Origin of the sequence: Bradyrhizobium sp. CCBAU 53415, assembly GCF_028128735.1 — a bacterium.
Lineage (GTDB): Bacteria > Pseudomonadota > Alphaproteobacteria > Rhizobiales > Xanthobacteraceae > Bradyrhizobium.
In genome coordinates this window covers 282722-338525 of sequence record NZ_LBJF01000023.1, presented here as the reverse complement: position 1 = coordinate 338525, position 55804 = coordinate 282722, and the positions used below count along the sequence as shown (strand labels likewise).

58 protein-coding genes (2 of these 58 cut by a window edge) are annotated in these 55804 nt (G+C 64.5%); 19 read left to right on the top strand and 39 right to left on the bottom strand.

The window, feature by feature from the left end:
- On the top strand, window positions 1-1083 hold the 3' portion of the coding sequence (gene alr, locus XH87_RS17450) for an alanine racemase (protein WP_199763163.1). Its footprint begins 183 nt before the window's first position; 1083 of the gene's 1266 nt are visible here — the last part of the coding sequence; the start codon falls outside the window, past its left edge; it ends in the stop codon at window positions 1081-1083.
- A gap of 82 nt (window positions 1084-1165) precedes the next feature.
- Here the strand turns inward: alr and XH87_RS17445 are convergent, their stop codons facing one another.
- The gene (locus XH87_RS17445) at window positions 1166-1384 is read right to left on the bottom strand and encodes a cysteine rich repeat-containing protein (protein ID WP_035705923.1); all 219 of its coding nucleotides are present in this window, start codon (window positions 1382-1384) and stop codon (window positions 1166-1168) included.
- 42 nt (window positions 1385-1426) lie between these two features.
- Between XH87_RS17445 and XH87_RS17440 the strand changes: the two genes are divergently transcribed.
- The gene (locus tag XH87_RS17440) at window positions 1427-2197 is read left to right on the top strand and encodes an exodeoxyribonuclease III (protein WP_271588222.1); all 771 of its coding nucleotides are present in this window, start codon (window positions 1427-1429) and stop codon (window positions 2195-2197) included.
- 3 nt (window positions 2198-2200) lie between these two features.
- Here the strand turns inward: XH87_RS17440 and XH87_RS17435 are convergent, their stop codons facing one another.
- Complete coding sequence (locus tag XH87_RS17435; RefSeq protein WP_158670542.1) at window positions 2201-2569, bottom strand: GFA family protein; 369 nt, start codon at window positions 2567-2569, stop codon at window positions 2201-2203.
- A 387-nt stretch (window positions 2570-2956) separates the two neighbouring features.
- Here XH87_RS17435 and XH87_RS17430 point away from each other — a divergent pair, with 387 nt between their 5' ends.
- The gene (locus tag XH87_RS17430; RefSeq protein ID WP_271588221.1) at window positions 2957-3682 is read left to right on the top strand and encodes a sulfite exporter TauE/SafE family protein; all 726 of its coding nucleotides are present in this window, start codon (window positions 2957-2959) and stop codon (window positions 3680-3682) included.
- A 12-nt stretch (window positions 3683-3694) separates the two neighbouring features.
- Here the strand turns inward: XH87_RS17430 and XH87_RS17425 are convergent, their stop codons facing one another.
- On the bottom strand, window positions 3695-5761 hold the full coding sequence (locus XH87_RS17425; protein ID WP_271588220.1) for a putative bifunctional diguanylate cyclase/phosphodiesterase: 2067 nt from the start codon (window positions 5759-5761) through the stop codon (window positions 3695-3697).
- Window positions 5761-6909, bottom strand: a complete 1149-nt coding sequence (locus XH87_RS17420) for an ABC transporter substrate-binding protein (protein ID WP_271588219.1) — start codon at window positions 6907-6909, stop codon at window positions 5761-5763. Before XH87_RS17420 ends, XH87_RS17425 begins: the two co-directional genes overlap by 1 nt.
- 193 nt (window positions 6910-7102) lie before the next feature.
- Between XH87_RS17420 and radA the strand changes: the two genes are divergently transcribed.
- The 5 genes from radA (at window position 7103) to XH87_RS17395 (ending at window position 13275) form a co-directional block, all read left to right on the top strand.
- Window positions 7103-8548 carry a DNA repair protein RadA gene (gene radA, locus XH87_RS17415; RefSeq protein WP_271588218.1) on the top strand — a complete coding sequence of 482 codons (1446 nt, stop codon included), beginning with the start codon at window positions 7103-7105 and terminating at the stop codon, window positions 8546-8548.
- Between the two features lie 168 nt (window positions 8549-8716).
- Complete coding sequence (locus XH87_RS17410) at window positions 8717-9346, top strand: CvpA family protein (RefSeq protein ID WP_035705950.1); 630 nt, start codon at window positions 8717-8719, stop codon at window positions 9344-9346.
- 28 nt (window positions 9347-9374) lie between these two features.
- Window positions 9375-10898 (top strand): amidophosphoribosyltransferase, encoded by a 1524-nt coding sequence (gene purF, locus XH87_RS17405; RefSeq protein WP_035705952.1) that lies wholly within the window; start codon window positions 9375-9377, stop codon window positions 10896-10898.
- Window positions 10899-11037: 139 nt separating this feature from the next.
- On the top strand, window positions 11038-11778 hold the full coding sequence (locus XH87_RS17400; protein ID WP_271588217.1) for an SDR family NAD(P)-dependent oxidoreductase: 741 nt from the start codon (window positions 11038-11040) through the stop codon (window positions 11776-11778).
- A gap of 270 nt (window positions 11779-12048) precedes the next feature.
- Complete coding sequence (locus XH87_RS17395; protein WP_271588216.1) at window positions 12049-13275, top strand: ABC transporter substrate-binding protein; 1227 nt, start codon at window positions 12049-12051, stop codon at window positions 13273-13275.
- A 147-nt stretch (window positions 13276-13422) separates the two neighbouring features.
- On the opposite strand, the gene der is transcribed toward XH87_RS17395, so the two are convergent.
- The 7 genes from der to XH87_RS17360 all read right to left on the bottom strand — a co-directional run bounded on the left by der (window position 13423) and on the right by XH87_RS17360 (window position 20981).
- On the bottom strand, window positions 13423-14805 hold the full coding sequence (der, locus tag XH87_RS17390) for a ribosome biogenesis GTPase Der (protein WP_271588215.1): 1383 nt from the start codon (window positions 14803-14805) through the stop codon (window positions 13423-13425).
- A 47-nt stretch (window positions 14806-14852) separates the two neighbouring features.
- Window positions 14853-15404 carry a hypothetical protein gene (locus XH87_RS17385; protein WP_271588214.1) on the bottom strand — a complete coding sequence of 184 codons (552 nt, stop codon included), beginning with the start codon at window positions 15402-15404 and terminating at the stop codon, window positions 14853-14855.
- Window positions 15405-15451: 47 nt separating this feature from the next.
- Window positions 15452-16105 (bottom strand): tetratricopeptide repeat protein, encoded by a 654-nt coding sequence (locus XH87_RS17380; protein ID WP_271588213.1) that lies wholly within the window; start codon window positions 16103-16105, stop codon window positions 15452-15454.
- Between the two features lie 167 nt (window positions 16106-16272).
- Window positions 16273-17871: a class I adenylate-forming enzyme family protein gene (locus XH87_RS17375; protein ID WP_271588212.1), complete on the bottom strand. Its 1599-nt coding sequence runs from the start codon at window positions 17869-17871 to the stop codon at window positions 16273-16275.
- A 73-nt stretch (window positions 17872-17944) separates the two neighbouring features.
- A complete protein-coding gene (locus XH87_RS17370; RefSeq protein ID WP_271588211.1) occupies window positions 17945-18529 on the bottom strand; it encodes an NnrU family protein in 585 nt (194 codons plus the stop codon).
- A 128-nt stretch (window positions 18530-18657) separates the two neighbouring features.
- Complete coding sequence (locus XH87_RS17365) at window positions 18658-19200, bottom strand: hypothetical protein (protein ID WP_271588342.1); 543 nt, start codon at window positions 19198-19200, stop codon at window positions 18658-18660.
- A gap of 158 nt (window positions 19201-19358) precedes the next feature.
- Window positions 19359-20981, bottom strand: a complete 1623-nt coding sequence (locus XH87_RS17360; RefSeq protein WP_271588210.1) for a peptide chain release factor 3 — start codon at window positions 20979-20981, stop codon at window positions 19359-19361.
- A 156-nt stretch (window positions 20982-21137) separates the two neighbouring features.
- Here XH87_RS17360 and sugE point away from each other — a divergent pair, with 156 nt between their 5' ends.
- Complete coding sequence (gene sugE / locus XH87_RS17355) at window positions 21138-21452, top strand: quaternary ammonium compound efflux SMR transporter SugE (RefSeq protein WP_035705969.1); 315 nt, start codon at window positions 21138-21140, stop codon at window positions 21450-21452.
- On the opposite strand, the gene XH87_RS17350 is transcribed toward sugE, so the two are convergent.
- The 7 genes from XH87_RS17350 to XH87_RS17320 all read right to left on the bottom strand — a co-directional run bounded on the left by XH87_RS17350 (window position 21445) and on the right by XH87_RS17320 (window position 28009).
- On the bottom strand, window positions 21445-22452 hold the full coding sequence (locus XH87_RS17350; RefSeq protein ID WP_271588209.1) for an inorganic phosphate transporter: 1008 nt from the start codon (window positions 22450-22452) through the stop codon (window positions 21445-21447). The two genes, sugE and XH87_RS17350, sit on opposite strands and share 8 nt — an antisense overlap.
- A gap of 69 nt (window positions 22453-22521) precedes the next feature.
- Complete coding sequence (locus tag XH87_RS17345) at window positions 22522-23166, bottom strand: DUF47 domain-containing protein (RefSeq protein WP_035705973.1); 645 nt, start codon at window positions 23164-23166, stop codon at window positions 22522-22524.
- A 156-nt stretch (window positions 23167-23322) separates the two neighbouring features.
- Window positions 23323-24291 (bottom strand): branched-chain amino acid ABC transporter permease, encoded by a 969-nt coding sequence (locus XH87_RS17340; protein ID WP_158670017.1) that lies wholly within the window; start codon window positions 24289-24291, stop codon window positions 23323-23325.
- A gap of 1 nt (window position 24292) precedes the next feature.
- Window positions 24293-25156 (bottom strand): branched-chain amino acid ABC transporter permease, encoded by an 864-nt coding sequence (locus tag XH87_RS17335; RefSeq protein ID WP_035705977.1) that lies wholly within the window; start codon window positions 25154-25156, stop codon window positions 24293-24295.
- Between the two features lie 89 nt (window positions 25157-25245).
- Window positions 25246-26469: an ABC transporter substrate-binding protein gene (locus XH87_RS17330; protein ID WP_271588208.1), complete on the bottom strand. Its 1224-nt coding sequence runs from the start codon at window positions 26467-26469 to the stop codon at window positions 25246-25248.
- A 45-nt stretch (window positions 26470-26514) separates the two neighbouring features.
- The gene (locus tag XH87_RS17325; protein WP_271588207.1) at window positions 26515-27261 is read right to left on the bottom strand and encodes an ABC transporter ATP-binding protein; all 747 of its coding nucleotides are present in this window, start codon (window positions 27259-27261) and stop codon (window positions 26515-26517) included.
- Window positions 27254-28009, bottom strand: coding sequence for an ABC transporter ATP-binding protein (locus XH87_RS17320; protein ID WP_035705986.1), 756 nt, complete (start codon window positions 28007-28009; stop codon window positions 27254-27256). The genes XH87_RS17325 and XH87_RS17320 overlap by 8 nt, the downstream gene beginning before the upstream one ends.
- Before the next feature lie 305 nt (window positions 28010-28314).
- Between XH87_RS17320 and XH87_RS17315 the strand changes: the two genes are divergently transcribed.
- On the top strand, window positions 28315-28995 hold the full coding sequence (locus tag XH87_RS17315; RefSeq protein WP_271588206.1) for a hypothetical protein: 681 nt from the start codon (window positions 28315-28317) through the stop codon (window positions 28993-28995).
- A 3-nt stretch (window positions 28996-28998) separates the two neighbouring features.
- Here the strand turns inward: XH87_RS17315 and XH87_RS17310 are convergent, their stop codons facing one another.
- Window positions 28999-29358, bottom strand: coding sequence for an ArsC family reductase (locus XH87_RS17310; RefSeq protein ID WP_271588205.1), 360 nt, complete (start codon window positions 29356-29358; stop codon window positions 28999-29001).
- Window positions 29359-29462: 104 nt separating this feature from the next.
- Here XH87_RS17310 and XH87_RS17305 point away from each other — a divergent pair, with 104 nt between their 5' ends.
- Window positions 29463-29834: a tRNA-binding protein gene (locus tag XH87_RS17305; protein ID WP_271588204.1), complete on the top strand. Its 372-nt coding sequence runs from the start codon at window positions 29463-29465 to the stop codon at window positions 29832-29834.
- Between the two features lie 2 nt (window positions 29835-29836).
- Here the strand turns inward: XH87_RS17305 and XH87_RS17300 are convergent, their stop codons facing one another.
- From XH87_RS17300 to XH87_RS17275, 6 genes are all read right to left on the bottom strand, one after another.
- The gene (locus tag XH87_RS17300; protein ID WP_271588203.1) at window positions 29837-30541 is read right to left on the bottom strand and encodes a glutathione S-transferase family protein; all 705 of its coding nucleotides are present in this window, start codon (window positions 30539-30541) and stop codon (window positions 29837-29839) included.
- A gap of 221 nt (window positions 30542-30762) precedes the next feature.
- Window positions 30763-31428 carry a DUF429 domain-containing protein gene (locus tag XH87_RS17295; RefSeq protein WP_271588202.1) on the bottom strand — a complete coding sequence of 222 codons (666 nt, stop codon included), beginning with the start codon at window positions 31426-31428 and terminating at the stop codon, window positions 30763-30765.
- A 69-nt stretch (window positions 31429-31497) separates the two neighbouring features.
- Entirely contained in the window at window positions 31498-32682 is a 1185-nt protein-coding gene (locus XH87_RS17290) for a serine hydrolase domain-containing protein (RefSeq protein WP_271588201.1), read from the bottom strand.
- A 70-nt stretch (window positions 32683-32752) separates the two neighbouring features.
- Window positions 32753-33445 carry a GNAT family N-acetyltransferase gene (locus XH87_RS17285; protein WP_271588200.1) on the bottom strand — a complete coding sequence of 231 codons (693 nt, stop codon included), beginning with the start codon at window positions 33443-33445 and terminating at the stop codon, window positions 32753-32755.
- A gap of 4 nt (window positions 33446-33449) precedes the next feature.
- Entirely contained in the window at window positions 33450-33797 is a 348-nt protein-coding gene (locus XH87_RS17280; RefSeq protein ID WP_271588199.1) for a Lin0512 family protein, read from the bottom strand.
- Window positions 33798-34021: 224 nt separating this feature from the next.
- Window positions 34022-35686, bottom strand: a complete 1665-nt coding sequence (locus XH87_RS17275; protein WP_271588198.1) for an acetolactate synthase large subunit — start codon at window positions 35684-35686, stop codon at window positions 34022-34024.
- 154 nt (window positions 35687-35840) lie between these two features.
- On the opposite strand from XH87_RS17275, the gene XH87_RS17270 reads away from it, so the two are divergent.
- On the top strand, window positions 35841-36713 hold the full coding sequence (locus XH87_RS17270) for a bifunctional helix-turn-helix transcriptional regulator/GNAT family N-acetyltransferase (RefSeq protein WP_035706011.1): 873 nt from the start codon (window positions 35841-35843) through the stop codon (window positions 36711-36713).
- A 55-nt stretch (window positions 36714-36768) separates the two neighbouring features.
- Window positions 36769-37155, top strand: a complete 387-nt coding sequence (locus XH87_RS17265) for an ester cyclase (protein WP_271588197.1) — start codon at window positions 36769-36771, stop codon at window positions 37153-37155.
- Window positions 37156-37176: 21 nt separating this feature from the next.
- On the opposite strand, the gene XH87_RS17260 is transcribed toward XH87_RS17265, so the two are convergent.
- Both XH87_RS17260 and XH87_RS17255 read right to left on the bottom strand, forming a co-directional pair.
- On the bottom strand, window positions 37177-38397 hold the full coding sequence (locus XH87_RS17260; protein WP_271588196.1) for an MFS transporter: 1221 nt from the start codon (window positions 38395-38397) through the stop codon (window positions 37177-37179).
- 288 nt (window positions 38398-38685) lie between these two features.
- On the bottom strand, window positions 38686-42018 hold the full coding sequence (locus XH87_RS17255; protein WP_271588195.1) for a DEAD/DEAH box helicase: 3333 nt from the start codon (window positions 42016-42018) through the stop codon (window positions 38686-38688).
- 177 nt (window positions 42019-42195) lie between these two features.
- Between XH87_RS17255 and XH87_RS17250 the strand changes: the two genes are divergently transcribed.
- A complete protein-coding gene (locus XH87_RS17250) occupies window positions 42196-42657 on the top strand; it encodes a cupin domain-containing protein (RefSeq protein WP_271588194.1) in 462 nt (153 codons plus the stop codon).
- Between the two features lie 18 nt (window positions 42658-42675).
- On the opposite strand, the gene XH87_RS17245 is transcribed toward XH87_RS17250, so the two are convergent.
- Together XH87_RS17245 and XH87_RS17240 are read right to left on the bottom strand one after the other, a co-directional pair.
- On the bottom strand, window positions 42676-43254 hold the full coding sequence (locus XH87_RS17245) for a DUF308 domain-containing protein (RefSeq protein WP_271588193.1): 579 nt from the start codon (window positions 43252-43254) through the stop codon (window positions 42676-42678).
- An 88-nt stretch (window positions 43255-43342) separates the two neighbouring features.
- A complete protein-coding gene (locus tag XH87_RS17240) occupies window positions 43343-43927 on the bottom strand; it encodes a TetR/AcrR family transcriptional regulator (protein ID WP_271588192.1) in 585 nt (194 codons plus the stop codon).
- 79 nt (window positions 43928-44006) lie between these two features.
- Between XH87_RS17240 and XH87_RS17235 the strand changes: the two genes are divergently transcribed.
- Complete coding sequence (locus tag XH87_RS17235; protein ID WP_271588191.1) at window positions 44007-44504, top strand: peptide deformylase; 498 nt, start codon at window positions 44007-44009, stop codon at window positions 44502-44504.
- A 152-nt stretch (window positions 44505-44656) separates the two neighbouring features.
- Here the strand turns inward: XH87_RS17235 and XH87_RS17230 are convergent, their stop codons facing one another.
- On the bottom strand, window positions 44657-45310 hold the full coding sequence (locus XH87_RS17230) for a hydrolase (RefSeq protein WP_271588190.1): 654 nt from the start codon (window positions 45308-45310) through the stop codon (window positions 44657-44659).
- A 152-nt stretch (window positions 45311-45462) separates the two neighbouring features.
- Here XH87_RS17230 and XH87_RS17225 point away from each other — a divergent pair, with 152 nt between their 5' ends.
- Entirely contained in the window at window positions 45463-46344 is an 882-nt protein-coding gene (locus tag XH87_RS17225; protein WP_271588189.1) for a LysR family transcriptional regulator, read from the top strand.
- A 167-nt stretch (window positions 46345-46511) separates the two neighbouring features.
- Here the strand turns inward: XH87_RS17225 and XH87_RS17220 are convergent, their stop codons facing one another.
- From XH87_RS17220 to guaA, 7 genes are all read right to left on the bottom strand, one after another.
- Window positions 46512-46874, bottom strand: coding sequence for an ArsR/SmtB family transcription factor (locus XH87_RS17220; protein ID WP_271588188.1), 363 nt, complete (start codon window positions 46872-46874; stop codon window positions 46512-46514).
- On the bottom strand, window positions 46874-47536 hold the full coding sequence (locus XH87_RS17215) for an SRPBCC family protein (RefSeq protein ID WP_271588187.1): 663 nt from the start codon (window positions 47534-47536) through the stop codon (window positions 46874-46876). Before XH87_RS17215 ends, XH87_RS17220 begins: the two co-directional genes overlap by 1 nt.
- A 65-nt stretch (window positions 47537-47601) precedes the next feature.
- Complete coding sequence (locus XH87_RS17210) at window positions 47602-48861, bottom strand: serine hydrolase domain-containing protein (protein WP_271588186.1); 1260 nt, start codon at window positions 48859-48861, stop codon at window positions 47602-47604.
- Window positions 48862-48949: 88 nt separating this feature from the next.
- Window positions 48950-49387: a type II toxin-antitoxin system VapC family toxin gene (locus XH87_RS17205; protein ID WP_158670038.1), complete on the bottom strand. Its 438-nt coding sequence runs from the start codon at window positions 49385-49387 to the stop codon at window positions 48950-48952.
- A 3-nt stretch (window positions 49388-49390) separates the two neighbouring features.
- Window positions 49391-49633, bottom strand: coding sequence for a type II toxin-antitoxin system Phd/YefM family antitoxin (locus tag XH87_RS17200; protein WP_158670039.1), 243 nt, complete (start codon window positions 49631-49633; stop codon window positions 49391-49393).
- Window positions 49634-49780: 147 nt separating this feature from the next.
- A complete protein-coding gene (locus XH87_RS17195) occupies window positions 49781-50683 on the bottom strand; it encodes an HNH endonuclease (protein ID WP_271588185.1) in 903 nt (300 codons plus the stop codon).
- A 68-nt stretch (window positions 50684-50751) separates the two neighbouring features.
- Window positions 50752-52350 (bottom strand): glutamine-hydrolyzing GMP synthase, encoded by a 1599-nt coding sequence (gene guaA / locus XH87_RS17190; protein ID WP_271588184.1) that lies wholly within the window; start codon window positions 52348-52350, stop codon window positions 50752-50754.
- A gap of 148 nt (window positions 52351-52498) precedes the next feature.
- Between guaA and XH87_RS17185 the strand changes: the two genes are divergently transcribed.
- From XH87_RS17185 to XH87_RS17175, 3 genes are all read left to right on the top strand, one after another.
- The gene (locus XH87_RS17185) at window positions 52499-52870 is read left to right on the top strand and encodes a nuclear transport factor 2 family protein (RefSeq protein WP_035706040.1); all 372 of its coding nucleotides are present in this window, start codon (window positions 52499-52501) and stop codon (window positions 52868-52870) included.
- 182 nt (window positions 52871-53052) lie between these two features.
- The gene (locus XH87_RS17180; protein WP_035706043.1) at window positions 53053-53385 is read left to right on the top strand and encodes a DHCW motif cupin fold protein; all 333 of its coding nucleotides are present in this window, start codon (window positions 53053-53055) and stop codon (window positions 53383-53385) included.
- Between the two features lie 259 nt (window positions 53386-53644).
- The gene (locus XH87_RS17175) at window positions 53645-53854 is read left to right on the top strand and encodes a cold-shock protein (RefSeq protein ID WP_015686739.1); all 210 of its coding nucleotides are present in this window, start codon (window positions 53645-53647) and stop codon (window positions 53852-53854) included.
- Between the two features lie 225 nt (window positions 53855-54079).
- Here the strand turns inward: XH87_RS17175 and XH87_RS17170 are convergent, their stop codons facing one another.
- Together XH87_RS17170 and XH87_RS17165 are read right to left on the bottom strand one after the other, a co-directional pair.
- On the bottom strand, window positions 54080-55381 hold the full coding sequence (locus XH87_RS17170; RefSeq protein ID WP_271588183.1) for an RsmB/NOP family class I SAM-dependent RNA methyltransferase: 1302 nt from the start codon (window positions 55379-55381) through the stop codon (window positions 54080-54082).
- 68 nt (window positions 55382-55449) lie between these two features.
- On the bottom strand, window positions 55450-55804 hold the 3' portion of the coding sequence (locus tag XH87_RS17165; protein WP_271588182.1) for an MAPEG family protein. It continues 68 nt past the right edge of the window; 355 of the gene's 423 nt are visible here — the last part of the coding sequence; the start codon falls outside the window, past its right edge; the stop codon is at window positions 55450-55452.

The following is a 55804-nucleotide window of genomic DNA, read 5'->3' as shown; positions in this document are numbered from 1 at the left end:
GCCTATGGCTGCGGTGCCGAGCAGGTCGCCCGTGCGCTGAGCAAGGCCGGCTGCAAGACCTTTTTCGTTGCCACCATCGAGGAAGCGCGCAAGGTGCGCGCGGCCGTTCCGGAGCCCACGATCTACGTCCTCGGCGGCTATTTCCAGAACACCGGCGAGCACTACGCCAGGATCAATTGTCGTCCGGTGATCGGCGATCTCAACGAGCTCGCCGAATGGGACGTGTTCTGCCGCCGCAGCGGCTGGACCGGAGGCGCGGCCATTCACATCGATACCGGCATGAACCGGCTCGGCCTGACGTTATCGGACGCGCAGGCCATCATTCCCCGCATCAACGCCGGCGATCACGGCATCACGCTGGTGATGAGCCATCTGGTCTCGGCCGAGCAGCTCAACAGCCCGGTCAATGCAAGACAGCTCGCAGCCTTCCGCGGCATTGCCAGTGAGTTCTCAGGCGTCCCGGCGGCCCTCGCCAATTCCTCCGGCATCTTCCTCGGCGCGCCCTTTCAGTTCGACCTGGTGCGGCCGGGGGCTGCGCTCTACGGCGTCAACCCGACCCCGGAGGCCGACAATCCGATGCAGCAGGTGGTCGACCTCAAGGCGCGCATCGTGCAGATCCGCACCATCGAGCGCGGCGAGACCGTCGGATATGGCGGCACCTGGACCGCGCGGCGGCCGACCAAGCTTGCGATCATCGCGGTCGGCTATGCCGACGGCTATTTCCGCGCCGCCAGCTCCAACGACGGCACCCGCGGCGCCGAAATCATCGTGGCCGGCAAGCGCTGCCCGATCGCTGGCCGCATCTCGATGGACCTGATCGCGATCGACATCACCGACCTGCCGCCGAACGCGGCGCGGCGGGGCCACATGGTGACACTGCTCGGCGACGGAATCACCGTCGACGAACTCGCGCACCATTTCGGCACGATCGGCTACGAGGTGCTGACCAGCCTCGGCCACCGCTATGCCCGAGTCTACAAGGGCGGCAATGTCGAGGAGCCGCTGGCAAAGCCGGCCACCGAACAACCTCCTTCGCCGTCCCCGGTCGAGCAGCCGGCGAGCCCGCCGCCGCTGCCGAGCTAGTCGCGATCCCGATAGAGACTCTCGTGCCCCGAACGCAGCGCAGCTTCGCGGCGTGCTGCGCTGCAGAGCCGGAGCGCGAGACCTACTTCTTCCGACTGTCGATCGCCGTCTTGCAAGCAGCGCTGAGTTGGTCGCGCTTGCCATTGAGGCAGGCGACGACACGGCCGCCGCCCGGCGCGACGCCGGCGCAGAATTTGTCATAGTCCGCCTTGCACGCTCCGCGCGGATCGGACGATTGTGCCGATGCGCCTCCGGAGAACGCGACGACGAGTGCGATGGTGACGAAGCTCAACTTGGACATGGTATCTCCGGTGGCGGAAGGCAGGAGCCGGTAGCTCTCTACATGAAGATCGCGACATTCAACATCAACAACATCAACCGCCGTCTGCCCAATCTGTTGGCATGGATGCGCCTCGCGAAGCCCGATGTCGTCGCGCTTCAGGAGTTGAAGGCAAGTGATGGCGAATTTCCGGCGGCCGCGATCGAAAAGGCGGGCTACGGCGCGGTATGGTGTGGACAAAAGACGTGGAACGGCGTCGCCATCCTCGCCCGCGACGCCGAGCCGATTCTCACTCGCGACCGCTTGCCGGGAAAGCCTGACGATCTCGAAGCCCGCTACATCGAAGCGGCCGTGTGCGGCATCATCGTCACCAGCATCTACCTGCCCAACGGCAATCCGCAGCCGGGACCGAAATTCGACTACAAGCTCGACTGGTTCGCGCGGCTCAAGCGCCACGCCAAAACGTTCATCAAGCAGGATCTGCCCGTCGTGCTCGCCGGCGACTACAACGTCGCGCCCGACGAGATCGACATCTACCCGACGCGCTCGTGGGACAAGGACGCGCTGATCCAGCCGAAGAGCCGTGCGGCGTTTGCCTCGCTGGTCGATCAAGGCTGGCGCGACGCGATCCGCGAGCTGCACCCGGGCAAGCGCATCTACACGTTCTGGGACTACAAGCGAAACCGCTGGCCGCGCGATGCCGGCCTGCGGCTCGACCATCTCCTGCTCAGCCCCGCCCTCGCCCCGCGCCTGGCGAAAGCCGGCGTCGACAGGAAGATCCGTGGCGAGGATGGCGCGAGCGATCACGCGCCGGCGTGGGTGGTGTTGCGGTGACCCTCACCACAAATTCCTGCCGTCGATCACGTTCACCGGCACGGCGTCGAGATCGAAATCGTCGAACAGGCGCGCGTTGACGGCGACCTTGGGATTGTCGAAGTCGGGCTTGCCGGTCGACCAGTCCGGCGACTCCGAATAGGTGCCACAGCCGCAGCTTGCGCAAAAATGGTGTTTGACGGTGCGGCTGCCCCAAAGATAGGTCGCGACGTTCTCCGCTGGTGACAGCAATCGAAACTGCGCCGGCGTGTAATAGGCCCACAGTGCGCCGCGCTTGGTGCAGAGCGTGCAGGTGCAGCGCGTCAGGCTCGAAGGCGCCTCCGTCACCTCGAACACGGTCTCACCGCAATGACAGCTTGCCTCGATCGGCATGATCCGCTCTCCGTTTTGTCAGCACATGTCGTAGCCGGCCCCTGCTGCCAACATGCTGTCAGCAGCCGGGCGCCCAGGCAAAACATGAGAAAACAACCCCATGCACAGTAGCCGCCCCCTGTGTGCTCAATGACTTACGCCTCTTCCGACGTCCGAATTGACCCGTCGGGCAAAGCACCGGCACAGTGTTGCAATCGAAGAATTCCCCGGGGCGGGACCGCTTCCGGAAGTCCGTCAATACTTGCGCGGCCAGCGGCGGCGCGCCAAATTTGTGATTCAGGCCAACGGTCCCGATGGCCGACGCGCTGCGGGATGGTTGTCCTCGCCGAACACGCATCGCCCGCATGACTGCCCGCGGCTAGACTCTCCTGATTCGTGGAGACTGTTTTGGCCTTTCTCTTCGTCCTGACCGTCGGCCTCGTCGCCGGCACCATATCCGGCATCGTCGGCACCGGCTCGTCGATCATGCTGATGCCGGTGCTGGTCTATGCCTACGGGCCGAAAGAAGCCGTGCCGATCATGGCGGTGGCGTCCGTGATGGCGAATTTCTCGCGCATCCTGGCCTGGCGGCGCGAGGTCGACTGGCGGGCCTGCGCGGCCTATTCGGTGACGGGCATTCCGGCCGCAGCGCTCGGCGCACGCACGCTGCTGGCGCTGCCCTCGCATGCGGTCGACCTCACCATCGGCATCTTCCTGATTGCGATGGTGCCGGTGCGGCACTGGCTGGCGCGGCACGACCTCAAGGCCAATCTCTGGCACCTCGCCATCGGCGGCGCCGTGATCGGCTATCTCACCGGCATCGTGGTCTCGACCGGCCCGCTCAGCGTTCCGCTGTTCCTCTTCTACGGCCTCTCCAGGGGCGCCTTCCTGGCAACGGAAGCGGCGTCCTCGCTCGGCCTCTACTTCGCGAAATCGGTGACCTTCGAACGTTTCGGCGCGATGACCGGCGACGTCTTCCTAAAGGGCCTGATCGCGGGCGCCTCGCTGATGTCCGGCGCCTTCATCGCCAAGCACTTCGTGCTGCATCTGAAGCCGGACGTGTTCCGCCTGGTGATGGACGCGATCATGATTGCGGCCGGGCTCTCGATGCTCTGGAACGCAGCTCAGCCGTGAGACGGCCGCGGTTCAGGCGGCGAATTCGGGCGTGATCGGCCGGCTGTCAATGACGGGACGGCTCGCCGCCGGCTGCCCCTCGAGCCATTGCAGCACGGCCGCGAGCGGCTGCGGCCGCTGATAGAGGAATCCCTGCCCGAGCCTCACGCCCATCTCGCGCATGGCTTCGGCCTGCTCGGCGCGCTCGACGCCTTCGGCGACGAGGGTCAGCCCCAGCGTGCCGGCGAGAGATGCGATGACGCCGACGATGGCCTTGTCTTCCGCGCTGTCGGGAATCTCGCGGATGAACGCCTTGTCGATCTTGACCTTGTCGAGCGGGAAACGCCTGAGATGCGCGAGCGAGCTGTAGCCGGTGCCGAAATCGTCGAGCGCGATCGTGGCACCGAGGCGCCGCAGGCGATGCAGCGTTTCGGAGGCGCTGGCGATATTGTTGATCAGCGATCCCTCGGTGATCTCGAGCTCGAGTGATGCGGCCGCGACATCGAAGCGCGAGCAGGTGGCGCGCAGCTCGGCGGCGAGCGAATGGTCGGCAAGTTCGGACGGCGGCAAATTGATCGCGATCCGGATCTGCGCCCTGCCGGCGGCGGCCAATTGTTGCAACGCCCGGCAGGCATCGGTCAGCACGTAGCGGGTCAGTCGCGCATTGTTGCCGCTGCGCTCGATCAGCGGCAAGAATTCGCCGGGGCCGATCACGCCATGTTCAGGATGGCGCCAGCGGATCAGCGCTTCCAGACCGACGACTTCGCGGCTTTCGAGATCGACCTGGCCCTGGTACCAGACCTCGAACTGCCCCTCGGCGAAGCCGGCGGGAATGGCGAGCTCGAGATCCCTGCGGCGGCGATAGTCGCGCTGGAGCGCTTCGTCCAGCACGGCGACCGTGCCGGGGGCCTTGCTCTTGGCATGATAGAGCGCGATGTCGGCGAGCGTTGGCAGGTGCGACAGCTCCGGATCGTCGGCGCGGCGCACGGCAAGGCCGATGCTGGCGCGCGGCATCACTTGCTTGTCGTGGAGGCGGATCGGCTCGGAAATGACGTCCAGCACCTGCTGAGCGAATGCGTGCGCTGCCTGCTCGTCGCTCACCTCGGGACGAATGACGACGAACTCGTCGCCGCCGAGCCGGGCAACCCAGTCCTCCGCTTCGACCGCGCGACGAAGACGCTCCGAAATCTGAACCAGGAACTCGTCGCCTGCCTCATGGCCGAAGGTGTCGTTGATGCCCTTGAAGTCGTCGAGATCGATGAAGCAGAACGCGACCAGCGTGTCAGGCGAGCCCCCGTCCCGGCTTACCACGGCAAGGCGCTCGGTCAGGGAGCGCCGGTTCGGCAGCCCGGTGAGCGGATCGTGCGTGGCCATGTGCCCGAGCCGGTCCAGCGCGCCCGACGTCGTGTGCTGCATGGCGTTGAAGGCGCGCGCGAGCTGGCCGAATTCGTTCGAGGATGTGACGTCCGCCGGGTAGGCCCGACCGTCCTGCTTGCTGCGCTGGATCGCCGACATCATGGCCGCAAGCGGCCTGCCGATGAAGATGTTGGCGGAGATCCGCATGGCGATGAGGGTCGCAAACGTTGCGAGCAGGCCGACGACCAGCAGCAGCGCCAGGCGGCTGCCCGCATCCGCGTACAGCGTCGATCGGGAATAGGCGATGGCGATGCGGCCGGCTTGAACGGCCATGTTGCCGTTGCTGTAATGGATCGGGCGCGAGACCTCCGCGACCGACTGGCCTTCGGGGCGCGCGACCACGCGGGCAATGGCGGCGCCGGTATCGTCATAGACGGCCGCCGCCGCGATGGTCTCGTCGTGCATGATCTCGTTGAGCACGCCCGTGACCTGGTCGTAGCGCATCTTCCAGAGCGGCTCGGCAATCAGCTCGGCCCGGCTCTCGGCGACGCGGGCCATGCGGGCGTCGAGCTGCCTGACCTGCGACCAGAAGCTCGATGCCTCGACGCCAGCGGAGGCGAGCAGTTGCACCAGCAGCAGAACGGGCACGGTGGCCCAGATCATCGCGTGGACGACCGAGCCCAAGCGCGGCGGCGCTGCCCGCTGGCTGCGATCCGGATCGGTCATCGCCTCATCCTTGCGCATCAGTCCGCGACGCCTTCGGGAAGCGGCAGCGACGAGATGAGCGCATCGAGCGAGAAGTCATATCGTCCGCAGCGCCCGGCCTTTGCCCGGAACCGAGTGAAGTCGATCCGGTCGAACGCACGCGTCCTGATGAGGTCGCCGACCGAAGCGAGATTGTCGCGCGTGATCGCCGACGTCTTGACCTCGACGTGGGGCGAAACGGCTGCGAAATCGCAGCCATCGGCATAGTCGCGCAGGAGAACGATCGACCAGCCGCCGAGCAGGAAATGCCCGCCGTCGGTCAGCAGCAGGCGGCCCGCCTCGATCTCGCGCAGCGCGTCCTCGGACCAGTTGAGACCCACCACCTCGATGTTCCGACCGGGCACAAGGCCGGCAGCGATCGCCGCACGTAACGCGCCAAGCGCCATCGGATCGTTTCCCGCCCATATGCCGGCAGGCCGGATCTCCTTGCGCGAGGCCCAGCCCAGATAATTCGTCGTGACCTGCTCGGCCTCCGACTGCGTCCAGTTGGCGAACAGCAGCCGGTCCACCACGACGTCAGGCGCGGCATCCACCGCGAGCTTGAGGCCGGCGTTACGCGCGATCGAGGCGGGCGTGATCTCGTCGCCGCCGATGCCGAGAATATGGATCTTGCCGTCCGCGCTCTGCCATTTCTCGGCACGTGCCGCCGCGATCAGGGCGTTGGCCATCCGTGCGCCCGCGGTCTGAAGATCGGTCGTGATGTCGCCGAGCCAGGTCTTGAGCTTTTGCCGCGGCGGCCCAAGTCGCGCCGCATCCTCGCCGATCAGTGTGTTGGAGAGCAGCAGCGTCTTGACGCCTGCGGCCTCGGCGGCCTCCAGGATCGGAACGGCGGCGGATTCCTCGTTCGACAGGATGAGGAAATCGGGCTTGTCGCGGCGTGCCACCACGCCGAAGCCGAGCTCCTGCATGGTGCGGTAATTGCGCTCGCTGGTCAGCACTTCGACACGCATGTCGAGCTTGCGGCCGGCGGCCTGCATGCTCTGCGCGACCATATCCCAGAACACCTCGCCGGTCTTGCCGGGACTGACGAAAACCACGTCGAGGGGCTTGGCAAAGCCGTGGCCGGCGGACGCGACGAGGCCGCAGGCCGTGCCTGCAACCAGCAATATTCGCAGAAATCCCGTCATTTCTCTTCGTCGCCCCTGATGGTTCCCAGACTGGACCGCCGTCCGCTAACACTTCGCAAAATCCGTCCGGCCACGGCGGCACAGAGCTAATGAAAGGTTATTTGTCGTGACGAATTGAGATATTCGGAGCGCCGGCGATCGCCCCGTCATTCCGTGCTATCAGCAAGCCGAACCCTCGACTCAACCGCTCCCCATGGCCAAGAACACGCTTTCCTTCGTCTGCCAGAACTGCGGCGCCGCCTATAACCGCTGGCAGGGCAAGTGCGAGTCCTGCGGCGAGTGGAATACGCTCGCGGAAGAAGACACCAGCGGCAGCGTGCCGGTGTCGATCCGCTCCAAGCGCAAGGGCCGGACGTTCGCGCTGGAGAGCCTTTCCGGCAGGAGCCCGGATGCGCCGCGCCTGTCCTCGGGGATGACCGAGCTCGACCGCGTCACCGGCGGCGGCTTCGTCCGCGGCTCGGTGCTGCTGGTCGGCGGCGATCCCGGCATCGGCAAGTCGACGCTGCTGACGCAGGCCACCAGCCTGCTGGCGCGCGCAGGCCACCGCGTCGTCTACATTTCCGGAGAAGAGGCGGTCGCGCAGGTGCGCCTGCGCGCCGAGCGGCTCGGGCTGTCGGACGCGCCGGTCCAGCTTGCCGCCGAGACGTCGGTGGAAGACATCGTCTCGACGCTGTCGGAGGGCGCGGTGCCCCGGCTGATCGTGATCGACTCGATCCAGACGATGTGGACCGATACGGTGGAATCGGCGCCCGGCACGGTGACGCAGGTGCGCGCCTCCGCGCAGGCGCTGATCCGCTTTGCCAAGAAAACCGGCGCGGCCATCATCCTGGTCGGCCATGTCACCAAGGACGGCCAGATCGCAGGTCCCCGCGTGGTCGAGCACATGGTCGACGCGGTGATGTCGTTCGAGGGTGAAGGCTCGCAGCAATTCCGCATCCTGCGCGCCGTGAAGAACCGCTTCGGCCCAACCGACGAGATCGGCGTGTTCGAGATGACGGGGCTTGGCCTGCGCGAAGTGACCAACCCCTCGGAGCTGTTCCTGTCCGAGCGCGATCTCGGCACGCCCGGGACCGCCGTCTTCGCAGGAATCGAGGGCACAAGGCCCGTCCTGGTCGAGTTGCAGGCGCTGGTGGCCCCGACCTCGCTCGGCACCCCTCGCCGCGCCGTGGTCGGCTGGGACCCGAGCCGGCTGTCGATGGTGCTGGCGGTGCTGGAGGCCCATTGCGGGGTCAAGCTGTCCGGCCACGACGTCTATCTGAACGTCGCCGGCGGCCTGCGCATCCACGAGCCGGCGGCCGACCTCGCCGCCGCCGCGGCACTGGTATCGTCCCTGGTTAATGCGCAGTTACCGACTGACGCCGTCTATTTCGGCGAGATCTCGCTCTCGGGCGTGGTGCGCCCGGTGGCGCAGACCCCGGCCCGGCTGAAGGAAGCGGCAAAACTGGGCTTTCAGCGCGCCGTGCTGCCCGAATCGGCACGGGGCGAGCCCGGCGGCGATGCCGGATTGTCGCTGAATGCGGTGAACAGCCTGACGACATTGGTGGCCGAGATCGCCGCCCGCGGCTCCCGCCGGGGCGAATCGACCCCGCCGGCAGAGAAAAATGCCACACCGGCAAGATTCCGCCGTGGAGAGGGTTAGCCGGAGGTGACGCCGGAGGCCCCCGCCGCTATACAGCCGTCACAAAAGCAGCATGGGATTGCGTGGTTGCGGCCTTGCCGGGAACGCCGTCTGCCCTTCCTTTAGGGCAGCGGCAAAACACCGATTCGGCTAGAGCACCTTCGAAGTACGAGCGGACCAGACCAGCCGATGCCAGTAACACTCCTCGACCTGATCCTGCTCGGTGTGATGCTGATCTCGGGCCTGCTCGCCATGGTCCGCGGCTTCATGCGCGAAATCCTGTCGATCGCGGCCTGGGGCGCGGCGGCGATCGTGACGCTGTACTCGTTCTCGAAGCTGCTGCCGACCGCCAAGACCTATTTCAACAACGACACGGTGGCGAGCGTGGTCGTCGTCGCCGGTGTGTTCGTCGGCACCCTGGTCGTGGTCTCCGTGATCACGGTCCGGATCTCCGACATGATCCTGGATTCGCGGATCGGCGCGCTGGACCGCACCCTGGGCTTTCTGTTTGGCCTGGCTCGCGGGCTTTTGATCGTCGTGGTCGCCTTCCTGTTCTTCACCTGGCTGGTTCCGGACAAGCAGCGCCCGGACTGGGTCACGGCGGCCAAGTCCCGCGTGGTGCTCCAGGGAACCGGGGACTGGCTGATGGCCCTCTTGCCTGACGACCCCGAGAACACCATCTTGAAGAGATTCAAGAAAAACAAACCAGATGACGATCAAGCTGAATCCGAGCAGCAGCCTTCGGGCAGCGGCGACGGATACAGTAAATCTGCTCGTGACGGCATGAAGAAGCTGATCGAGAAACCTGCGGCGCGTTGATAGAGCCCTAGAGAGAGGCGCGGACGAGATGCGACACCCTGACCAGGACGCCCAACTTGATCTCGATCCAAACGCCGGTCCGGGCCCGGCCGCACTGGAGGTTCAGGACGATCTGGAGGGAGATACGCTGCGCGAGGAGTGCGGCGTATTCGGCATCTACGGTCACCCTGATGCAGCCGCCATCACCGCGCTCGGCCTTCACGCCCTCCAGCACCGCGGCCAGGAAGCCGCCGGCATCGTCTCCTACGACGGCAGCCGCTTTCACTCGGAACGCCGCCTCGGCCTCGTCGGCGACACCTTCTCCCGCCGCGAGGTGATCGACCGCCTGCCCGGCAATGTCGCGGTCGGCCATGTCCGCTATTCCACCACCGGCGCCACCATCCTGCGCAACGTGCAGCCGCTGTTCGCCGAGCTCAATGCCGGCGGTCTCGCCGTCGCCCACAACGGCAATCTCACCAACGGCCTGACGCTGCGCCGCGAGTTGGTGCGGCATGGCGCGATGATGCAGTCGACCACCGACACCGAGGTGATCCTGCACCTGGTCGCGCGCTCCAGGCGCGCCCGCTTCATCGAGCGCTATATCGACGCGCTGCGCGAGATCGAAGGCGCCTATGCGCTGGTCTCGCTGACCAACAAGAAACTGGTCGGCGCGCGCGATCCGCGCGGCATCCGCCCGCTGGTGCTCGGCGAGCTCGACGGCTGCCCGATCCTGACCTCCGAGACCTGCGCGCTCGACATCATCGGCGCGCGCTTCGTCCGCGACATCGAGCCCGGCGAAGTCATCGTGTTCGACGAGAACGGCCAGGACATCCACAAGCCGTTCCCGCCGATGGCGCCGCGTCCCTGCATCTTCGAATACATCTACTTCTCGCGGCCGGATTCCATCGTTCACGGCCGCTCGGTCTACGAGGTGCGCAAGGCCTTCGGCGCCCAGCTCGCGCGCGAGAGCCACGTGCCGATCGACGTCGTGGTGCCGGTGCCGGATTCCGGCGTGCCCGCCGCGGTCGGCTACAGCCAGCATTCGGGCGTGCCGTTCGAGCTCGGCATCATCCGCAACCACTATGTCGGTCGCACCTTCATCCAGCCGACCCAGGCGATCCGCGAATCCGGCGTGCGCATGAAGCATTCGGCCAACCGCGCCGCGATCGAGGGCAAGCGCATCATCCTGATCGACGACTCGCTGGTGCGCGGCACCACCTCGAAGAAGATCGTGCGCATGATGCGCGATGCCGGCGCCAAGGAAGTCCATTTCCGCCTCGCCTCGCCGCCGATCCTCTATCCCGATTATTACGGCATCGACCTGCCCGATCGCGGCGGCCTGCTTGCGGCGACGCATTCGCTGGAGGAGATGCGCGAGATCATCGGCGCCGACTCGCTCGCCTTCCTGTCGATCGACGGCATGTACCGCGCCATGGGCGAGCCCGGCCGCGACCCCGCCAATCCGAAATTCTCGGATCACTGCTTCACCGGCGCCTATCCGACCCACCTCACCGACCAGACCCAGACCGAGCAGCAGCCGCGACAATTGTCGCTGCTGGCGGAGGCGAGCTGACGCCGCAGCCGTCATCCCGGGGCGGTCCGCAGGATCGAACCCGGGATCTCGAGATTCCGGGTCTGGTGCTTCGCACCATCCCGGAATGACGACCCAAGCGGGGGCTTGTCCCGGCCATCCACGCCTGTAAAACGCGGCCATGACAAAGCCTCTCGCCGACCGCATCGCTCTCGTCACCGGCGCCTCGCGCGGCATCGGATTCGCCACGGCACTCGCGCTCGCCGAAGCCGGCGCCCACATCGTCGCGACGGCGCGGACGCAGGGCGGGCTGGAAGAGCTCGACGACGAGATCCGCAAGGACGGCGGCAGCGCCACCCTGGTGCCGCTCAACCTCACCGATTCCGACGGCATCGCGCGTCTCGGCGCTGGCCTGCATGAACGCTATGGCAAGCTCGATATCCTCGTCGGCAATGCCGGCGTGCTCGGCCCCTCCTCGCCGATCGGCCACATCGAGTTGAAGACCTTCAACGACGTGATGGCCGTCAACGTCTCCGCGAACTTCCAGCTGATCCGCTGCATGGAGCCGCTGCTGAAGCAGTCCGATGCCGGCCGCGCGGTGTTCATCACCTCGGGCGCCGCCAACAAGGCGACCGCCTATGTCAGCCCCTACGCCGCCTCCAAGGCCGCGCTGGAAACGCTGGCTCGCGCCTGGGCGCAGGAGACCGCGAATACGAAGCTGCGCGTCAACCTTTTCAATCCCGGCCCGGTCCGCACCCGCATGCGCGCCACGCTGATGCCGGGCGAGGATCCGGCGACGCTCGACACCCCCGAGCAGGTCGCCGAATTCATCGTGCCGATGTGCGCGCCGGACTGGACCGAGACCGGCAAGTTCTACGACTACAAGACCCGCAGCCTGATGAGCTTCCGCGCGCCGGCCTGATTGACATCATGGCGATGGCGCGACGGGTAACGTCTATACCGCCGAGGTCGACACCGGAAAGCGCAGCCAGAAATTCAAGCTGACATCGGACGCGCTCAAATAGCGTCTCAACGCATTTTGTCCCAAAAGTTAACCGACGGATGACGCTACGACGCAGCGCCATCCGGCTTTAGGCGCATTGCCGCCAGCCGTGGGACAGGCTAGAGCCATCAGCCGGAACAAGGCTCCGCAAGAGGGCCATCCGCATATTTGACAATGGAGGAAACTTTCATGACGACGACGTTCGCACGCCGCTCCGCGGCTCTTCTGGCCTGTGCCGCCTTCGGTTTTGCAACATCCGCCTACGCGCAGGACAAGACCGTCAAGATCGGCGTGCTCAACGACATGTCGAGTCTCTATGCCGACATCGGCGGTCCGAACTCCGTGGTCGCGGTCAAGATGGCAGTCGAGGACTCCGGCCTGCTCAAGAAGGGTTGGAAGATCGACGTCATCAGCGGCGACCATCAGAACAAGCCCGACGTCGGCGTCAACCTCGCCCGCCAGTGGATCGACACCGAGAAGGTCGACGCCATCGCCGACACGCCGAACTCCGGCGTGGCGCTGGCGGTCAGCAATCTCGTCAAGGAGAAGAACGCCGTGCTGCTCAATTCGGGAGCGGCCTCGGCCGACCTGACTGGCAAGGCTTGCACCCCGAACACGATCTCGTTCACTTACGATACGTACATGCTCGCCAACGGCACCGGCAAGGCGCTGACCAAGGCGGGCGGCGATACCTGGTTCTTCCTGACGTCCGACTATGCCTTCGGCCACGCGCTGGAGCGCGACACCTCGGCCGTGGTCACCGCGAGTGGCGGCAAGGTGCTCGGCAGCGTCAAGCATCCGCTGAACACCGCCGACTTCTCGTCCTTCCTGTTGCAGGCGCAATCCTCCAAGGCCAAGGTGATCGGCCTCGCCAATGCCGGCGGCGACACCACCAATGCGATCAAGCAGGCCGCCGAGTTTGGCATCGTCGCCGGCGGCCAGAAGCTGGCGGCATTGCTGCTGTTCATCAACGACGTGCATTCGCTCGGGCTGAAGACGGCCCAGGGTCTGACCTTCACCGAGTCCTTCTATTGGGACATGAACGAACAGACCCGCGCCTGGTCGAAGCGCTTCTCGGCGCAGGCCAGCAAGAACGCGATGCCGTCGATGACCCAGGCCGGCAACTACGCGATGGTGCTGCATTATCTCAAGGCGATGGAAGCGCTCGGCGGCAATCCCCATGACGGCGCCAAGGTCGTCGCCAAGATGAAGGAGCTTCCGACCGACGATCCGCTGTTCGGCAAGGGCCCGTTGCGCGCCGATGGCCGCCGTCTCATTCCGGCCTATCTGTTCGAGGTGAAGAAGCCTGAGGAATCGAAGGGACCGTGGGACTATTACAAGCAGATCGCCACCATCGCGCCGGAAGACGCGGCCAAGCCGCTCAAGGACAGCGACTGCCCGCTGGTGAAGAAGTGACCGCGTAGCCCTTACGCAACATCGCCACACGTCATGCCCGGGCTCGTCCCGGGCATTGGCGTTTCAGGCCGTCTTCGTCGCCGCGAGCGACCGCCCCGCGCCGGACTGGCGCCGCGCCCTGCGCTGTCGCCTCGCCGGAGCCGTCGCTCACGACGGCCGCTTGCGCTTGTGCGCGAAGGGATTGGCCTTCTCGCGCAGGGTGATCCGCACCGGCGTGCCCGGCAGATCGAAAGTCTCGCGCATGGAGTTGGTGAGGTAGCGCAAATAGGACTGCGGCACAGCGTCCGCGCGCGAACAGAACAGCACGAAGCTCGGCGGGCGCGCCTTGTTCTGCGTGATGTAGTTCAGCTTCAGCCTGCGGCCGGACACCGCCGGCGGCGGATTGGCCTGGATCGCCTGCTCGAACCAGCGATTGAGCGCGGAGGTCGGAACGCGCCTGTTCCAGACCGCATAGGCGTCCTGGATCGCCTGCATCAGGCGGTCGATACCCTCCCCCATCAGGCCCGACACGGCAACGACCGGCACGCCCTTGAGCTGCGGCAGCCAATGGTCGGCATCACGCCGCAGACCCGAGATCGCGCCGCCGCCCCTGGTCTCCATCAGGTCCCATTTGTTCACGGCAAGCACGACCGCCCGTCCCTCGCGCTCGATCAGGTCGGCGATGCGCAGATCCTGCTCCTCGAAGCGGTTCTGCGTGTCCATCGTCAGCACGACGACTTCGGCAAAGCGCACGGCGCGAAGTGCGTCGGCGACCGAGAGCTTTTCCAGCTTCTCCTCGATCCGCGAGCGACGGCGGAGGCCTGCGGTATCGAACACGCGAAAGTCGCGGCCCTTCCAGTTGATCTCGACCGCGATGGAGTCGCGGGTGGTGCCGGCCTCCGGGCTCGTCAGCAGGCGCTCCTCGCCGAGCAGATGGTTGATCAGCGTCGACTTGCCGGCATTGGGCCGGCCGACGATGGCGACACGGATCGGGCGCGTCGCGGCCTCCTCCTCGGAAAGCGGCGCGTCGTCCTCGGTCTCGTCTTCGTCGACGGGCTCCGGCATCAGCTTGGCGAGCGCATCGTAGAGCTCGCCCATGCCCTCGCCGTGCTCGGCCGAGATCTGGATGGGATCGCCAAGGCCGAGCGCGAAGGCCTCCATCGCACCGGCATCGCCGTGCCTGCCTTCGCTCTTGTTGGCGATCAGCAGCACCGGCTTGTTGGCTTTGCGGGCGAAATCGGCGAAGGCGCGATCGGTGGGCGTGAGGCCGATGCGGGCATCGATGACGAAGAACAGCGCGTCGGCCTGCGCGATCGCGGTCTCGGTCTGCTCCTGCATGCGTGCGGTCAGCGAGCCCCTGGCGCCCTCGTCGAGGCCGGCGGTATCGATGATGGTGAACTGGAGGTCGCCGAGCCTGGCCTCGCCCTCGCGGCGATCGCGGGTAACGCCCGGCAGGTCATCGACGAGCGCGAGCTTCTGGCCGACCAGACGGTTGAACAGGGTCGACTTGCCGACATTGGGCCGGCCGATGATGGCGATCGTGAAGGACATCGGTCATTCGTGCGCTGCGGAGGCTGCGCCTGTCAATGCAATGAAAATTATCGCGAGAAGCTGCCGCTCGGCAGCGGCGCCGGGAAGGCGCTCTGCGACTGCTGCTGCGCGGGCTGGGCCGGCTGCGCCTGCTGGACGGGCTGATCCGGCGGCGGCGCGGTGGTACGCCTGCGGACGATCTTGTGCTTGGGCGGCGGAGCGGATGTCGCCGGCGCGGCCTCTGGCTGGGCCTCGCCGTCGACCTCACCGGCGGGCGCTTCAGCCGGCGCGACTGCTGCGGCGGCCGGCTGTCTCGCGTGCTTCGCCTTGGCACCTTGCGCCGGCTTGGCCGGCTCCGGCGGGGGCTCCACGGGCAGAGCCGCGACCGCAGGCGCGTTCGGATCGGGCTGCTGCTGCGCCCCCTTGTACAGCTCCTTCGGCACGCCCTGCTCGAGACCCGGCACGCCCTCCGGGAAGACCGGCTTGCGGTCGCCCGGCAGCTTCTTCTTGGTGTCGAGGAAGTCGAGCATGTCGCTTGGATCGAAGCTGGAGCAGCCGCCCAGAACGCCCGTGAAGGCGATCAGGACGGCGGCTGCGATCAAGCGTGGCGTGCGGCGCATCTTGTGTCTCGTCTTCGGGTCGGAGGGCCGTCGTCAGCTCTTCTTGCTCAGCTCTTGGCGACGGGCGGCAGCAGGGCCTGCAGCGCCTCGGCGCGCGAGCGCAAGCCGGGCGGCGTTTCCCCGTCCTCGCTAATCGCGTCGAGCCATTTGCGGGCTGCGGTCATGTCGTTGTTGCGCCAGGCAGACAGTGCCAGCATCTCGCGGGCGCTGTGGCGGAAGGTGGATTTGGGCGTCGCGGAGGACTCCAGCCGCTGCTGCATGTCGGCGTAGCTGGCGCTGTCGAGCAGCAAGCCTGCGGCACGGATCTTCGCCAGATCCTGCCACTCACCGCCAACGCTGCGGTCGGCGGCAATGTCGTCATACATCTTCGCGGCGGCCTTGGGATCGCGGCTGGCAAGCTCGGCTGCCGCACGCAGCCGTGCCAGGGTACGATAGCCGGACGGACCCGTGGCGGCGAGCTCGGTGAAGGCCTTCTCGGCGTCGGCATGCTTGTCCTGCTCGGACAGCTCGACGGCCTTCTCGAAGGCGGCGCCGGCCTCGGCGGCCTTCTTGCCCTCCAGATATTGATAGGCGCGCCAGCCACCGACGGCCGCCACGATCAGCACCATCAGGGCGATGAAGTAGATCGAATACTTGTCCCACAGCTTCTTGAGCTGTTCGCGACGTACTTCCTCGTCGACTTCGTCAAATAATTCAGACACTTATGCTAATCCCATGCCCGTCCGGGTGCGCGCGCCGAAGCGTTCGCGTCAGGAATCCCGTCCCCACGTGGCGGCGAGGTACCCTAACGATATGGCGGTGGCAAGGCAAAGCGAGCCCGATCAAGGCGTTAACCACCCGGTAGCGGCCCTGGGGAACGCCGGCCGGCTCAGGTCCCCAACAGCTCCCGCAGCTGCCGCTTCAGCACCTTGCCGTTGGCATTGCGCGGCAACGGCTCGGCGGTGATCGCCATCGTTTCCGGCACCTTGTAGTCCGACAGTCGCTCGGCGCACCAGGCGCGCAGATCGTCGCTGCCGACCGGGATACGCGTCACCACCACGGCGTGGACGCGCTCGCCCAGCACGGGGCACGCCTTGGCGATGATCGCACTCTCGACCACGGCGGGATGCCCCGCCAGCACGGATTCGACCTCGGCCGAATAGATTTTGAGGCCGCCGCGGTTGATCATGTCCTTTTGCCGGTCGAACACGCGGACAAATCCCTCCGCGTCGACCGAGCCGAGATCGCCCGAGCGCCAGAACCCGCCGGCGAAGCTCTCGGCCGTGGCTTTGGGGTTGTTCCAATAGCCCTTGATGACGGAGGCGCTCTGGATCCAGAGCTCGCCGATCTCGCCAGCAGGCAGCTCCCGCCCGTCCGGTCCCATCGCAATGATGCGCGCGCCGGGGCACGGCAGGCCGACGCTGTCGATATGGCTCTCGGTCAATTCGCCCGGCATGATCGTCGAGGGCGACGTCGTCTCGGTCGCGCCGTAGCAGTTCATCAGCTTGAGGCCGGGAATCTTCGCCTTGAGCTTCTCGATGGTCGCGACCGGCATCGGCGCGCCGCCGAAGCCGCCGATGCGCCAGCTCGAGAGATCGTGGCTGTCGAAATCCGGCTGCAGCAGGCAGAGATTGTACATAGCCGGCACCATCACCGTGTAGGTGACACGCTCGCGCGCGGCGAGCCTGAGGTAATCAGCGGCCTTGAATTCCGGCATGATGATCAGCGCCCCGCCGCAGCGGATCATCGTCGTGATGTTGGCGACGACGCCGGTGACATGGCCGAGCGGCACCGCAGCGATCGAGCGATCCGCGTCCGTCAATTGCAGGCAGGACACGAAGACCATCGAGGAATGAACGATGTTGCAATGGGCCAGCATCGCGCCCTTCGGCTTGCCCGTCGTCCCCGAGGTGTAGAGGATCATCGCGGTGTCCTCCTCGCTCGTCTCGACCGGCGCAGGCGCCGGCGGGTTGTCGGCGAGCACGGCGAAATGCGACCGAGCCGAACCCTCGTCGATGGCAATGCGATGGACGACATCAGGCACATCCTGCGCATCCGGCAGCCGTTCGGCGAGCGCCTCTTCGTGGATCAGGATCTTTGCGCCGCAATCGGTCAGCACATAAGCGATCTCCGGCTTCTGCTGGCGCGTGCTGAGCAGCACCGTCACCAGCCCCTCATGCGCGGCGGCGAACAGCAGCAGCGGAAATTCGATGCGGTTGCCGAGCAGGATGGCGACACGATCGCCGCGCTGCAGTCCGAGATTGCGAAATCCCGCGGCAATTCTTGCGGCCTGCTCCACGGCCTGCTGCCAGCTCAGGCGGACATTGCCTGCGATCAGCGCTTCGCCGCCGGCGTTGCGGTCGCGGGCGCTCGCGATCATCGCCCAGAGGGTCGCAGGCCGATCCGAAAACGCCGGCACCACGCGATCGCCAAAGCGCGCCTCGAGCCGCATCGGCGGGATCTGAGGATGCGACCAAGACCAATCCATCGAAGGGCCCTCTGCTTGTTGCTCTTACCAGCTTCCGCGCATGACCATCCAGGTCTCGTCTTGTGCTGACCGGCTACGCGCCGATCACGGGAACGCCGATCACGACCGGATGGAACGCGAACGCCAGCGCCAGATAGGCGACGATTCCGACCGCAACCGCGATCAGATCGTCGGTAATGCCACCCACCGGGATGGGCGGGCCGCCGCGGTCGGTGCGATGCTTGAGCGTAACGCGGTCATACACCGCCCAACCGAGGAACGAGCCGAACAGGATGATGGAGCCGAGGTCGCCGTTGGCCAGAAGATGGGCCGCCGCCCACAGCTTGATGCCGGCCAGCATTGGATGCTTCAGCGTCGCATAGATACGGCCGCGCAGATATGACGCCACCACCAGGACGACCGCGGGCAGCATGAGTGCGAGCGTGATGTGCTTCATCGCCTTCGGCGGATACCAGACGTCGATCCAGCCGGTGGCGCGATAATGGGCATAGCCCCAGATGATCAGCGCAAGCCCCGCCAGCGAGACCAGCGAATAGAGGATCTTGTAGGTCCCCTCGCCCAGCCTTGCGATCGCCTCGGCGCGCATCTCGCGTTTGGTGGTGAACACATGCGCCGCAAAAAACAGCGCAAGCCCCAGGATCATGACCAGCAGACCCAAGACATCCTCCCCTTTGGCCAACGCCCCGCCTCTGAGGTATCATCGATTGGCCGCCGCTCGCAACTCGTGTCCCCATGGTGAGAGGCGCGAAAGCACCGTCTCGACGAGGGATGAAGGAGTCCTCGCGGTTACTTGCCCAGGTCGCGATTATCGATATAGCGGATCGCGATCGGCCTGCCCGCCAGCGCGCCGCCAAAGCCGCTGGTGAATTTCAGCGGCAGGCATGCCTTCAACGATGCGTTGATGGCGTCGAGATAGGTCGTCCTGGTGTCGGCGGGGACGCCCGCGGTCGCAAATGTCATGCGCGGCGGGCCGATCAGGCCGCCCGATCGGTTGAGGCTGAACCGCACCGACATCTGCATGCCCGCCCGCGCATGGTCCGCGGAAGGAGGTGACCAACACGAGCGCAACTCGGCGAAGAGATCACCTATCGTATTCAGCTCATGATCGGGCCGCCGGTACTTCGCGCCGTCCGCTTGCGATGGAACGCTCTCGACCGTGAGCTGGAGAGTCTCGCCGAATGGAAACGGGATTTCGGTGATGCAAGGCCCCTGAAAAGGCCCGCCGCACGGCTCGTACGAGAACGGCTCCTCTTCGAGAGGGCGGCGCCACGCATCGGCCGGTGCCGGCAGGATTGCCACAAGGAGGAACACAAGGATGGAACGCCACATGATCAAGAAACCGCAGGACCCGCTCCGATGGAAATCGGCACCGGCCGCCCCCGTATCAAGCCTGCGCTCGTTCACATGCGCGTTCAAATCCGCTATTGAGGTCAAGCTGGGGCATGGCAGCGGAGGGTATGGCTGCACGGCGGAGGGACGTGGCCGCCCTACCCCTTCTTCTTGACGTCCTTGACGTTGGAGAACTCGATGCCCTCGGCGCGCTCTTTGGTATAGCCGAGGTAGAACTCGTTCCGGGCGAGATAGACGGGATCGCCGTCGACGTCGTCGGCGATGCTGGAGGTGTTGGCGGCGATGAAGGTGTCGAGCTTCTTGCGGTCCTCCGAGGAGACCCAGCGCGCCAGCTGAAATTCGCTGACCTCGAACTCGACCGGCAGCGAATATTCCGCCTCCAGCCGCGCCTTCAGCACGTCGAGCTGCAGCGCACCGACCACACCGACCAGCGCCGGCGCGCCGTCGCGCGGGCGGAACACCTGCACCACGCCCTCTTCCGACATCTGCTGCAGCGCTTCCTTCAGCTTCTTCGCCTTCATCGCGTCGGTGAGCCGCACCCGGCGGACGATTTCCGGAGCGAAGCTCGGCACGCCGACGAAGTTGAAATCCTCACCTTCCGTCAGCGTATCGCCGATGCGCAGCGTGCCGTGATTGGGAATGCCGACGACGTCGCCGGCGAAGGCTTCGTCCGCCACCGAACGGTCCTGGGCGAAGAAGAACTGCGGGCTCGAGAGCGGCATGCTCTTGCCGGTGCGTACGAGCTTCGCCTTCATGCCGCGGCTGAGCTTGCCGGAGCAGAGCCGCGCGAAGGCGATGCGGTCACGGTGGTTCGGATCCATGTTGGCCTGGATCTTGAACACGAAGGCGCTCATGCGCGGATCGGTGGCCTCGACCTTGCGCTGATCGCTGTCCTGCGCACGCGGCTCGGGTGCGAACTTGCCGAGGCCTTCGAGGAGGTCGCCGACCCCGAAATTGCGCAGCGCGCTGCCGAAATAAACCGGCGTCAGATGGCCTTCGCGGAACGCTTCGAGCTCGAACGGCTTTGACGCCTCGGTGACGAGCTCGAGCTCGTCCTTCACGGCAGAGACGTCGAGATTGGCGTTGAGCTTGGCCAGTTCTTCGATCTCGATCTGCTGTGCCGCGCCGGTCTTGGCGCCGCCGCCTTCGAGCAGGCGCACCCCGCCATTGACGACATCATAGGTGCCGAGGAAGTCGCGGCCGCGACCGACCGGCCAGGTCATCGGCGTGGTGTCGAGCGCCAGCGTCTTCTCGATCTCGTCGAGCAACTCGAAGACGTCGCGGCTTTCGCGGTCCATCTTGTTGATGAAGGTGATGATGGGAATATCGCGCAGGCGGCACACCTCGAACAGCTTCCGGGTGCGCGCCTCGATGCCCTTGGCAGCGTCGATCACCATCACGGCGGAATCGACCGCGGTGAGCGTGCGGTAGGTGTCTTCCGAAAAGTCCTCGTGGCCCGGCGTGTCCAGGAGGTTGAACACGAGGCCTTCGAACTCGAAGGTCATCACCGAGGTCACGACCGAGATGCCGCGCTCGCGCTCGATCTTCATCCAGTCGGAACGCGTATTGCGGCGCTCGCCCTTGGCCTTGACCTGGCCGGCGAGATTGATGGCGCCACCGAACAGCAGCAGCTTCTCGGTCAGCGTGGTCTTGCCGGCGTCAGGGTGGGAGATGATCGCAAAGGTCCGCCGCCGCGCCACTTCAGCGGCAAGCGGGGAACGGGCCGGCGATTCGGCTGTGGTGATCGCGATGTCGGACATGGCGGGAGCGTGTGGCAGGGAAAACGGGCCTGATCAAGCCTCATTTGGTGATTGCGGAGCCATTCGGCCAGCCCCATATCGGCTTTCGGGAAGGACGGCCTTCCGTTTCTCAGCACCTCAGCCGCGGGGACGACCCTGCCTAAATGGAGGGTCGTCATGGCCTGGAGCATCCTGTTTGTCGCCGGTCTTCTGGAGATCACCTGGGCGATCGGCCTGAAATACACTGAGGGTTTCACCAGGATCATTCCGTCGGCGATCACCCTGGTTGCCATGGCCGGCAGCGTCATCCTGCTCGGACTTGCGCTCAAATCCCTTCCGGTCGGAACCGCCTATGCGGTCTGGACCGGCATCGGCGCGGTCGGCACCGCGACGCTCGGCATCGTCCTGTTCGGCGAGCCGGCAACGGCCTTCCGTCTTGCCAGCATCGCGCTGATCGTCGCCGGGATTGCCGGGCTGAAATTCGTCACCTGACGGAGATCTGGACCAGCCACCAGGTCAGCGCCGCGACGATGGCCGAGGCCGGGATCGTGATCACCCAGGCATAGACGATCGAGCTGGCGACGTTCCAGCGCACCGCCGAGACGCGGCGGGCGGCGCCGACGCCGACGATGGCGCCGGTGATGGTGTGGGTGGTCGAGACAGGAACCCCGAGATAGGTCGCCATGAACAGGGTCGCGGCGCCGCCCGTCTCGGCGCAAAAGCCCTGCATCGGGGTCAATTTCGTGATGCGCAGGCCCATGGTGCGGACGATGCGCCAGCCGCCCATCAGCGTGCCCAGCGCCATCGCCGCCTGGCACGATAGCACCACCCAGAACGGCACCGAGAAGTCGCTGCCGAGATACCCTTGCGAATAGAGCAGCACCGCGATGATGCCCATGGTCTTCTGTGCGTCGTTGCCGCCGTGGCCGAGCGAATAGAGCGAGGCGGAGGCGAATTGCAGGATGCGGAAAGCGCGATCGACCGCGAACGGCGTCGAGCGCACGGAGGCCCAGGACACAATCGCCACCAGCATCATTGCGAGCAGGAAACCGACCAGCGGCGACAGCACGATCGCCAGCACCGTCTTGGACAGGCCGCTCCAGACCGCCGCAGAAATCCCCGCCTTGGCCATGCCGCCGCCGACGAGCCCGCCGATCAACGCGTGCGACGAGGAGGACGGGATGCCGAGCGCCCAGGTCACGAGGTTCCAGACGATGGCACCCATGAGCGCGGCGAAAATCACCTGGGCATCGACGATCGAGGGATCGATGATGCCGGTGCCGATGGTCTGGGCGACGTGCAGCCCGAACACCATGAAGGCCACGAAATTGAAGAACGCGGCCCAGAACACCGCGAATTGCGGCCGCAGCACGCGGGTCGAGACGATGGTCGCGATCGAATTGGCGGCGTCGTGCAGGCCGTTCAGGAAGTCGAACAGCAGCGCGACGGCAATCAAGCCGACCAGGACGGGAAGACCCAACGCGGCATCCACGGCAACCCTGCCTTAAACCTTGCGCATGATCTGTGCGGAAAACCGCGGCACACTTTTCCGGATCATGCGTTACACTTGCTCAATGACGATGCTGTTGATCTCGTTCGCGACGTCGTCGAAGCGATCGGCCACCTTTTCGAGGTGGTCGTAGATCTCGACGCCGACGATGAAGTCCATTGCATTGCCCTCGCGATGCTTGAGGAACAGCTCCTTCAGACCGATGTCGTGGAGATCGTCGACCCGGCCCTCCAGCTTGCCGAGCTCTTCGGTGATGGCGGACAGCATGGCGACGTTCGGGCCGATCGATTGCATCAGCGGCAGCGCACGCCCGACCAGATTGGCGCACTCGATCAGGAGCCCGCCGATCTCGCGCATGGGAGGCTCGAAGGTGCGAACCTCGAACAGCATGACCGCCTTGGCCGTTTGCTGCATCTGGTCGATGGCATCGTCCATCGACGTGATGAGGTTCTTGATGTCGCCGCGGTCGAACGGGGTGATGAAGGTGCGGCGCACCGCCGTCAGCACCTCACGCGTGATGTTGTCGGCATCGTTCTCGAACTGGTTGACGCGCTGGCAATAGACCGGCGTCTCCTCGCCTCCATTGAGCATGCCCTGGAGCGCGATCGCCCCCTGGATCACCGTCTGGGCATGCCGGTCGAACAGGTCGAAGAACCGTTCCTCCTTGGGCAGGAACGCACGAAACCATCGCATCATGGGGATAGGCTACCGGTTGGAAATGGCCAGGCCCGAAGGGACCGTCACAAAACTGTCATAGACCATTTTCGATCCGCGCGCGTGTCATCTCACGCCCGCGGAGCCGGGTCATCCACCGCTTTCAAGCGACCTTTAAACTAATGTTAAATCAGATACTTAGAGCGATCGCCGGAAGTAATGCGCGATTTCGCCGATGACGCCCCGGCGGAACGTGAGCACACAGATCACGAAGATCGAACCCTGAATGACCGTCACCCACTGACCGAAGCCCGCCAGATATTGCTGCATGGCGATGATCACGAAGGCGCCGACCACCGGCCCGAAGATGGTGCCGAGACCGCCAACCAGCGTCATCAGCACGACCTCGCCCGACATCGTCCAATGCACGTCAGTGAGCGAGGCGTTCTGCGCCACGAACACCTTCAGCGCGCCGGCAAAGCCGGCCAGCGTCCCCGACAGGACGAACGCCAGGAACTTGTACTGGTCGGTGCGGTAGCCGAGCGAGATCGCGCGCGGCTCGTTCTCGCGGATCGCCTTCAGGACTTCGCCGAATGGCGAGTTGATGATGCGGAAGATCAAGAGGAAGCCGGCGAGGAAGCCCGCCAGCACGACGTAGTACAGCACCGTGGGCTTGGACAGATCGAAGACGCCAAACATGTGCCCCTGCGGAATGCCCTGGATGCCGTCCTCACCGTGGGTGAACGGGGCCTGGAGGTAGATGAAATACAGGAGCTGCGACAGCGCCAGCGTGATCATCGAAAAATAGATGCCCTGGCGGCGGATCGAGATGTAGCCCGTGATGATCGAGAGCACGAAAGCCGCGGCGATGCCGACGAGAATTCCGAGCTCGGGCGGCAACGCCCACACCTTCAGCGCATGCGCGCTGCAATAGCCGGCGGTGCCCAGGAACATCGCGTGGCCGAAGGACAGCAATCCGCCATAGCCGATCAGCAGATTGAAGGCGCAGGCGAGCAGCGCAAAGCACAGCGCCTGCATCACGAAGAACGGGTAGACTCCCGTGAACGGCACCGCTGCCAGCAGCAGCGCCATCATCACGAATACGATCATCTCGTCGCGCATCGCGCGAGGGGTTGTCGGCAGCGTGTCGTCCGTCAGGGTTGTCATGTCAGGCCGCCCTTCCCGTCAATCCCGTTGGCTTCACCAGGAGCACCAGCACCATCAGCACGAACACGACGGTGTTGGAGGCCTCGGGGTAGAAATATTTGGTCAGGCCCTCGATCACGCCGAGCGCAAAGCCGGTGATGATGGAACCCATGATTGATCCCATGCCGCCGATCACGACCACCGCGAACACGACGATGATGAGATCGGCGCCCATCAGCGGCCGCACCTGGTTGATCGGCGCCGAGAGCACGCCCGCGAGCGCGGCCAGGCCGACGCCGAGGCCGTAGGTCAGCGTGATCATGCGCGGCACGTTGATGCCGAAGGCGCGCACCAGCGTCGGATTTTCGGTGGCGGCGCGCAGGTAGGCGCCGAGTTGCGTCTTCTCGATCAGGAACCAGGTCGCAAGACACACGACCAGCGAGAACACGACCACCCAGCCGCGATAGACGGGCAAGAACATGAAGCCGAGATTCATGCCGCCCCTGAGCTGGTCCGGAATGGCGTAAGGCAGGCCGGAGGAGCCGAAATAGTTCTGGAACACACCCTGCACGATCAGCGCGATGCCGAAGGTCAGCAGCAGGCCGTAGAGGTGATCGAGCCCGGTCAGCCATTGCAGCATGGTCCGTTCCAGGATCATGCCGAAGATGCCGACAATGATGGGCGCCAGCAAGAGCGCCCACCAGTAGTTGATCCCGCCGAGGTTCAGCAGGAAATAGGCGACGAAGGCGCCCATCATGTAGAGCGCGCCATGGGCGAAATTGATGATGTTGAGCATGCCGAAGATTACGGCGAGCCCGAGACTGAGCAGCGCGTAGAACGAGCCGTTGATCAGTCCCACCAGTAGCTGAGCGAATAGAGCCTGCATCGATCCCGCACCCGGTCCCAATTATCTCGTTCGGCTTGCGTCGAAGAGGCCGCCAGCGTCTCTCGAACGCCGACGGCCGCAAGCCATGTTTACTTCTTCACCAGCGGACAGGCGCTCTCCGAGAGCGGCCTAAAGGCCTTGTCCGCCGGGGTCGTGCCGACCAGCTTGTAGTAGTCCCAGGGTGCTTTCGATTCCGAAGGCGCCTTCACCTCAAAAAGATATGCAGGATGCAGTGCACGGCCGTTCGGCTCGATGCTTCCTTTGCCGAACAACGGATCGTCGGTCGGCATCTCCTTCATCTTCGCGACCACCTTGGCACCATCGTGCGGATTTCCGCCGAGGGCCTCGAGCGCCTTGAAATAATGCAGCAGGCCGGAATAGACGCCCGCCTGGACCATGGTCGGCATGGCCTTGTTCTTCGCACGCTCGGCGAACCGTTTCGCAAACGCCCGGGTCTGATCGTTCATATCCCAGTAGAACGTCGAACTCAGATTCAGGCCTTGCGCGACATTGAGACCGAGCGAGTGGACGTCGGTGAGAAACAGCAGGAGGCCCGCCAGCTTCTGACCGCCTTTGACGATGCCGAATTCCGCAGCCTGCTTGATCGTGTTGGTGGTGTCGCCGCCGGCATTGGCCATGCCGATGATCTTCGCCTTCGATGCCTGGGCCTGGAGAAGGAAGGAGGAGAAATCAGCGTTATTCAGCGGCGCCTTGACGTCTCCGAGAACCTTGCCGCCGGCTGCCTTGACGACTGCCGCAGTGTCGCGCTCGAGCGCGTGACCGAAGGCATAGTCGGCCGTGATGAAAAACCAGGTATCGCCGCCGGCCTTCACCAACGCCTCCCCCGTGCTGTGTGCCAGCATGTACGTATCGTAGGTCCAGTGCACGGTATTGGGCGTGCACTGCGCGTTCGTGAGATCGGACGTCGCCGCGCCCGAATTGATCATGACCGAGTTCTTTTCCTTCACGACGTTATTGACCGCCAGCGCCACGCCGGAGTTCAGCACATCCATGAAGACGTCGACCTTCTCCACGTCGATCCATTGCCGCGCAATCGCGGTGCCAATGTCAGGCTTGTTCTGATGGTCGGCCGAGATCAGATCGACCTTCCAGCCCTTGGTGGCAAGCTTGGAATCCTCGATTGCCATCTGTGCGGCCAACGTCGAGCCCGGGCCGCCAAGGTCGGCATAGAGGCCGGAATTGTCGGTCAAGACACCGATCTTGACGGTCTTGTCCTGCGCGAGAGCGCCGCCGGTCGCGGTAAGCGCCAGCGCCGTGCCGAGCAGGAATGCAGCGATTGACCTGGTGTGCATGCGGCTTCTCCTCAAAGTTCTTGGTTGGTGAAATTTCCGATCGCCCTAGACACCCAGATAGGTGTGGAGCTTGTCCATGTTGGCGGCAAGCTCGGCGTTGGAAAACCCGTCAATGATCTTGCCGTGCTCGACCACGTAATAGCGGTCCGCGACGGTGGACGCGAACCGGAAGTTCTGCTCGACGAGGAGGATCGTGAAACCCTCCTTCTTGAGCCGTGCAATGGTGTGGCCGATCTGCTGGATGATGACGGGCGCGAGACCCTCGGTCGGCTCGTCCAGCATCAGGAAGCTCGCGCCGGTGCGCAGGATGCGCGCGATCGCCAGCATCTGCTGCTCACCGCCCGACAGCTTGGTGCCCTGGCTGCCCAGCCGCTCTTTCAGGTTCGGGAACAGCTCGAAGATCTGATCGAGCGGCAGTCCGCCTTCACGGACCACCGGCGGCAGCATCAGATTCTCCCGCACGTCGAGGCTGGAGAATATGCCCCGCTCTTCCGGGCAGAACGCGATGCCCATCCGCGCGATCTTGTCGGAGCTCGCGCGGATGATGTCCTGGTTGTTGAACTTCACCGAGCCCGAGCGCTTGCCGATGATGCCCATGATCGACTTCAGCGTGGTCGTCTTGCCGGCGCCGTTACGCCCGAGCAAGGTGACGACCTCGCCCGCGTTCACGTCGAAATTGATCCCGTGCAGGATGTGGGACTCGCCGTACCATGCTTCGAGGTTGCGGACCTGAAGGATGTTTCCGCCGCTCGCAGCCCTGGCCGGAGCCTCGCCAATCGCAGTGTCAGGCATGACCGGCTCCCAGATAGGCTTCCTTGACGCGCTCGTCCTTGGTGAGCTCGGAGTAATGGCCCTGCGCGAGCACCTGCCCGCGCGTCAGCACGGTGATGATGTCGGAAAGGTTGGCGACGACGCTCAGATTATGCTCGACCATGAGGATGGTGTATTTCGCGGAGATGCGCTTGATCAGCGCCGCGATCTTGTCGATGTCCTCGTGGCCCATGCCGGCCATCGGCTCGTCGAGCAGCATCATCTCTGGGTCGAGCGCGAGCGTCGTTGCGATCTCCAGTGCGCGCTTGCGCCCATAAGGCATCTCGATCGCGGGCGTGCCCGCAAACTCGCTGAGGCCGACATCGCTCAGCAGCTCGCGCGCGCGATCGTTGAAGCGATTGAGCACGGACTTGGAGCGCCAAAAATCGAACGAAGAGCCGTGCTGACGCTGAAGCGCGACACGGACGTTTTCCAGCGCGGTGAGATGCGGAAATACCGCCGAAATCTGGAACGAACGCACAAGACCCATGCGGGCCACGTCGGCCGGCGCCATCGCCGTGATGTCCTGCCCCTTGTACAGGATTTTTCCGGCTGACGGTTTGAGAAACTTGGTCAGGAGATTGAAGCAGGTCGTCTTGCCGGCCCCGTTCGGGCCGATCAACGCGTGAATGCTCCCACGGCGAACCTTGAGCGCAACGTCGCGGACCGCGAAGAAGCCCGCGAACTCCTTGGTCAAGCCTTCCGTTTCGAGAATGAACTCATCGGCCAAACAGATTTCCCCCTGCCCGCAAGGCGCGTGGCTGTCCTTGTTGCTTCGGCTGTCCGGAGGCCCTTGGGCCCACCCGGGGCGCCGCCTCCGGGCGCGGAATATGCCGGAGGTGACGGGGGTTAGGCAAGGTGGAAAGCTGAGCAGATCAAGCCTCCGGCTGGGGTACGAATGCTCCCTTAGTCGGAGATGCTTGATGCGTGCCTGCCCGGCCTTCCGGTTCGCAAGGCACCGGCCATCAAGCCGTCGTTAACGGTCTTTCGTTCCGTGCGCCAGCCTTCATCAAAAATTTTCTCGCAAGCGGGATCATGCGCGGGTCTTCACGTGCGGAGAATATTGCTTTGGACTTTGCAAGCGCCGCTCCCTCCGTCGTCAAGTCGATCCGGCAACGAGATCTCCTGAACACGTGGCTGCGACTTTATGCGCGCCAGCAGATCACGCCCGCGATCTGGGAGTACCAGCCTGCACGGCTCGAGGACGAGCTGTCGGATCTCATCTACTATACGGTGGAATTTTCAACGCCGACGCCCCGCCTCATCATCCAGAGCGAGGGTACGCGCATCTCGCGCGCCTATGGACATTCCGGCAAGGGCGTTCTGCTCGACGATTATGTCGGGCCGCGGCTCGTTCCGTTCGTGATGCCGATCTATCATGAATGCGTGACGCGCGGACTGCCCGTCTACAGCGTGGCCAACGTCGAGGACAGCTGCGGGCGCATCGTCGCCTATGAACGGCTGCTGCTGCCCTTCCAGACCGACGGGAGGGTCTGTCACGTCATCGCCTCGATCAAGACGTTCTGCGAGGACGGCGGCTTCGAGATCAAGAATCTGATGCGCGGAAATGACGCGCTGCCTCGCCCAAAGATGCGCGCAGTGATCGATCGCGAGCTGTTTCATCGCGCTCCCGGCCGCATTGCACCCGCCGAGGCGGTCGAGTTCTCCGACCAGCCGGATCCCGGCATCACCACCGAGATCATCGAGCTGAACTAGCAGTCAGCGCGCTTTGCCACCGACCTCCCTGGCATAGATGTCCGGCTTGAAGCCGACCAGCAGCTTGCTGCCGAATTCCAGCACCGGCCGCTTGATCATCGATGGTTGCGCTAGCATCAACGCCAACGCCTTCTTCTCGCTCAAGCCTTCCTTGTCGGAGTCGGGAAGCTTCTTGAAGGTCGTCCCGGCGCGATTGAGCAGAATCTCCCAGCCGACCTCGTCGCTCCACTGCTTGAGCCTGTCCTTCTCCACGCCCGCCGCCTTGTAGTCGTGAAACTCGTAAGCCACGCCATGGGCATCGAGCCAGGCGCGGGCCTTCTTCATGGTGTCGCAGTTCTTGATGCCGTAGATGATGTTGGGCAAGACGTTCCTCGCGCATGGCGTATCGTGATGGACGTGGCGTTGTACGAAACTCCGGTTCGCGCGACAATATTGCGAACGACGCCAACTCGCCGAACGGACATCCCATGCACGTCACCCACGATCCCGCAGCTGCCGCCTCGCCGACGATCGACTTCAACAGCTTCCTCGCGGTCGATGTCCGCGTCGGCACCATCGTCGACGCCAAGCCGTTTCCGGAGGCGCGCAAGCCGGCATGGCGGCTGTGGATCGATTTCGGCCCCGCCATCGGCGTGCGCAAGAGCTCGGCCCAGATCACTGAAAACCACCCACTCGATACCCTCGTGGGGCAACAGGTCGTGGCCGTCGTCAATTTCCCGCCGCGCCAGATCGGCCCAGTCGTCTCCGAGGTGCTGACGCTCGGCTTCCCCGATGCCAACGGCAAGGTCGTGCTGGTGCAGCCGAGCAGACCCGTGCCGAACGGCGGACGGCTGTTCTAGGATCACGGCCGCTTCGGAATGTTCAGCGCGCGTTGCACCGCCGGACGCGACAGCCCGCGTTCGAGCCAGTTGCCGACCGCCTTGAACCGGCTGAACTCGACGAGATCGCCGGCGCCATAGAAGCCGATGAGATTGCGCACCCAGCCAATCATGGAGACGTCGGCGATGGTGTAGTCGTCATCCATGAACCACTGCCGGCCGGAAAGATGCGTCTCCATCACGCCGAGCAGGCGCTTGGACTCATTGACGTACCGTTCGAGCGGCCGCTTATCCTCGAAATCCTTGCCGGCGAATTTGTGGAAGAAGCCGACCTGGCCGAACATCGGCCCGATGCCGCCCATCTGGAAGTGCACCCACTGGATGGTCTGGTAGCGGCGTGCGGCGTCGTCCGGCAGGAGCTTGCCGGTCTTCTCCGCGAGGTACTGCAGGATCGCCCCGGACTCGAACAGCGGCAGAGGCCTGCCGCCGGGGCCGTTGGGATCGAGGATCGCCGGAATCCTGCCGTTCGGATTGAGCGAGAGGAATTCGGCCGTCTTCTGGTCGTCCCTGCTGAAATCGACCAGATGGACCTCGTAGGGAAGCCCGATCTCCTCCAGCATGATCGAGACCTTGACGCCGTTCGGCGTCGGCAAGGAATAGACCTGAAGCAGTTCGGGATGTTTGGCGGGCCAGCGCTTGGTGATGGGAAAGGCGGACAGATCGGACATCGGCACTCCGGCTGCATTCGCGAGACGCCGCCCAATCTAGGCGAGCCGGCGAACGGCGCAAGGCGATACCGACTTCACAGGGACCATTGGCCGTGCTGCGCATCGTAGACGGACGAACATCGAGAAGCGCAAGACTGGATGACGAGCATGGCTCCGTGAAACCGAGCCGTAACGGTCGCGGGCATTTTGCAGGTGAAAGCGATCGAGAGGCTCGATCGGTTTCAAAAGTTGATCTCCATCCGCAAGCCGCGCGGATCGACCTCCTCGCCGCCGACACGCTGCGCGCTGTCACGTGCCGCGACCGCGCAGGCACAGGCGTCGATGAGATCGTCGCTGCCGATGCCGGTGCCGTGGCGTTGCGTCAGCCATCCCTGCAGTCGCGTGAAACCGCGCTGCGCCAGGAGCGCGGTGCGCTGCTCGCGGCCTTGCGCCGATGTCTTCCTCGCGAGACGTGCTCTCCCTGCCAGATTCCAGAAGATCAATTCCGGATGCGCCTCGCCGACGACCGCTTGCCGCGCCGGCGTCATGATCGCATCCACGTCCCGGATCTTGTCCCTGATGTTCCAGAGCTGGGCGGATACACCCCTGCCCGCCCCTTCGTGCTGCCAGTAGTGGCGGTTGGCAGTCGCCATATCGGGAAACGTCCAGAGGTCGCGGCGCGCACCGAGAAACACGGCGGGGCCGACCAGCTCGCGTGCACGCAGGTCGCAAGCGCGGTATCCGCGCGGATTCAATCCGATCGGCATGTCGATCATCGCGCGCGCATGCGGCATCGCGAGCAGGCGCGTCAGGCCCGGCGAATAGTCGAAGCCGTGATGGCCGCGCTCGTCGATCCAGGCTGCGACCCAGCCGAAGCGAAAACCATCGAGGCCGAGATAGTTTGGCAATCTATGGATTCCGATATCTGGAAGTCATCTCGGTCACCACTGCGCGGCGGTGTCCAATTCTTTTGGCGGTCAGCCTCCGATGGCCTGGTAAGCCAGGCGCTTGAACTCGAAGAAGAACGGATTCCAGAATCCCATGTAGCGCTGCGTCATCAGCACGCCGGCGGTGTCGGCCTCAGGACAGATCCACCAATGGGTGCCGGCAAGGCCGCCCCACTGGAATTCGCCGGTGGAGTTCGGGGGATCGAACGGCGTCGGCGCGAAGGTGACGGCGCCGCCGAGGCCAAACCCTTTTCCGGGGATCGGGCCGAGATTGGCAAAGCGGATGGTCTGGCCGCCGGGCAGTTGGTTCGTCATCATCTGCCGGAGCGTGTCCGGCTTCAACAGCGTATCCGAACCCGGCAGCAGCGCGCGGACCAGCGCCAGCATATCGGGCAAGGTCGAGACCAGACCGCCACCGCCCGACAGACGCGGCAATTGCCGCCGATAGGCCTGCGGATAAGGCAGATGGTCGGCCCGGGTGAGGCCAGGCTTCATGGGATCGAGCACATCGGTGCCATTGTAGAGCGCAACCAGCCGGCCTTGCTGCGCCTCCGGAACGTGGAAGCCGGTATCGGTCATGCCGAGCGGATCGAAGATGCGCAATTTCAGAAAGGCATCGAGCGCCTTGCCAGAGACGACCTCCACGACACGGCCGAGCACGTCGGTCGCCACCGAGTATTCCCAGGCCGTACCAGGGTGATAGGACAGCGGCAGCTCGGCGAGCTGGTCGATCAAGTCGGTGAGCGGCGTTAACGGATTGAGCACGCGCGCCTCGTTGTAGCCTTTGAACAGGACCGTGCCGGGATCGAAGATGCCGTAACTGAGACCGGAGGTGTGGGTCAGGAGCTGGCGGACCGTGATCGGGCTCTTCGCCGGCTCGACATCCGCAAGACCAGCCGCGCCTTGTTTGAGCACCTTGCGATTGCCGAGCTGCGGCAGGAATTTCTCGATCGTATCGTCGAGCCCGATCCGGCCTTCCTCGACCAGCAGCATGATCGCGCAGGTGACGAAGATCTTGGTATTGGAAAATGCGCGGAAGATGTGGTCGGGCCGAAGCGTCGTGTTCGCCTCGCAGTCGGCAAAGCCGACGCATTGCTGGTCGACCACCTCTCGCCCCCGCAGCACCGCCCAGGACGCACCGGGAATGATCTCCTGATCGACGTAACGCTGCATCGCCGTCCGCGCGGCGGAAAAATCTGTCGTCCTGGCGTCCATGTGTCTCCCCCAAATTCCGGTTGGGATGGATATAACGAGATTTCCCAGGATATGAAGCCCACCGCGCAGCTCAACCCTGCTTCATGAGCACGGTGACGTACAGGCGACGACGGATTTTCATTCCCTGCCGCTGGTACAGCGCAATCGCAGACGTATTGTTCGAAAACACGTGCAGGAACGGAATCTCGCCGCGCGCCTCGATCCGGCGCGCGACCGCCGCGAGCAGCGCCTGTGCATAGCCGCGCCCGCGATAGTCCGGGTGCACGCAGACGGCCGTCATCTCGACGAACTTTCCCGGCTTCATCCGCTCCCCCGTCATCGCAACCAATTCGCCGCCGGAGCGAATGCCGAGGAACGTGCCGAGTTCATGGGTACGCAGCGCAAATGGACCGGGCTTCGTCAGCTCAGTCAGTGCCATCATGGCCGGAACGTCGGCAGCACCCAATGTGACGATCTCGGCATCGCGAAGCGGACTGTCGGCGGGCGAGCCGATCATCTGCTCACCCGTCTCGGCGAGCACCACCTTGAAGCCGGAAGGAATTTCGACCGGCTCCGGCGTGAACAGCGCGGCGACCCGAGTGCCGGACAGTAGATCGCCGAGCGCGGCAAAGCTTGCAGCGGACATGTCGACCAGGTCGGCAAAGGGCGTCATGTCCACGGGGTAACGCAGCGCCCGCGGGCCACCTTCGGCCAGATGCTTCTGGCTCGTCGTCAGCGCGCTCCAGATCGGTCGATCCAGCAACGTCTCATCGCTGTCGGACACCGGCCTAGTCCTTGTCGAAGCTGACGATGACGGCGGCATTGGCGATGAGGATGGGATCGTTGGCCACTTCCGTGGCCGAGGGGATCTCCAGCCCGCCCTTGACGGCGTTGACGGTCACCGTGCCGTAAGGCAGCTCCTTGGCGACGGCTTCCTTGTCGACGCTTTCCGGATTGGGCACCGCGATCGTGACATCGACGAACATGTCGTTGGCGGTCTTGCCGATCATCCGGAAGAAGCCGAGACTGGAATGCCTGATGGCATCCGACACGGCGCGCTTGGCCGCCTTGGTGGCGTCCCTGCCGTGGACGTCGACGCCCATGCCCATCTCGGTGACGCAGCGAACACGTGTCATTTCATATTCCTGTGGTTGGTTGGTGACTGGAAGTGTGGGCGATCGGGATCCACGGCGCAAGTGCGGTTGCTCTCTCGTATCCCGGACGCGTTGCAACGCTCTTGGCGTTGCTGCGCAGAGCCGGGACCCAGGACGCCACAGAGCTCGCTGATGCATGGGCCCCGGCTCTGCAGCGCACCGCCAAAGAGGCGCTGCGCCGCGTCCGGGGCACGAGACCGTAGCTCTCACGCCTTCGATTTCTCGTGCATCCGCAGCTCGTCGACGAGCACGCGCACGTTCTCCGAATAATCGATCGGAATCGAGACGAGGTGTACGCCGCCCTCCTTGAATGCCGCCTCCAGAGTGGGGACAAAGCGGTCGATGCTCTCGATCCGATGTCCTTTCGCCCCATAAGCCTTCGCGTAGAGAACGAAGTCGGGATTGCCAAAGGTCATGCCGTAATCGGCGAAATGATCGACGGCCTGTTTCCAGCGGATCATGCCGTAGGCGTTGTCCTCCAGCACCAGCACGACCAGATTGAGCTTGAGGCGGACGGCGGTCTCCATCTCCTGGCTGTTCATCATGAAGCCGCCGTCGCCGGCGACGGCGAGCACGCGGCGGTCGGGATAGAGCATCGCCGCCATCATCGCCGACGGCAGGCCGGCACCCATGGTCGCCAGCGCGTTGTCGAGCAGGAGCGTGTTGGCGACGCGAGTGCGGTAGTTGCGCGCGAACCAGATCTTGTACATGCCGTTGTCGAGCGCGACGATGCCGTTCTCGGGGATCACCTGGCGGATGTCGTGCACGATGCGCTGCGGCGTCGGTGGCCAGCGCGCCTCGGTGGCGCGATCGGCGATATGCCTCAGGATCTCTTCGCGTAGCGGGAGCAGCGCTGCGGCCTGCGGCAGCTTGCCTTCGAGCCGATCCGCCAGCAGCTCCAGGCTCGGGCCGACGTCCCCGACGACCTCGGCATCGGGAAAATAGACCTGCTCGACGCTCGCCGGCGTGTAGCTGACGTGAATGACCTTCGGGCCCGACGGGCCCATGATGAAGGGCGGCTTCTCGACGGGATCGTGGCCGATGGCGACGATCAGGTCGGCGGCGTCGATCGCGTCGTGGACATAATCGCGCTCCGACAACGCCGCAGTGCCCATGTAGAGATTGGTGCCGCCGGGTACGGTGCCCTTCCCCATCTGCGTGGTGAAGAACGGAATGCCGGTCCGCCGCACGAAGCTGGCGATACCGTGGGTCGCGCGCGGCCGGCTGGTCGCAGCCCCCATCATCACCAGCGGGTGTTTCGCGGCTATGATCATCTCGGCGGCGCGGTCGAGCGCGGCGCGGTGCGCGACGGGGATTTCGATCGGATGGACCGGGATCACAGGGACATCGGGCACTTCATCACCGGCGATATCTTCGGGCAGTTCGAGATGCACCGGCCCCGGCCGTTCCTCCATCGCCACACGAAAGGCATCGCGCACCACCGTCGGAATGCTGGAGGCACTGACGATCTGCCGCGACAGCTTCGTGAGCGGCTTCATGGTCGCGACCACGTCGACGATCTGGAAACGGGCCTGCCGGCTGCTCATGATCGGCTTCTGGCCGGTGATAAGGATCATCGGCATCGCACCGAGATGCGCATAGGCGGCGCCGGTTGACAGGTTGAGGGCACCGGGGCCGAGCGTCGACAGACATACGCCGGGCTTGCCGGTCAGCCGCCCATGCGTGGCGGCCATGAAGGCGGCGGCCTGCTCGTGGCGGGTCAGGATCAGCTCGATCCTGGAGGTGCGGAGCGATTCCACCAGATCGAGATTCTCCTCGCCGGGGACGCCGAAGATGCGATCGACGCCCTCGTTTTCGAGCGCCGCGACAAACAGGTCCGATCCCTTTGCCTTGCGTTCCTGCCCGCTCAATGTCGCCTCCGCTTGTTGTAGACCCGAACTCCCCGCGCGGGCGCATGGTAGCGGCTCGCGGCACGGGAACAACTCACAATGAGGCGCGCAACCGCAAGCTCTATCGGCTCTCGCTCAATTGACAGATCCTGATATCTGACTAAAGTCAGACATCATGCTCGATGCCGTCTCCCGCGTCCGCCGCTTCAACCGGGCCGTCACGTCTGCCGTCGGTGCGCTCGATACCTCGTTCCTCGGGCGGGGCCGTCCGCTCGGGGCGGCGCGCGTGCTCAATGCGATCGGGCACGGGCGCTCGGACGTGGCGGAAATCCGCGACTATCTCGGTCTCGATTCCGGATTGATGAGCCGCCTGCTGCGCAGCCTCGAGGACGAAGGCCTGGTCGAGACCACCGCGCGCGAAGACGATGCGCGCCGGCGGACGGCAAAGCTCACGCGGACGGGCCGTCGCGAGTTCGCGGCCTACGAGGCGCTGTCGAACGCCCAGGCCGAAGGCCTCCTCGCGCAACATTCGCAACGCGAGGCGCTGCTGGCGGCGATGGACCTGATCGCTTCCGCGCTGACGCGCGAGCGAATTGCGCTGGACGAGATGGATCCGCGGCGCGAGGAAGCGCGCTACTGCCTCGGCGAATACTATGCCGAGCTCGGCCGCCGCTTCAGCCAAGGCTTCGACGTTTCGCTGTCGCGCGATCCCGATGCCAAGGACATGCGCCGTCCGCGCGGCACCTTCATCGTCGCGACGTCGGATAGCCTGCCGATCGGCTGCGTGGGTTTGAAGGGAACCGATCACGGCTATGCCGAGATCAAGCGGCTGTGGGTGGCGCCTGCCGCGCGCGGATTGCGGCTCGGCCGGCGGCTGATGGACGCGGCCGAGAGCGCGGCGCGGGAACTCGGCATCACGCTGCTGCGGCTCGACACCAACAGTGCGCTGCCCGAAGCCGGTCAGCTCTATCGCAGCACGGGCTGGCGCGAGATCCCCCGCTTCAACGATGATCCCTATCCGGACCTCTTCTTCGAGAAACGCCTCTGAGCTGGACCGGTGCGCGATCCTCGTGCGTTATGGTCGAAGCCGCAGGAGCTTCGATATGATGAGAGACGACCTTGCCGCCATCTATCGCGACTACGTCGCCTGCCTGAACCGGCGGGACTGGCCGGCCCTTGGACAATTCGTGCATGAGGAAGTCGTCCACAACGCGCAGCCTCTCGGACTGGCGGGCTATCGCGCGATGCTGGAACGAGACGTTCGGGAGATCCCGGATCTGCAATTCCACATCGAGATGCTGATCTCCGATCCTCCCCGCATCGCCGCCCGACTGAAGTTTGATTGCGCGCCACCCGGGACATTCCTCGGCCTTGCGGTCAATGGGCAGCGCGTGTCCTTCGGCGAAAACGTGTTCTACGAATATCGCGACGGCAAGATCCGGCAGGTCTGGTCGGTGATCGACAAGGCCGCGATCGAGGCGCAGCTCTGACGCCGCGCCTCGATCCGGAGCTCACGCCGCCGCCGCCGCCACGTCACCTTGCGGCTTTGCGAAGGGGCGGAACGTCATCGCCATCAGGAAGGCACCCAAGCCCATCGCCCAGGAGGCGATGTAGAGCCAAGCATAGCTCGAGAAGGCGTCATAGATCAGGCCGCCGGCGAGCGGGCCGGTCGCCATGCCGAGGCTACCGGCCATCGCGGTGCCGCCGATCACCGTGCCCATCATCCTGAGCGGGAAATTCTCGCGGATGAGAACGGCGTAGAGCGGCATGGTGCCGGCATAGATGAAACCGAAGATCGCGCCGACCGCATAGAACGTCGTGAGCTGATGCGCGAAGACATAGGCGAGCGCGCCGAACGCCTGCAGCAGGAGGCCCGAGACCAGCACGCGCTTGGCGCCGAAGCGGTCGCCCATCAGGCCGAAGGCGATGCGTCCGCCGAGGCCGGCAAACCCCTCGACGCTGTAGATCGTCACCGCCGCGACCAGCGGGATGCCGCAGCTCACGGCATAGCTGACGGTGTGGATGATCGGGCCGGAATGGGTCGCGCAGCAGAAGAAGTTGGTGGCAAGCAGAATGAGGAATTGCGGCGAGCGCAGCGCATCGCCCATCGACATCTCGCCTGGCGCAGCGCCCTCGCCCGCCGGTGCGGCCGCTGCATGCTCAAGCGCAGGCGGACGGCGCACCAGGAACGAGACCGGGATCATGATGGCACCGATCACGAGCGCGATGATCTGCATCGAGGTGCGCCAGTCGTGGCCGGAGACGAGCCAGGCCGCCAGCGGCGACATCGTCATCGGCGCCATGCCCATGCCGGCCGAGACCAGCGACACCGCGAGGCTGCGGTTGGTGTCGAACCAGCCGGTGACGGTCGCCATCATCGGCGCGAAGATCGCGGCACATGAGGCGCCGACGAGAAGGCCGAACACGATCTGGAACACGAGAAGCGAGGTCGCGTGGCTCGCCGCGAACAGGCTGAGCGCCAGCACGGTCGATCCCGTCAGCACCACCGGCAGCGGCCCGAACCTGTCCGTCGCCGTGCCCCAGGCCATGCTGGTGAAAGCCATCGCCAGAAAGCCGATCGTCATCGCGCTGGAGATTCCGGTCACCGACCAGCCGGTGTCCTTGGCGATCGGCTGCAGGAACACCGGCAGCGAAAACATGCCTCCGATCGCGACGCAGCCGAGCAAGCCACCGGCGGCGACAATCACCCAGCGATAGTTGGAAGAAATCATTTCGGCCTCCGTCAGGTCTGTCTCACGTGGAAGACGAACGGGAACAGCACCGGCCGACAAGAGTGACGTCATTTTTGCCGCACGCTTTTGTGACCTGAAGCAAAAATGAAAAAACAACCCCATGCACAGTAGCCGGCACCAGCGGGATCAATGACTTACGAGGACGGTCATTTGCGATGTCAGGCGCGATTTGACCTGTCGGGCAAAACACCGGCATAGTGGCATCTTCCCCATTTGACAGCATCGCGCCCTAGAGTCCGACGCCGGACACCGCAGCGCCGCGCTCGGTCAAGCCTCGAACAAGGCCTTGACGTCGTCCTCGGTGAGCGCCGAAGCGATCTGTCCCTCGCGTTCGAACAGGCTGTCGGCCAGAGCCCGCTTTCGGGCCTTGAGCTCGTCCATCTTCTGCTCGATGGTGCCGGCAGCGACCAATCTGTAAACGAACACCGCCTTGTCTTGCCCGATCCGGTAGGCACGATCGATGGCCTGCTCCTCGACGGCGGGATTCCACCAGGGATCGAAGATGATCACGGTGTCCGCGGCGGTGAGATTGAGGCCCACCCCACCCGCCTTCAGACTCACGAGGAACACGTCCGCCGCTCCGTTCTGAAAGGCTTCGATCGCTGTCTTGCGGTCCTTGGTATCGCCGGTGAGGAGGCTGTAATGCACGCCGTCGGCGTCGAAGCGGCGCCGGATAAGATCGAGCATGGAGGTGAACTGGGAGAAGACGATGATCTTCCGGCCCTCGCTCAGCAGCTCCGATACCATCTCGATCAGACGCTCGAGCTTAGCCGACGGCCGCTCCACGCCGTCCCGCAACTTCAGCAGCGCCGGATCACAACAGGCCTGCCGCATTCTCAGCAGGGCCTCCAGCACCACGATGTGGCTCTTCGCCAAGCCACGCTCTGCGATGGCCTGGCGAACCCTGCGCGACATCGACAGCCGTATCGAGTCATAGAGGTCGCGCTGCGGCTCTTCGAGCGCGATCGTCTCCAGGATCTCGCTCTTGGCAGGCAGTTCCGTGGCCACTTCAGTCTTGGTCCGGCGCAGCAGGAAGGGCCTGGTCCGCTGCGCTAGCGCTGCGGCACGAACCTTGTCGCCACGCTTCTCGATCGGCGTGCGCCATTGGCGCGAGAACGTCGCCTTATCCCCGAGATAGCCCGGATTTGCGAAGCTCATGATCGACCACAGCTCGCCGAGATGATTTTCCATCGGCGTGCCGGTGAGACAGAAGCGGTGCGCTGCCTTGATGTCGCGCAACCAGCGCGTGGTGGCAGCGGCGGGATTCTTGACGGCCTGCGCCTCGTCCAGCACGGCGATGTGCCATTCCCGCGTCAGAAGCACCTCCCGGTCCCGCGCGATCAAAGGATACGTCGTCAGCACGAGATCATGCTCGGCAACGGCCGCGAACTTCTCCTTGCGGGCTGGCCCCTGGAGCACGAGCACCTTCAAATCCGGAGCGAATTTCTGCGCTTCGGCCGACCAGTTGGTCATCAGGCTCGTCGGCGCGACGACCAGCACGGGGCTGGTGAGCCGCCCCCGCTGCTTTTCCAGCATGATCAAGGCCAGAATCTGAATTGTCTTGCCAAGGCCCATGTCGTCGGCGAGGACGCCGCCCAATCCGCTCTCGCGGAGCAGATCGAGCCATGCCACACCCTGGGCTTGATAGGGCCGAAGCGTCGCGCGAAAGGTCGGCGGAAGTTCAGGCACGGTCAATCCCCGTACCCGAAGCAGGCTGGCGAGACGACGGAGATTATCGGCGCCGCGGAAAACGAAACTCTCGTTCTCCACTCCCAGCAGCGGAACGACCTCCGCTTGCGACAGCCTGATCTGCTTCGAACCATCGGCGAGAGTACCGTTCAGGTGCAAACCATGCAGCGCCAGCACCAACGGAAGGAAGCGATCGGCGGCCAGCGCCAGCTTGCGGCCGTCGGTCAGCGGCAGATAAAATCGATCGCCCTTTTCAGCGAGTTGTCTCAACCGGTCTGGCGTGAAGTCGGGCGCCGAGACCAGCGCGGCCACGTGCGGGGCAAGGTCGTGGCGCTTGCCGTCGATGTCGATGCCGAGCGCGAGCTCGAACCAGTCGATGCCGCTCGATTCAATCGCGGCATCGAAGTCGCCCGAGGAGTCCGCGAGCCGGAACGGAAAATCCTCGTCGACCACAATCTCGAAGCCTTCCGATCGCAACTGCTCGGCATGCTGGGCGAGAAAATCGAACCAGCCGCCCTGGTCGGTCAGCGTGAGATCCGCGGCATGACGGTAATCGAGCATCGGCAGCGCCGCCCTCGCATCACGAAGACCGATATCTGCCAGCCGCTTGCATGCCTGCTTTTCCTTGCCTTGTCGCCGCGCGATCGCGAACAACTTGCCGGCTTGAAACAGCTCCACCCGGCTCGCTCGCTGGGTTGGATCGATGTCGAACCCGCCATAGCGGAATCCCAGGCTGGCGACGGCCGCCGGCCCGCGCTCTTGCGTCCCGCCGCGAGAGTGGAAGTAGTAGCTCGCGAGGTGACCTTGCCGCAGCCGCAGCACCGGACGAGGGTCCTCTTCGATCGTTACCGCGACAGTCGGCGGCGCCGGCAGGAGGCCATGATGAAGCTCGGGCAGCTTCTGACCGAGCCGGCGCGAGACCTCCTCCACCTGCGCGCGCGGAATGGCGGGAGCTGACAGTATCTGGAAGGCCAGTCGTGGCGGCACGCCCAGCTGCACCGGTCCGATCAGCCCGGACGCCACATCGACATAGACCGGCGGCTCGGCGTTGAGAGCGACCGCTGCCGCGACGGCGAGACGAGGTGTGAGGCCGCGTTTTCCAAACTGCTGCCATTCGAGCCGGCCTTCGCGCGCGTCTCCCCACTTCAGCGGCGCGCCCTTGTGGTCGCGCCAGAACGCCCGTCCGGTCGCCACGATCCGCTGCAGCAGTTCCTCCGGATAAGGTCCCTGCTCGTAATAGCTCCGGGCGCCGGCCGCCACTTGCGTCATGATGTCGACGTCGACATCGCGGAAGTATTTCGGCGCCCGCTCAGGCTTGAACTCGTGGAGGCTGGGGCTGGTATAATTATCGGCGAAGCCGCCGTCCTTGAGGACGCGGACGGACCGCAAGGACAGTTCCAGCCGCGGCATTGCGTGATCGGAGGGCTCCAGGCAATACAGCAGGCACTGGCTCTGATCCCCACCGCTGCCTCGTGCCGCCCGGCCGACACTGTCGATCCAGCTGTTGAGCTCGGACGAGAGAACCGGAGGTGCCGAGGGGACGCTGTGGACGGCTTGTGTGTGCGTTGCCGGGGCCTCCTTCCCGCTCAGCGCCTCGAGCAGGGTTGCGGCGACATGCTTGCAATTGTAGTCCATCGGACAACTACAATCGCCATCGAGGTCGGTGAGCTCGTCACCGCTGAACCGCAACAGGATGTCGACGCGATATCTGTTGGCTCCGCTGCCGCGCACTTGCGCGCTGACGTGCTTCAGGTCGGCGCTGACGTTCACGTTCGAGACGCGGCCCTGGGCCTGATAGGCGACCGCCTTTTCCATCGCCGACCGGCTGAAGTAATTGTAGATCGACTTGCGCTTGAGAACGTCCGAGAGCACGTGCAGCAATTCCAGGATCCGGTTTTGAGCTTTCAGCATAGCCGCTCTGCCCGGGTCGTTGTAGCCGCAACGTCCCGGTTCCCCACAGTCCGCCGCTCCTGCGTTCTCAAGGGCTTGCCGGCCATGGATTGATCCTCTCGACGGCGCGAGGCCTCGCCGAGGCCTGACGCCATCGGTGATTTGACACTTCGGGCAAAGCACCTGCACAATCCCATCATGCCAAAGATCGACATCGCTGCCGTGCCGGCCCGCAAGGGCTCGGGCTATCCGGCGCCCTTCAACGCGCCTTGCGCCGAGCGCATTCGCAAGCGGCTCGGCGATGCCGGAAGCTTGTCGGATTTCGGGGTCAACCTGATGCGCCTGCCGCCGGGCGGCTGGTCGAGCCAGCGGCACTGGCATTCGCATGAGGACGAGTTCGTCTACATCCTCGAAGGCGAAGTGACGCTGGTCGAGGATGATGGTGAAACCGTGCTGCGCGCCGGTGATTGCGCGGCCTTCCCCAAGGCAAGTGGCAACGGCCATCAAATGATCAACAGGTCGAGCGTGACGGCGGTTTATCTCGAAGTCGGCTCGCGCTCGCAAGCCGACCTCATCACCTGTTCCGACATCGACATGATGAGTCCGGCGTCCGACGGCCGCTTCCTGCACAAGGACGGCACGCCTTATCCTGACGCGTGAAGCGTCTGGATCAACGCCTCACATGGCCGCGCTGCGGCGCCACGTGCTCACGGTCAGCCAGACCGCCGAGACCAGGAAGTAGAGCGCGCCGACCGCAGCGTAGCCCGCGACATTCGCAATCGAAGGCACCGCAGGCATCGAGGCCTGGAAGATGAAGAAGCCGCCCGCCAGGGCCGACTGGCCACCGCTGAGCACCATGGCCCACTGCGCGCCGAAACGCTTCCAGCGCCGCACAGCCGTGCCGAGCTGGAGCACTCCGGACAGCATGGCCCAGGTCCCGAAGATTCCGAGCACCCAGTTCATGCTCACCTGCAAGGCCAGGACGACCGCGATGGTCGTCGCCAGGCTGACCAGCACGTTCAGTCCCTGCGTGCGGTTCTGGCTCAACCCGCCGCTGCAGAGCGCGTCGAGATAATTGGCCGCGGCATCCCATGCCGGATAGGCGACGAGCAGCGCCGCTGCGATCACCGTCGACGAGGGCGCGATCGCGAAGGCCGCAATCACCCAGGCGACGGAAAACGCGGCACGCAGGAAGTAGTAGTGTTTCAGCCATTGCGCCTGGTCGGCCGCGCCAAAAACCATCTCGCCATCTTTCATAGTCTTCTCCATACCTACTAGTTGGTAGTTTTGCGCGCGAAACAGAAAGCCCGAGCCGCCCTGACCGGCATCACCCGTGTCGACCTCGTCAGTGTCTGGTGGAAAGCCGGTCCAGCAGCGGCCGGGTGATGGTCCCGAACATCTTGGGATCGCCATAGGCGCGCGCCGACAGCATCGCGCCGTGGACGGTCGCCATGAATCCCTCCGCCTCGACCCGTGCCGTGCTGGAGAGGTGAAGCCGCCCTTGCCGCTTGCCGCGCTCCATGACCGATGTCAGCCAGGACGCCAGGGAACGGAAATGCGCGCGGACTTCGAGCGCCACCTCCTCAGGCAGGATCGGAAGCTCGCTGGCCAGGAGCGCGCAGACGCAGAACGGGGCCGTCGCGTTCCTGATGCACGCCTCCCAATACGCGACATAGCTCTTGAGCTGCTCGCCTGGGTCTGCGACATGGCGTTCGAGCGCCGACAGTCCCGCCTGGGCCTCCTCGCGATAGCGGGAGACGAGGGTGCGGACCAGGTCGACCTTGCTGGCGAAATGGTGGTGGATGCTCGGCTTGCGGATGCCGACGACATCGGCGATGTCAGCGTAGCTGAAGCCGTTATAGCCGCCCGCGATGATCAGCGTGCGGGCGCAGGCGAGAATGTCGTCGGCGGTCGAGGAAACAGTGCTCATGGCCTTTAACTACCTTCCAGTAGGTAGACGGTCAAGCGGAATGGCTTCAATGATCCGTGAGCGAGTGGTAGGAGCCTGAATGACCATTCGCCCGATCGTCCGCTATCCCGACCGCCGGCTTGCGCTGCCGGCCCGCCCCGTCACTGCATTCGACGATTCCTTGCGCGACCTCGCGAACGACCTGCTGGAGACCATGCGCGCCGCGCCCGGCATCGGCATCACCGCGCCTCACATCGGCGTCCCCTTGCGCGTCGTGGTGCTGGAGCTCGACGCCAAGGACGGCGCGCGGACCTACGTCAATCCGGAGATCACATGGGCCTCGCCCGAGATGATCCTGCATCGTGAAGGCAGCGTCTCGATGCCTGGGGTCAACGACGAGGTGCAGCGCCATGCGCGGATACGGATCAGCTATCAGGATGTCGATGGCGACAGACGAACCGAGGAATCGGACGGCCTGCGCGCGGTGTGCCACCAGCACGAGATCGATCAGCTCGACGGCGTATTCTGGATCCAGCGGCTGTCGCGGCTGAAGCGCGAGCGGCTGGTGAAGAGATTCGAGAAGATGTCGCGATCGTAAGCGAGATCAGCGAAGCGGTCATCTGCTATCCGCGAGCAGCGCCCAGGACTTGATGGACTGGCAGCGGCCTACGCTTTTCGCGCAGCCGCTGCCATATCCCCGCTCCGCACGACTTCAGGGCAGTCGGTTGAAGCGCTCACACCATGCTCAGATCATCGCGCGTTACCGGGTACGGGCGTGTTGAGCAACTGCTGCTCCCACAGGTACGCGATGCCGCTACCGCCGGCGTGCTCCGTGATCACCTTCGTCAGCGCGACAGCCTGATCCGTCCGAGCCCAGTCGCGCTGCCATTCGGCCGCCAGCGCTAGCCAAGTCATCATGTTCGCGCCCGCCGCGATCATGCGCTGGATTGCGATCTCGTGGGCCTCGACCGAAACGGCGCCAGAGGCATCGGTGATCACCGTTACATCCCAGCCTTCGCCGAGCGCCTGAATCGTCGGCATCGCAACGCAGACCTCGGTCCAAAGGCCGGCAATGATCAGCTGCTTGCGGCGCGTTGCCTTGACTGCGTCCACCACCTTCCGGTCCTCCCAGGTGTTGATGAACGTCCGGTCGATCACTTCCTGGCCAGGGAAAACGTCCGTGATCTGAGGGAAGAGGAGACCGCCCCGTTGAGCGATCACCGAGGTCAGGATCGTGGGGACACCGAATGCCTTGGCGGCCTTGGCCAGGCCCGTCGTATTGTTGATCCCCATCTGCGGTTCGTGGCTGTTCACGTTGGCGAGCTGGTAGGGCTGGTGGTCGATCAGAACGAGCACCGAGTCTTCGGGACGAAGAAGCGAAGCAAGGCCGTTACGAAAGGTCATTGTTGCATCCTTTACTGCCGTTGGGCGCGGCACTGGTTTTTCGGAGACGTGCGCCAGCGGCGACGTAGCCCAATACCGACATTGGCGTTCCCGAATGCAGTGCGATAGCCTCGCTTTGCGGTACGCTGTGTCGCGGAATGGGGAACGCTGAATTGGATATCGAAGAGATCCGGACATTCGTCGAAGTTGCTGACGCCGGGGGAATTTCGTCCGCTGCGCTTCGGCTCGGCGTCTCGAAATCGATCGTCAGCCGCCGGCTCTTCCGGCTTGAAGCGGAGCTTGGCGTCCAGCTCCTTGCACGAACGACCCGCGGGGCTGCTCTCACAGAAGCCGGCGTCACATTCCGAGACTATGCAGCCAGAGTCTGCGCCGAAATCGACGTAGCGAGGGAGGAGATCCTACCCGCCGGCGAGCTGCGCGGCCGCCTGCGAGTTGCAGTGCCGCTTTCTTTCGGCCCGACTCACTTCGCTCCGATCCTTGCGGAAATGGCCCGACGCCATCCCCAGCTCCAGATCCACACCTGCTACAGTGATCGCTTCGTCGATCTCATCACAGAGGGGTATGACTGTGCGATACGGGTTGGCTACCTTCAGGATTCCAATTTGATCGCAAGACGCGTCGGCCCCGTCCATGGGAAGCTTGTCGCGAGCCCCGACTACATCAAGGCCCATGGAGCGCCCGAGTCGCCGGAGGAACTCGTCGCCCATGAGGCCCTCATGCAGGGCACCGAAGCGTGGCAGCTCATGGATGGCGACAAGATCCTCACGGTTCGTCCGAAGGGGCGCTTCAAGGCCGACAGCGGCACAGCTCTCGTCTTCGCCGCAATGGCAGGACTCGGGATCGCCTATCTTCCCGACAGCCTCACCCATGAATACGTAGCCTCCGGAGCGCTTGTGCCGGTCATGACACGATATCCCCCTCCTCCGGCGGGTGCATATGTGATCCGCCCGCCGGGTCAGCATCCCGCGCGCAAGATCCGGGTCCTCACCGAGCTGCTGATTGAGTATTGCGATCCGGCTCCGCATCCTGCGTGACCTGCCCCCGCAAGGGTGGTCCATCCAGCGCAATCGCCTGGATCACGAGAGGACCGAATCTGGATTCCAGCGGCCGAAGCGGGTGCGGCTGGTGAAGCGGTTCGAGAAGATGGCGCGGAGGTGAACGTGCCCGATGGCTCTCCTCCGCCACTTCGTTCCCGATGCCCTCACGCCCTCTTCCCGCTCCGCCTGGTCACCGGCGCATTGCGACGTTCGCGTTTGCCGCGCGCGATCTCGGTGGCCAGCGCGTCCAGCTTCGGCTCCCAGAAATTCCTGAACTGGCCGATCCACGCATCCACCGCGCGAAGCCCGGCAGCGTCGACCGAATAGAGGCGCCTTTGCGCCTCCGCCCGGACGCTGGCAAAGCCGCTCTCGCGCAGCACCTTGAGGTGCTGCGACACGGCCGCCTGGGTGATCCCGAACTCGGCCCCGATGACCTCGACGACCTCGCCGGACGCCATTTCGCCGGGCGCGAGCAGTTCGAGAATGCGACGGCGCACGGGATCGGCGAGGACCTCGAAGGCGTGCATCAGCTTCCTGTACCGGGATGAGCGATGTCGGGCGGCATCTCGCCGCGATAGAACGCGATGGTGCGATCCGAGCGCAGCTTCGCCTCGTCAGGGTCGACCCCGCTCGCGACGTGCGCCGCGCGCCAATACTCGCCGCTTGTCGTCATGAATTCCTTGCCTTCGGGCGAGCCCATCCAGGCTTCGGCCGTCTCGTGGTCGACCGATGCACCAGTCGCAAGGTACCGCTCCAGTCCCGCAAGCGCGAGGTCCCAGCCGATGCCCACCGCACCCGGACCAAACTGATTCCAATGATCCTCGATGATCGCGGTGTGCTCAAGGGTCAAACGCGCCTGGCTTCGTTCTGCCGTCAGTTTGACGTCGATCCAGCTCGTCGCACCACCGAATTCCCAGGTTGCTGCAAAATGGGTCGGCGGCGTACACGCCGTGATGGTGCCGCCCGCATTGCCCTTGAGCTGATACCTTCCGCCGAGCTCGAGGTCTCCCTCGACCGGAAGAAACCAGCGCGGAATGCGCTCCCTGCTGGTCACGGCGTCCCAGAGATCGTCGACGCTGGTGTCGTAGAGACGGGTCAGCGTCACCGCGCTCGCCGGTTTCCCGTCCTTCTCAAAATTCGTCACCGAACGCGTGACAAGCCCCAGGACCCTGGCGACGTCGATCTGCATTGGATTCCTCCTGATGGTCTCTCGTTGGAGGAGGAATATCGATCTCCACTAATATAAGTCAATACTTATATTATGCCCGCCATCAGCGCCTTGGCCAGCGCCATGTAGGCCGGCAGCGTCACGGGGTCGTTGGCGGCGTTGCCTGCGACGGGGTGCGAGGCGTAGCGCGCGATCACCATCTCGGCCTTGGGATCGACGTAGATGCCCTGGCCGTAGACGCCGCGCGCCATGTAGGCGCCGTGGGCGTTGTGCGTGACCCACCATTGATTGCGGTAGGACGCACCGGGCAGCGTGGTGTAGCCGGCCGGCTTGAATTTTTCGGGGTCGCCGCCGCGCGCGATGTCGTCCACGACTGGGGACGGCACGATCTGGCGGCCGTTGAAGCGGCCGTGATTGCGCATGGTCTCGCCGAAGCGGGCGAGATCGCGGAGCGTCGTCGAGAGGCCGCCACCGCCGCTCTCGGTGCCGATGCGGTCGACGTGATAATACGCGTCCTCCTCCGCACCCATCGGCTGCCAGATGCGCTCGGACAAGAGCTCCGACAGCGTCAGGCCGCTGGCGCGCCGGCAAATCCACGCGAGCACATCGGTGTTGACGGTCTTGTAGGCAAAGGCCTTGCCGTGCTCGCCTTGCTTCTTCTGCGCCATGAGGAAATCGAAGATGGTGGTCGGGCCGTCATAGCCGGGCGGAATCGGCGCCATGCCGTTGGCGCGCCGGAGGCCCCACACGTCGGAATTCTTGTCGGTGTAGACCTCGGTGTAGGCGAGCCCCGTGGTCATATCCATCACCTCGTGCACGCGCGCGTCGCCGAACGCGCTCGCCTTCAGCTCGGGCACGTAGTCCGCGACCTGTGCCTGCGGGTCGATCTTGCCTTCGGCGACCAGAATGCCGGCGAGCACGCCGGTGAAGGACTTCGTCACCGACATTCCGATATGCGGCTTGTGCGGCTTCAGCGCACCGAAATAGCGTTCATGGATCACCCTGCCCCGATGCAGCACGGCGATGCCGTCGGTGTAGGTCTCCTCCAGCATCTTTGCGAAGGTCATGGGCCGGCCGTCCATCGTGGTCGAGGCCACCGCGCCGATGTCGTGATCCTCGCGCGGCAGCGGCGATGCAGGCCCTGCCCCGCGCCAGACGTTCACCGTCGGCACCAGCTGGCGGATGTTGCTCCAGGCCCAGCGGAGCTCGGGGAAGCTGCGGAAGGAGCCGTCCTGGAAAGTGATGGTGCGGTCGGGCGCCGGCGGGAAGCCGCGCATCCAGCCGAGGGTTTCGGGGTCGGTGGAGGTGGCGGTTGCAGGTTGGCTGGCGGTGGGCGCGACGGACATGAAGGGAGCTCCGGAGGGCGATGCAGATGTCGTAGCATGGGTGAGCATGGCGCACATCCGACGCAAGCGCGGCGCACCTGCGCAACAATCAGGACGGCAGCAACTTACTGAAGGGATCGAGCACCGGCACGCCGAGTGGTTCGAAATGCCTGACGTTGCGGGAGAAGATCGTCAGGGAATGCTGCCTTGCGGTCGCAGCAATGATGATATCAGCGAATCCGGGCGCATGTCCCTGCCCGCGAGCCCGGTCCGATAGCTGCCCGGCGAGCCGCGCGGCCGCTGTGTCGAACGCCAGGATTCGGTTGCCATAGAGGTGTATTACGGTATCCAGCCATCGGGCCAATTCCCTGCTCCTGCGCGTGGCCTTCTCGCGCCGCAACTTTGCTATTCCATCCTCGATCTCTGCAATCGTCACGACGGACAAATACAGGAAGCCGGATTGTGCATCCATCCATTCGACGAGTGCCGTCGGCACCGGCCGGTTCGGCGACACCGCAGATATGACGTTGGTATCGACCAGGTACACGTTTCAGAAATCGGTCTTGCGCAGCTTGGACCGATTGCGCACCGGCAAATCGCCCGCCCTCAGGGGGGCCGCCAGCAGCAGACGACCGAAGCTCGGTACCTGCGACAACCGCCGCCACTCCGCATAGCTCAGGACCACGGCCTGCTTCTTGCCGTGGCGCGTGATTACCGCCGGCTTGCCGTCGAGGGCTTCGTCAACGACCGCGGAGAGATTGGCCTTTGCATCACGAAGCTGAATTTCGCGCATGGGCACCCCACTATGACCACTGTGGTCATATAGGAAGACGGTCGACAATTCAAGGAGACGGGATACTCAGGGAGAGGCATGGACGACGCGATGGGTTTCGCTGCGCTCTACCCATCCTACCCACTAGCCATCCTAGCAAGAGCTCGCCTATTGCTTAAAGCAATGCTCCCGGTGCCATTGTAGAAAATGCGGATGAGGCCGATCCGATGGTCTTCCTGGCTTAAGCGCACGACCGGTCTTGTTTATGACCGATCGAACTCCTTCCGGATCGTTTGTCTGGCGCGAGATCAATATTTCCAAATTATCGGAAAGGCTGATCAAACCACGATCGAACATCCAATGAGCGGTACCCGACAGAGCGATCCCATTGCTGACGATGTCCGGCCCGTTTGCCTCCACAGGCCGAATGTGCGCCGCCGCCACTTCTGCGCGCCCCATTCCATTAATAAGCTTCAGCCCGGTGATGGCACAGCGCTCGTCGTAGGCACGCAAGACGATCCGACGAAAAACGCGGTCACGCAAGACTCTCGATACCGTTAGGCTGACGCGATCGCGCTGCTGCTCGAGTATGAACGGCGCCTGCTCTCTTTCGTCAAGTTGAGACAATCGAACATCGGCATCGACTCGGGGAAGCAGCGGCGCACCTTCCGCAAAACCGAGTTCGAAGATTCTATTGAAATCGTCAGCTGAGATTAGCCTGACTGCCGACCGGGCGCGTCCCGAAATTCGCCCCTGCTCATTTAGGACGCCACGCTCCACAGGACCATTTGCGTCGTTGAAAGGGACGGGATTGGCAAAATCGAGATAACTTCCGGGCTCGATCAGAGCGAGGTACATTCCCGAAGTGCCTGGATCGGGAATGACCTGCTGCACCCGAGCAATCGCAAAGTAGCCCCGCGTCTCGGCGACCTTGCTTGGCTCATAATAAATGATCCAATCGCCGATACAGGCCTCGACACGACGCAGATATTGACTGGGAAACTGATATCGTTCAGCGGGACTGTCATCGTAGATCGAATCCGATCGATGAATGAAAACCCCGAATCCCATGATCTATGCCGCGCCGCGTCTCCGGGAAGTAACGACCTAAGTCAGTGCTGCTGAAGCCGGAGAGCCCCTCATTCCCACTCAATCGTCCCCGGCGGCTTGCTCGTCACGTCATACACCACCCGGTTCACGCCCTTCACCTCGTTGATGATGCGCGTCGCGGTCTCGCCCAGAAACTTCATGTCGAACTGATAGAAGTCGGCGGTCATGCCGTCGGTGGAGGTGACGGCGCGCAAGCCTACGACGTAGTCGTAGGTGCGGCCGTCGCCCATGACGCCGACGGTCTTGACCGGCAGCAGCACGGCAAAGGCCTGCCAGATCTCGTCGTAGAGGCCGTGCTTGCGGATCTGGTCGATGTAGACGGCGTCCGCCTTGCGCAGGATGTCGAGCTTGTCCTTCGTGATCTCGCCGGGGCAGCGGATGGCAAGGCCCGGGCCCGGGAACGGGTGGCGGCCGACGAAGATTTCGGGCAGGCCGAGCTCACGGCCGAGCTTGCGCACCTCGTCCTTGAACAGCTCGCGCAAGGGCTCGACGAGCTTCATGTTCATGCGCTCGGGCAAGCCGCCGACATTGTGGTGCGACTTGATGGTGACGGAAGGTCCGCCGGTGAAGGAGACGCTCTCGATCACGTCGGGGTAGAGCGTGCCCTGGGCGAGGAAGTCGGCGCCGCCGATCTTCTTGGCCTCGGCCTCGAACACCTCGATGAAGAGGCGGCCGATGGTCTTGCGCTTGGTTTCCGGATCGGTGACGCCTTCGAGCTCGCCGAGGAACTGCTTGGACGCATCCACGTGCACGAGCGGGATGTTGTAGTGGTGGCGGAAGAGGTCGACGACCTGCTCGGCCTCGTTGAGGCGCATCAGGCCATGGTCGACGAAGACGCACGTGAGCTGGTCGCCGATGGCTTCGTGGATCAAGACCGCCGCGACCGCTGAATCGACGCCGCCGGAGAGGCCGCAGATCACCCTGCCCTTGCCGACCTGCTGGCGGATCTTTGCGATCTCCTCCTCGCGGAAGGCGCGCATGGTCCAGTCGCCGGTGAGGCCGGCGATCTTGCGCACGAAGTTGCGGATGAGTTTCGCACCGTCGGGCGTGTGCACCACTTCGGGGTGGAACATCAGGCCGTAATACTTGCGCGTCTCGTCCTGGATGATCGCGAACGGCGCGTTCGGCGAGGTGCCGGCGACGGAGAAGCCCGGCGGCATCCTGGTGATGCGGTCGCCATGGCTCATCCAGACCTGGTTCTTGCTGCCTGACGACCAGACGTCCTCGAACAGCTTGCTTTCGGCCTTGACCTCGACGTCGGCGCGGCCGAACTCGCGGTGATGGCCGCCCTCGACCTCGCCGCCGAGCTGCGCCGCCATGGTCATCTGGCCGTAGCAGATGCCCATCACGGGCACGCCGGAGGCGAAGATCAATTGCGGCGCGCGCGGCGAGCCGGCTTCGTGCACCGACTCCGGGCCGCCGGAGAGGATCACCGCCTTCGGCTTCATCTCCTTGAAGGCCTCTTCGGCCTTGTTGAACGGGACGATCTCGCAATAGACACCGTCCTCGCGCACGCGACGCGCGATCAGCTGCGTCACCTGGCTGCCGAAGTCGACGATGAGAATCTTGTCGTGCGCCGAGGCCACCGAGGGCGTCGACGCGGAGCGGTCGTTCTGTGCTGCTGTCATGGCCAGCAGATACGCTGGCGCGGCCCGGGCCGCAACCGCGGTCGCGGTGCGCCCACATGCTTCTTTGGGCATGGACAGGGGCATATAGGTAAGCAATATTGACCTATTATGCTCCACTCTCAAACATGGGGCGATCAGGGAGAATGCCATGTCACAGCATCATCAGCCATCATCGCTTGCCGCGCTCGGCCGGACCTGGATCGAGGCCTGGAATGCGCGCGATCTCGATCGTGTGCTTGCGCTCTATGACGAGGCGGCTGTGATGACCTCGGACCGCATCCCCGCCCTGGGGTTCGACGCCAGCGGCACCGTGCGCGGCAAGGACAGCTTGCGCGCCTATTGGGGCAAGGCGCTCGCCCTGCTGCCGGAGCTGCACTTTTCGCTGATCGATCTGTTCGTCAGCCCGGACAGCGTGGTGGTGTTCTACGAGAACGAGCGGGGGAAGAAGATCTGCGAATACCTGCGAGTGAACGACGCCGGGCTGATCGTGCAGGGTTCGGCGAATCATTTGGTACACTAAGCCTATCCTCGTCATTGCGAGTTTAGCACCGGCCGAGGGCCGACCCCTCTTGATGTGACGGCGTCCAGAATCGTTCCGCGGATCCAGTGCTGGATTGCTTCGTCGTAAGAGCTCCTCGCAATGACGGAGTTTGCTGCTAAGAGCTGGGCAAAGCAGCGCCGCTCTCACTTCAGGACCTTCCCATGAAACTCCCCACCTCCCCCTTTACCGTCACTGACTGGAGCCGGATCGAGGCGACCACGCATCCCGGCGAGAGCGGTGAGGCCAAGTGGCGCACGCTCAATATCGGCGATCTCCGGGTGCGGATGGTGGAATACTCGCCGGGCTACCTGGCCGACCATTGGTGCGATCGCGGCCACGTGCTCTACGTGCTGAAGGGCGAGCTCGATTCCGAGCTGCGCGACGGGCGCACCTTCAAGCTCACCGCGGGAATGAGTTACCAGGTGTCGGATTTCGGCGACGCCGCCCACCGGTCCTCGACGGCCACCGGCGCCACGCTCTTTATCGTGGACTGATGCGCCGGGACGGTTTATTTGCACCGCAAAATAGCAAAGAGAGGCGACATCCCGAGCCACGGGTGGTGCCTTGAAGTAGCCCCAAATTCTCGCTATATTGTGATCATCGATACTTGGCCGAACGACTGGGCCGCTTCGCTTCGTTACAGACGGGCGCGCACGCTTCAGATGACTTCTCCAAACATCGACTGAACAGGATCATGGGCGCAGCGACGCGTACCGGTCCGCGTGCGTACCCTCTCTAACAAAGGAAATTCCCATGGCTATGGGCACCGTGAAGTGGTTCAACACCCAAAAGGGTTATGGTTTCATCCAGCCGGACGACGGCCAGAAGGACGTGTTCGTGCACATCAGCGCGGTCGAGCGCGCCGGCCTCTCCACCCTCAACGAGGGCCAGAAGGTCTCGTTCGACATCGTCGCCGATCGCCGCAGCGGCAAGTCCTCGGCTGACAATCTCCGCGTCGGCTAACGCCCGCGCACCGGCGCTTCTGACCACGGACGTACCGGCAGAAGCGCTAGAAATAAAGAAAGCCCCGCGACCGGGATCCGGTCCGCGGGGCTTTTGTTTTGGCCCCCTGTCGTTCCGGGGGCGCCCGGAGCGGTGACCCCCGGCATCAGTCGCACGGTGATTCTCTGCGCCTCGATGGATTCCGGGTTCTCGCTTCCCGAATTCCGGAATGACGGCGGAGTGCGGTCAGCCCGCTTTCCGCAGCACCGACACGAAGAACCCGTCCGTTCCCGTACGGAGCGGCGTCATCAGCCAGCCTTCCGCCGACTGCAGCGCGGCCTCGCCAAAAGCTTCCGCCTTGTCCCAGAGCACGCTCGCGGTCTGTTCGGGCGGGACGACCGTGAACTCGCCATGGCGCGCGACGAACGCCCTCACCTGCTCGCCGTTCTCTTCCGCCAGCACCGAGCAGGTGATGTAGGCGATGCGGCCACCCGCTTTCACCAGCGGCACGGCGCGCGCGAGCACCTCGGCCTGGTCGCGCAGGCGGATCTCCAACGCGCCCGGGCGCATCCGCCATTTGGCATCGGGGTTGCGACGCCAGGTGCCGGTTCCCGTGCAGGGGGCGTCGATCACGACGAGGTCGGCCGAGGCGCGAATGTCCGCCAGCGGATCGGTCTCGCCCTTGGGCGTGCGAACGTCGGCATTGTGGACGCCGGCGCGCGACAGCCGCTCATGAATCGGGGCGAGCTGGCGCTTGTCGCGGTCGGTCGCGATCAGGCGGCCCTTGCCCTGCATCAGGGCGGCGAGCGCCAGCGTCTTGCCGCCGGCGCCTGCGCAGAGATCGATCACCTGCTCGCCGGGTTTTGCCGCGGTGAACTGGGCCGCAAGCTGCGATCCTTCATCCTGCACTTCAATTGCGCCCTTGAGGAAATCCTCTTCCGCCTGGATGCCGGGGTTGCGCGCATCGGCCGAAAGCTCGATGCGCAGGCCCGTTGCCGACCACGGCGTCGGTTTCGCATGAAGATGAGCAAGCGCGCGCAGCACCTTGTCGCGATTGGATTTTAGCGTGTTGACGCGCAAGTCCAGCGGCGCCCGGCTCGCCATCGCGGCGGCTTCCGCGGCGCGGGTCTCGCCGAAGACTTTTTCAAGGTGCGGATCAAGCCATTCGGGATAGTCGCCGGCCACGGCGGCGGGCGCGTCCTTGAGCGAGCGCGCGGCGAGCGCGGCCTGCTCGGCCTCGGTCAGCGGCGCCGGCGCGAAGCGGCTGCCATCGAACAGCGCGGCCATGGTGGCCGTGTCCATATTGCGCTCGAGGCGGAGCATGCCGATCAGGCGCGCCCGCGCGGTATCGGAATCCATCAGATGCGCGCTCGAGGCGTAGCGGCGCAGCACGTCCCAGACGAGACCGGCGATCGCGGCGCGGTCGCCGGAACCGGCGAAGCGGTGCGCGGTGCCCCACTCCTTCAGCGCCTTGGCCGCGGGGACGCGATCCCTCTCGATGGTGTCGATCAGTTCGATGGCTGCGGACAGCCGGGCAGCGGGGGTCATTTAAATCTTTCAGTTTTGCGCATGATCTTATCGGAAAACCGGCATCCACTTTTCCGGATCATGCGCGATCAGATCAGCAGCAGCAGCTTCAGCGCGAAGTAGATCCACATCGCCAGCAGCACCAGCACGCCGGCAAGCCAGACGGTGGAGCGCCGGCCCAGATCGTTCGAGGACACGAAGATCCCGGCATGGGCAAAGCGCGTCACGACGAATACCCAGGACATCAGCACGATGAAGAGATCGGCGCGGCGCAAAGGCAATGCCAGCGCGATCAGGATGTAGAACAGCACCGGCAGCTCGAACTGGTTGCGGTAGCAATTGGCGATTTGTGTGGCGCCCTTCGGCCAGTTCGGCTCGCCCAGCGCAATGTCGCGAATCCTGGTTTCGCCGGAGACCAGCGTCTTGCGGCGCGCGACGACCATC

Bases quoted from the DNA above. Each gene is read 5' to 3' on its own strand.
- XH87_RS17235 (WP_271588191.1), top strand. From the start codon at position 44,007: ATGACCATTCGCCCGATCGTCCGCTATCCCGACCGCCGGCTTGCGCTG.
- XH87_RS17180 (WP_035706043.1), top strand. From the start codon at position 53,053: ATGAAACTCCCCACCTCCCCCTTTACCGTCACTGACTGGAGCCGGATC.
- XH87_RS17375 (WP_271588212.1), bottom strand. From the start codon at position 17,871: ATGGATTGGTCTTGGTCGCATCCTCAGATCCCGCCGATGCGGCTCGAG.
- XH87_RS17300 (WP_271588203.1), bottom strand. From the start codon at position 30,541: ATGTCCGATCTGTCCGCCTTTCCCATCACCAAGCGCTGGCCCGCCAAA.
- XH87_RS17170 (WP_271588183.1), bottom strand. From the start codon at position 55,381: ATGACCCCCGCTGCCCGGCTGTCCGCAGCCATCGAACTGATCGACACC.
- XH87_RS17185 (WP_035706040.1), top strand. From the start codon at position 52,499: ATGTCACAGCATCATCAGCCATCATCGCTTGCCGCGCTCGGCCGGACC.
- XH87_RS17445 (WP_035705923.1), bottom strand. From the start codon at position 1,384: ATGTCCAAGTTGAGCTTCGTCACCATCGCACTCGTCGTCGCGTTCTCC.
- purF (WP_035705952.1), top strand. From the start codon at position 9,375: ATGCGACACCCTGACCAGGACGCCCAACTTGATCTCGATCCAAACGCC.
- XH87_RS17260 (WP_271588196.1), bottom strand. From the start codon at position 38,397: ATGATTTCTTCCAACTATCGCTGGGTGATTGTCGCCGCCGGTGGCTTG.
- XH87_RS17200 (WP_158670039.1), bottom strand. From the start codon at position 49,633: ATGCGCGAAATTCAGCTTCGTGATGCAAAGGCCAATCTCTCCGCGGTC.
- XH87_RS17245 (WP_271588193.1), bottom strand. From the start codon at position 43,254: ATGAAAGATGGCGAGATGGTTTTTGGCGCGGCCGACCAGGCGCAATGG.
- XH87_RS17400 (WP_271588217.1), top strand. From the start codon at position 11,038: ATGACAAAGCCTCTCGCCGACCGCATCGCTCTCGTCACCGGCGCCTCG.
- XH87_RS17230 (WP_271588190.1), bottom strand. From the start codon at position 45,310: ATGACCTTTCGTAACGGCCTTGCTTCGCTTCTTCGTCCCGAAGACTCG.
- XH87_RS17365 (WP_271588342.1), bottom strand. From the start codon at position 19,200: ATGTGGCGTTCCATCCTTGTGTTCCTCCTTGTGGCAATCCTGCCGGCA.
- XH87_RS17435 (WP_158670542.1), bottom strand. From the start codon at position 2,569: ATGCCGATCGAGGCAAGCTGTCATTGCGGTGAGACCGTGTTCGAGGTG.
- XH87_RS17330 (WP_271588208.1), bottom strand. From the start codon at position 26,469: ATGCACACCAGGTCAATCGCTGCATTCCTGCTCGGCACGGCGCTGGCG.
- der (WP_271588215.1), bottom strand. From the start codon at position 14,805: ATGTCCTTCACGATCGCCATCATCGGCCGGCCCAATGTCGGCAAGTCG.
- XH87_RS17340 (WP_158670017.1), bottom strand. From the start codon at position 24,291: ATGACAACCCTGACGGACGACACGCTGCCGACAACCCCTCGCGCGATG.
- sugE (WP_035705969.1), top strand. From the start codon at position 21,138: ATGGCCTGGAGCATCCTGTTTGTCGCCGGTCTTCTGGAGATCACCTGG.
- XH87_RS17290 (WP_271588201.1), bottom strand. From the start codon at position 32,682: ATGGACGCCAGGACGACAGATTTTTCCGCCGCGCGGACGGCGATGCAG.
- XH87_RS17420 (WP_271588219.1), bottom strand. From the start codon at position 6,909: ATGACGGGATTTCTGCGAATATTGCTGGTTGCAGGCACGGCCTGCGGC.
- XH87_RS17395 (WP_271588216.1), top strand. From the start codon at position 12,049: ATGACGACGACGTTCGCACGCCGCTCCGCGGCTCTTCTGGCCTGTGCC.
- XH87_RS17315 (WP_271588206.1), top strand. From the start codon at position 28,315: ATGCGCGGGTCTTCACGTGCGGAGAATATTGCTTTGGACTTTGCAAGC.
- XH87_RS17335 (WP_035705977.1), bottom strand. From the start codon at position 25,156: ATGCAGGCTCTATTCGCTCAGCTACTGGTGGGACTGATCAACGGCTCG.
- guaA (WP_271588184.1), bottom strand. From the start codon at position 52,350: ATGACAGCAGCACAGAACGACCGCTCCGCGTCGACGCCCTCGGTGGCC.
- XH87_RS17305 (WP_271588204.1), top strand. From the start codon at position 29,463: ATGCACGTCACCCACGATCCCGCAGCTGCCGCCTCGCCGACGATCGAC.
- XH87_RS17385 (WP_271588214.1), bottom strand. From the start codon at position 15,404: ATGCGCCGCACGCCACGCTTGATCGCAGCCGCCGTCCTGATCGCCTTC.
- XH87_RS17280 (WP_271588199.1), bottom strand. From the start codon at position 33,797: ATGACACGTGTTCGCTGCGTCACCGAGATGGGCATGGGCGTCGACGTC.
- XH87_RS17240 (WP_271588192.1), bottom strand. From the start codon at position 43,927: ATGAGCACTGTTTCCTCGACCGCCGACGACATTCTCGCCTGCGCCCGC.
- XH87_RS17215 (WP_271588187.1), bottom strand. From the start codon at position 47,536: ATGCAGATCGACGTCGCCAGGGTCCTGGGGCTTGTCACGCGTTCGGTG.
- XH87_RS17175 (WP_015686739.1), top strand. From the start codon at position 53,645: ATGGCTATGGGCACCGTGAAGTGGTTCAACACCCAAAAGGGTTATGGT.
- XH87_RS17325 (WP_271588207.1), bottom strand. From the start codon at position 27,261: ATGCCTGACACTGCGATTGGCGAGGCTCCGGCCAGGGCTGCGAGCGGC.
- XH87_RS17410 (WP_035705950.1), top strand. From the start codon at position 8,717: ATGCCAGTAACACTCCTCGACCTGATCCTGCTCGGTGTGATGCTGATC.
- XH87_RS17210 (WP_271588186.1), bottom strand. From the start codon at position 48,861: ATGTCCGTCGCGCCCACCGCCAGCCAACCTGCAACCGCCACCTCCACC.
- XH87_RS17345 (WP_035705973.1), bottom strand. From the start codon at position 23,166: ATGATGCGATGGTTTCGTGCGTTCCTGCCCAAGGAGGAACGGTTCTTC.
- XH87_RS17265 (WP_271588197.1), top strand. From the start codon at position 36,769: ATGATGAGAGACGACCTTGCCGCCATCTATCGCGACTACGTCGCCTGC.
- XH87_RS17440 (WP_271588222.1), top strand. From the start codon at position 1,427: ATGAAGATCGCGACATTCAACATCAACAACATCAACCGCCGTCTGCCC.
- XH87_RS17255 (WP_271588195.1), bottom strand. From the start codon at position 42,018: ATGCTGAAAGCTCAAAACCGGATCCTGGAATTGCTGCACGTGCTCTCG.
- XH87_RS17270 (WP_035706011.1), top strand. From the start codon at position 35,841: ATGCTCGATGCCGTCTCCCGCGTCCGCCGCTTCAACCGGGCCGTCACG.
- XH87_RS17220 (WP_271588188.1), bottom strand. From the start codon at position 46,874: ATGCACGCCTTCGAGGTCCTCGCCGATCCCGTGCGCCGTCGCATTCTC.
- XH87_RS17360 (WP_271588210.1), bottom strand. From the start codon at position 20,981: ATGTCCGACATCGCGATCACCACAGCCGAATCGCCGGCCCGTTCCCCG.
- XH87_RS17250 (WP_271588194.1), top strand. From the start codon at position 42,196: ATGCCAAAGATCGACATCGCTGCCGTGCCGGCCCGCAAGGGCTCGGGC.
- XH87_RS17425 (WP_271588220.1), bottom strand. From the start codon at position 5,761: ATGCGCAAGGATGAGGCGATGACCGATCCGGATCGCAGCCAGCGGGCA.
- XH87_RS17195 (WP_271588185.1), bottom strand. From the start codon at position 50,683: ATGGGATTCGGGGTTTTCATTCATCGATCGGATTCGATCTACGATGAC.
- radA (WP_271588218.1), top strand. From the start codon at position 7,103: ATGGCCAAGAACACGCTTTCCTTCGTCTGCCAGAACTGCGGCGCCGCC.